Consider the following 57,671-nt stretch of genomic DNA (forward strand, 5'->3'; position numbering starts at 1 on the left):
GCTTGCTCTTGGCTGACGACTGGTAGTCTGCCCAGTCCGTCGATTCTCCGTGCGATGACCTCATTGAGATACGGCAACCAGAAGTCTATGTTATGCGCCAAAATTCGGATGGGATCCGACTCCGCATAGGCGGAAAGATGGGATTGGCTATTCAGTAGCGGCCACACGATGCGCGCGAACGCCCGTGAAACGCGCTCGTCAAGGTCTCGCGGTAACAGTTGTTCCTGGTCGAACAAGAAGGCGAATGGCCAAGTCCCTTCCCGGAATAGCGGCAGGCCAGCTCGCTTGAGCTCTTGAAGAGGAAGCAGGTGGTAGGCGGGTATGTGCGCGAGGTAGTTGTGCCATGTGCCCTGTGGCAGGAATTGCAAGTCTTTATCAGCCGCTTGCCTGAGCCATCGGAATCGCCGTGAACGGTGCATTCGATACACGCCTCTCGAATACAGATTGTGCCTGAATCTGCCAGCGTTCCAATCTAAATTCCAATTGATGATGAAAACCTCATCGCGGACGGTTTTCACAGGTACATAGACCATCTCGGGCAGTGTTCTCTCACGCTCGCGAAATGCAAATTCTCTGTAAGGCGGGCTCATATAGAATAGGGCCGGGAACCGCTCCGGGCGCGATTCATCCGCGGTCGCAACCCCACTCAGTAACAAATCGTCAGGCATCTCGCTCATGCAGCTCCCTCCCGTCCATTGTCATCAGATTCTCTTCCTAACACACGACATTTCTAGATGGATTTGTTCCGCTTCGATCATCAATCTGCAAGTTACTGGCTAGGAGTGTTTTGACTGGCCACACGTTTTGATATAACTTGGAGGCCGTGCGAATTGATCGTAGGTTATCTGTCAAGACGTGATTGCTCCTAACGCCATCGAACGGCACGGCCTCTCACCGGAAGAATTCGAGAAGATCAAGCTCATCCTCGGGCGCGAGCCGACCTACACCGAGCTCGGTGTCTTCTCGGTCATGTGGTCGGAGCACTGTTCCTATAAGAACTCCATTCTGCTCTTGAAGACTCTCCCGCGGGAGGGCGATTGCATGCTCGCCAAGGCGGGTGAAGAAAACGCCGGCGTGGTCGATTGGGGCGATGGGCTGGCCATCGTCTTTAAGATCGAATCGCACAATCATCCTTCGGCGGTGGAGCCGTACCAAGGCGCCGCAACCGGCGTCGGCGGCATTCTGCGCGACATCTTCACCATGGGCGCTCGTCCAATTGCCGCGCTCGATTCGCTGCGCTTTGGTGATCCGACCAATCCGCGTGTGCGTTATCTGGTCGATGGCGTCGTGCGCGGGGTCGGCGACTACGGCAACTGCTTCGGCGTGCCCACGGTCGGTGGCGAGACTGTATTTGAAGACTCGTACACCGGCAACCCGCTGGTCAATGCCATGGCCATCGGCATCGTGCACACCGACAAGATCGCGCGCGCAGCGGCAGCGGTCGTCGGCGCGCCCGTGTTCATCGTCGGGTCCAAGACCGGCCGCGACGGCATCCACGGCGCGACATTCGCATCTGAAGAATTGTCCGACAAATCCGAGTCGCGCCGCCCCTCGGTGCAGATCGGCGACGCGTTCACCGAGAAGCTGCTATTGGAAGCCACACTGGAAATGATCGATCAGGATTCACTGGTCGGCATCCAGGACATGGGCGCCGCCGGGATTACATGCTCCTGCGCCGAGACCGCCTTTCGCGGCGGACAGGGCATTCACATCGACACGGCGCGCGTGCCGGTGCGCGAAGACGGCATGACGCCATACGAAATCCTGCTGTCGGAATCGCAGGAACGCATGCTGGTGATCGTCAAACCGGGATGCGAAAACAAAGTCGGCGCGATTTTCGCCAAGTGGGGGCTCGATGCCGCGCCGATCGGAACTGTCATTTCAGGCGGACGATTCATCGTCGATCACGATGGCCGACGTGAAGTCGACATCCCGGCCGACGCGCTCTCATTGGGAGGAGGGACTCCGCAGTACAAGCGTGAGGAGAAACGTCCGGCGTACCTCGACGAAAAAGCACGCTTCGATGTCAAAGCTCTGCCGGTCCCGGAACACTTGGGCGATGTTTTCAAACAGATGCTGGCGTCGCCGAATCTCTGCGACAAAACCTGGGTGCACCAGCAGTACGACAGCAGCGTCCGCACCAACACCGTCTTCGGACCGGGAATGGATGCCGCGGTGCTGCGCATTCGTCGCACAAACACCGCGCTGGCGGCAGTGACCGATTGCAACGGGCGCTATTGCCACTTAAATCCGCGCGCGGGCGCCATGATCGCGGTCGCGGAGGCGGCGCGCAATCTCGTCTGCGTTGGCGCGAAGCCGTTGGCGGTGACCAACTGCCTGAACTTCGGCAATCCGTATAAGCCAGAGATGTACTATCAATTTGCCGAGTGTGTGCGTGGCATGGGCGAGGCGTGCCGCGCGTTCGGCACGCCGGTGACCGGTGGCAATGTCAGCTTCTACAACGAAGACCAGCACCGCGCGGTCTACCCGACACCGACCATCGGCATGATCGGCAGGATCGAAGACTTACGTTTTGTTACACCCGGCGTGTTTCAGCACAGCGGCGACAAGATCGCTTTGGTCGGTGAAACACGGGACGAATTGGGCGCCAGTGAGTATCTCAAAACGATTCACGGCACGATTGCCGGTATGGTGCCCGCACTCGACCTGGATTTGGAGAAGCGCGCGCAGTCGTTTGTCATGCGCGCCATCCGCGAGGGATTGGTGAAATCAGCGCATGATTGTTCCGACGGTGGGTTGGCGGTTGCACTGTTCGAATGCTGCATCGGGGCCGAAGAACAATTGTTCGGACTCGATGTTACGAGTCCCGGCACGAGTTTGCGTCCCGATGCGATCTTGTTCTCGGAAAGTCAGTCTCGCATCGTGCTCTCGTGTGCGCCGAAGCATGCCGATGCGCTCGCGCGTCTCGCTGCATCGGAGAGCGTGCCGTTCCAAGTTATCGGGAATGTCACCGACACCGATCGATTTGTGATGCGGCCGTTGCTGGATGAATCGATGACCGAGCTGCGCGCAATTCATCGCGACACATTGCCGCGATTGATGGACGATGTCCGCATCGCGGCGGCGTGAAAGACCAATTGCATGGGAACAACTGCTACGAAGGCTGCTCTGACGTCAACTGCCCCGTCCGGCTACACACCCATCCGCTCGCCGCGCGGAACGCAGCGCACCTGCAAGGGCTGGATTCAGGAAGCAGCATTGCGGATGCTCTGCAACAATCTCGATCCCGACGTCGCCGAGATTCCCGAGCAACTGATCGTCTATGGCGGATCGGGCAAGGCCGCGCGCAACTGGGATTGTTTTCATCGTATAGTCGCATCGCTCAAAGAACTCGACAACGATGAGACATTGCTCGTGCAGTCGGGCAAGCCGGTCGGCGTCTTCACGACCCACGAGGGCGCGCCACGCGTGCTGATCGCCAATTCCAATCTCGTCGGGCAGTGGGCCAATTGGGAAGAGTTCCGACGGCTCGACGCGCTTGGGCTGATGATGTATGGCCAGATGACCGCCGGGTCGTGGATTTACATCGGGACGCAGGGAATCCTGCAGGGCACTTACGAAACTCTGGCCGCGGTCGCGCAGCAGCACTTCGGCGGCACACTCGCCGGACGCTGGGTGTTGACCGGCGGCATGGGTGGCATGGGCGGAGCGCAGCCGTTAGCGGTGACATTCAACGGCGGAGTCGCGCTGGTGGTCGAGGTCGATCCATCGCGCATCGACCGCCGTCTGGCGACCGCCTATTGCGACCGCAAGACCGAATCGCTCGATGAAGCATTGCAGTGGATCAAAGAAGCGACCGACGCCCGACGACCGCAGTCCATCGGTTTAGTCGGCAATTGCGCTGATGTGCTGCCCGACCTGCTCAAACGCGGAGCGATTCCCGATATCGTCACCGATCAGACATCGGCGCACGACGAACTCGCCGGATATGTCCCCAACGGCATGACACTCGCTGCCACGCTCGCGTTGCGCCAATCCAATCCCGCCGACTACATCAAGCGCTCGCTGGCGGCAATGGCCGTGCATTGCGAAGCAATTGTCGCGATGCAGAAGGCAGGCGCGATCGCCTTCGACTACGGCAACAATCTGCGCGGTCAGGCGAAGAAAGCGGGCTTCGCCGATGCCTTCGCCTATCCCGGATTCATTCCCGCCTACATTCGTCCGCTGTTCTGCGAAGGACGCGGCCCGTTCCGTTGGGCGGCGCTCTCCGGCGATCCGGCTGACATCGCCGTGACCGACCAAGTCGTCCTGCGCGAGTTCGCCGACAACGAACCATTGTGCCGCTGGATACGCTTGGCCGCCGAGCGCGTGACGTTTCAGGGTCTGCCGGCGCGCATCTGCTGGCTCGGCTACGGCGAACGCGACCGTTTCGGGCTAATCATCAACGACCTGATCGCCAAGGGCAAAATATCCGCGCCGGTCGTGATCGGCCGCGACCATCTCGACTGCGGCTCGGTCGCCTCGCCCTATCGCGAGACCGAAGCGATGAAAGACACCTCCGATGCGGTCGCCGACTGGCCGTTGCTCAACGGCCTGCTCAATGCCGTCTCCGGCGCGGGCTGGGTCTCGATCCATCATGGCGGCGGAGTCGGCATGGGGCTGTCGATCCACGCGGGGATGGTCGTGGTCGCCGACGGCACCGCAGATGCCGCTGGACGTCTCAAGCGCGTCCTCACCAACGATCCCGGCACCGGCATCATGCGCCACGCCGACGCGGGCTACGACGCGGCAATTGAGTTTGCCAACAAGCATGGGATGAAGCTGCCGGGGGTGAGCAACTTCGAACCGCCGGGGGTGACGAGGTGACAAGAAAACTCGCCACAAAGATGGCGGAGCGACTGAAAGTGTGGCGGGCACATAAGTCTGGGTTATCTTACGAGCGCCCAGCGCGCGATGAGACTCTCCCACAGCCAGCTGTGGGACACCGTTGGGAGGATTGGCCCAGTGGATGAGGAATGAAAAGCGCTTCCACAAATCAGATAGGGACAGCGAATGATGGCAATTCCCCAACTGACAGTCGAACAGATAAATACTATTATTCCTTCAGCTTCCGCTATTCAAGAAGTCGACCGGGGCGGACAAAAGATCGTTTTTTCGGGTATCATTGATGGCCGGAAGTATGCGCTCAAGTTTATGGCTCCCAACCCATCGCAAGCGGGCGGGCAAACTAGTGAATTCTTGGACGACGTAGCTTCGCGAGCTCAGCGTGAGGTAGAAACCATGCAGCAATGTTCCACGCCTCACTTGGTCGGCATGGGACCAATTGGCCTGAGTATAACATCCATTGCGGGCGAGCCAATCATCTACTTCAGCGAAGAATTTGTGGAGGGACAGAATCTGCGGTCATGCCTTGAAGACACCGGTGTTTTCTCTGTTGCAGATTTGGTCCGCCTCGCCACCCATATGGCAGAAGCAATCAAGGCAATCTGGCAATTCTCCAAGATACATCGAGACATCAAGCCGGGGAACATCATGCGGCGAAATGATAATGGCTACTTTGTCCTACTCGATATGGGACTGGTTTTCGATTTACAGGACGAATCGCTATCACTCTCTCCGGTTGGCACTCCGCTATATTTCTCTCCCGAGCAAATGGACTTCAATAATCGAAGAACCATCATGAGTTTTCGTTCTGATCTCTTTTCGCTCGGAACTGTCATGTATGAGATGGCAACAGGAACCCACCCTTTCACTCAAGACGCGAAGACAACATGGGAAGTCTTGGGTAATATTGCCAATGTAGCACCTCAATCTCCTAGCGTATTGCGACCGGATTTTCCAGAAAGACTCAGCGACATTATCTTGCGGCTTCTCGCCAAACGGCCTGCCTTGCGGTACCGCAGCATCGAGTTGTTCCAAAGAGCGCTTCGGGAAGTCGAAACCGAAGGGGGCGTACAATGAGCATATTGGCACAATGCGGATATGGGCGGGGCGACAAAATTGAGCAAGGTTTGGATGACGGCGCTATTCACGGCGTCATTATGAGTCCTCGGGACGAGAGGCGCGAGCGGCTGGAACAAGATATCAAGAGTTGGCGTAGCAGGTATCCAAGCGCCTTGGTAATGTTCGATCCACAGTTCTATGCCGCCAATCTGAACAATCCTCGCAATGGGCATCTCAGCGAATACGACTATTACAACAAAAACAGTGGATTGAGACGGACACATTTTTCAGGAACGCGCATTCAAGGCTATGTAAGGGAATGCCTTGATTATCAACAGGAGACATTTGGAAGCAATTTGGCTTACTTGCTTTCCCCGACGATACTCTTCGATGCCTTTCGGGATTCCTGGAGCCAGATTGCCTTGAATATGGCTGTAGAGTCTGCGGACTGCCACGCAAATCTTGATACCCCTCAACCTTTACTCATTTCTCTTGTAATATCGGAGACAGCATTTCAGGCGATGGATCCCCTCGAAGAGTTTCTCGACGCTCTTACGGAAATAGACGCACAAGGCTTCTATATCATCATCCGCAGTAACTCAGCATCAGTTCAGAACGCCATGGAATCCGCGCCATTTGGCCGATTCATGTACTTCTGCCATGTCCTAACGACTATCAACGAATACAACGTCATCGTCGGATACAGCGATTGGCACAGCTTTCTGCTTGAAACGGCAGGCGTGACACACACCGCAACGGGTTGGTATCAGAATCTTCACCAGTTTTCGCTAACTCGATTTCAGCCTTCATCCGGCGGACGGCGTCCTCGGAAGCGCTATTCGTCCGCGCCATTGTTGTCGAGTCCGCTAATCAACCCCGAATTGCAGGACATCTACTTGGCAAGGCTTCTGCCGCGTGTTCTCAGTGGATCGGCCCGTGATACCTCTCTCAAGAATGGTCCCGCCGCCGGCGAAGCAAACTGGACAGATGAGATTTCATGCTTGGCCCATTGGCATAGCTTGAACGACTTGTCTCAACGTCTGTCCGCTCTTCCAACCCAACCCGAGCGTATTCAGGAAGCCGAACGTCTCATGCAGAATGCGTTGACGTTATATGCCCACCTTGGAAGCCAAGGTGTCTCTTTTGATCCGTCGACTGGACCGGACCATATCCGAGAGTGGCAGTATTCACTTCAAGAGTTTCGCGGGTTGGCAGGTCTATAATGGGAGAACCCAGACGCATTTCCAGTTCACCATTCGGCTACTCCGAAGAGGATATGGCGAAAGCCTTTCAGAGCGTCCTTTCGGAGAATGGACTTCCCGAGGTTGGCGTTTTCAGCGTAATCTGTCCCGAGATTCTCTGCCGCCAAGGGCGGCCCGATTTCATTGCCTTGCGCTACATCTCCGCTTCGGGAAAACGCGAACACAGGAAGGTTCCCGGACTTGTTGGTCCGGCAATTCTCCAAAGCCTCAAACCAAGAGCTCCACGAACACTCGAATTTCTTGTCTCAAGACTGAAATTCAGTCGTGATTCCGTTCGGAAATCATTGCGGCAATTGATCGAGAGAGAATACGTCGAGCAGTTAGAAGGAGGCGCGTATCGCCTTGCCGACATGAGTGATTACCAAACGCCTGAGATTTGGACGTTTGAACTCAAGCTCAACAACCCCAAAAGGGCCGTCTTCCAAGCTCAGCAGAGTCGGACTTACGCCGAGAGAGCGATTATCGTGGTTCCGCCGGGTCAGGAGAAGAATTACAGACGGTTTGAAGCGACCATGCGACGCTGGCACATCGGTTTGGCAACCTTCGACCCACTGACACGAGCCTTTCGTTTTGTGAGGAAAGGGCGGAGAGCCCGAGCACTTTCCCCATCGCATCAACTTTATACGTTATCGCAGCTGAGTGCAGGCCATCTTGCCACTTACGGGGTCTCATTCTAGTGACACCAGATTTACATCGCCGCCGGGCACCCGCTAGCTAAAGGAGTCTTGTGTGCACGCTACTTGTGGTGAGTGAAGCCGAACCAGATTTGTGGCGGACAGATTCGGCACCGCTCATAGCAATCCCCGCATCTCCTCCGCCACCCTCCGCGTAATCTCCGGCGCGTTGCCGCCGGCGCGGTTGTTGACCACGGTCACCACGGGGATTTCGAGTTGTCGGCCCGATTTGATGATGAAAGCCGCGTCGCGGTACATCTGTTCGAATTCGTCTTTGAGTTTGTCGAAGGGGTGATAGCGGGCGTAGGTCTCATCGTACCCCATGCGCAAGGGCGTCAGGAGTCGGGTGATTCCCAGCGATGGGTTGGTGAAGCCGCCGACCTGCTCCCATTGGGTCTTGAGGTCCGGCAGCCAGGTCCAGTGGCTGAAAACATTGCCGATCCCGTGCTGATGCAGGTAAATGAAATAGTCTTCAGTCTTGAGCCGGTCGGTCCGTTCCTCGATGTGGTAGCGGTCATCGGCAGGAACAGAGCCGAAGAAGCGTTGCAGACGGGTGATGTTTTCCTCCGGGCTGGGGCAGTCGTCCTTGCGCTGGTAACCTTTTTCGAAACTGAAGGCACGGATGCGGCTGCCCAGCACGGATATTGCCGGCTCGTAGAAGCGCTCGACAAACTTCTCGGCATTGAGATAGTCGGGGTTGTCTTCGACAGCGCGCCTGCCGCCGTCGGATCGCCAGCGCTTGGTGGCGCAGATTGCCTCGGGGACCTTGAGGATGACCATGGCGTCCGCAGGCAGCCACTGGGCGTATTCGGCCAGGGGCGCATAGTTGCGGGTCGGCTGGCCCTCGGCGTCTAAAAGGTATGCGTAAAATGTAAAATCGATCTCCAGCGCCGAGTAATGCTGGAAGTACTCGACAACCGAGCGGACCGGGAGCTTTTCCTCGGCGAAGTCCACGCCCTTGATCGACCGTTTGGACCGTTTGATCTTGTAGTCACGATCCTCGGTGTAGATTTGCCCGATCCATCCGGCGTAGCGGTCGCTGGCGGTCGCGAAGTGGACACCGGGAGCGAGGTCACGGAATTGGTAGCGGGTGGCGGGCATCTTGGGCACAGTCAGTTCGTCAGCAATATAACCTCAAACGTGCGCGCCATGCGTCCCTCATGCTGCACTGAAGTCGACCCCCGCAAACGGGATCTTCGATGAGGACGCCTGGCATGCACCGAGTCGCACATCGAGGCGCGATGCGGTCAGCCCAAGGGCTGACCGGCACAGTTTGTGCAGGGAATGTGTCTCGCATGGAATCCCAAAGCCAGGCGGGGACGCCTGGCATACACGTTGAGTCTCACATCGAGGCGCGATGCGGTCAGCCCAAGGGCTGACCGGCACAGTTCGTGCAGGGAATGCGTCTCGCATGGCATCCCAAACCAGCCCCCACAAACGGGATCTTCGACGAGGACGCCTGGCATGCACGTTGAGTTCTTACTGCGTGCCTCCCACCGTCTTCGGTGCGGGTCAGCCCTTGGGCTGACCCGGTCAGGCGATGGCGCCTCCCACATTCTTCTGTATCTTCCGCTCCGATTCTCCGTTTCAGTGTACCAAGATACGGTTCGGCATCCGCTGAATCGACGAGAAGTTCCATGCGTCCATCCGCCGCACAGCCACGCCGACTGCCGCGCGACCGGCAGCGCCCGCGCGTCGAGCATAAGAACCCGTTCGGGGACAACAACGCCCGCGCGGTGGCTTTCGATCTGGCCGAGAAGGCATACAACATGACGGTGCCGTTCGACCAGATCTGGGATTCGCATCCGGGACTGGTGGCGCTGCCCAAACGCGAACGCGCGTTGGCGATTCACCTATCGGCGGGCGTGTTGCGATTCAAGCGGCGGCTTGACCGCATCGGGATGCAGTTGACCGACGGCAAGTTCGACGGGCTGCACGAACGGGTCCGCTGGGTGCTGCGGCTGGGCTTGTTCCAGGTGATCGATTGCGACCGCATCCCGCCGCATGCAGCGGTTTCGACCGCGGTCGATGCCGCGCGCATCGCCTCGCACACCGGCATCGCCGGAATGGTCAATGCCGTGCTGCGGCGAGCGGCCCGCGAACGTGATGCGCTGAAAGCGACAGTCGCCGATCCGACACTCTCGGTCGGCGAACGGTTGTCGCTTCCCGATTGGATCGCTGACATCATGGTCAGGCGGTATCCGGAAGCGCGGGTCGAGCAAATCGACCGTTGGATCAACTCACCGCCGAATTACTACTTCCGCGTGGCCGCCTCGCGCGCAGACCAGGGACTGGCGCAACTGATGGATTTGATCGAGAGAGACGATCTGGGCGTGGCGCGGCAACATCCCGATTTCCCGGCGTACGTCTCCGTCAGCACCGCGGCGTTGGTCTCCGACTCTCCGTTGTTTGCCGAGCCGCTGGGATGGGTTCAGAATCCGGCCGCCGAACTGGTCATTCGGCTGCTTGATCCGCAACCAGGCGAAACGGTGATTGATCTGTTCGCCGCGCCCGGCGGCAAGTCGATGCTGATTGCCGAACAGGTCGGACCGGATGGCCAGGTTTTCGCCGTCGATAAGAGTGAACTGCGGCTGCAGCGGCTTGTTGAGAATAAGGTGCGATTGGGATTCGAGAACATCCTGCCGATTGTCGGCGATGCCTCGGCATTGGGTGATCGCGCCGCGCCACGCGTCTTGGCCGATGTGCCATGCTCGGCATTCGGCACGCTCGCCAAGAATCCCGAGGTGCGCTGGACCAAATCGGCCGACGACATCACACGGTTGGCACGGTCACAGCGATTGTGGCTGATCGCCGCGTCGCGGCATGTCGCGCACGGGGGTGTGCTGGTGTATGCCACCTGCACCCTGCCCCGGCAGGAAAACGAAGATGTTGTCAATGCCTTCCTGATCGATCATTCTGACTTCGTGCGCGACGATATCCCCGACTCGATCCCGCGCAAGTATGTCAGCGGCGATGGGATTGTCATGACGACGCCGCCGGTCGACGGGCTTGATGGGGTGTTTGCCGCGCGGCTTCGACGCAAAGAGTAGACACGTTGTCAGCAAACGTCTTCAAAAACACATGGTCGCACAGGTGGGTGCGTCTGCCTGTGAAATTCCTCGTCGCGCCGCTTCTGGTCATCGTCGGCTTGGTCGTACTCATGGACATCGTGGTGATGCCGGCGGTCACGCGTCACGGCCGGGAGTTTCCCGCGCCGAATTTGGTCGGCCGGTCGATCGAGACTGTGCGGCCCTCGCTCGATTCGGTCGGTGCGCTGCTGGAGATCGCCGAACAGCGGCATTCTCCCGACCACGCCGAAGGCACAATCATCGAGCAGCGGCCCGCCGCAGGACGGCCGATCAAGGGCGGACGCACACTCAAAGTCGTCGTGTCTCGCGGCTCGGAATTGTTGGATGTGCCTCGGCTGCGCGGTTTTTCGGTGCGCCAGGCCGAGTTGATCCTGGGCGAAGCAGGATTCGCCATCGGCGGACGCGCCCCTGCACAGGATCCCGATGTCCCGGTCGGCACGGTTGCGGGCACCATCCCCAGCGCCGGCGCCCGCCTGCCGCGTGAATCGGTCGTCAATCTCCTGGTCAACGAGTCGGAGCCGGAGTGGGCGTGGTGTCCCAATCTCGTCGGCAAAAACATCGAGGAAGCGCGCACGATTCTGCGCGAACGCGGTCTGATGCTGGGGCGAGTCGAACGTCAGCTCGACAGCCGCCTGTTGCCCGGAACCGTCGTTTCCCAATCGATCTCTCCCGGGGGTGAAGTCCGTGTCGGGACCGAGATCGGCCTGGTCATCTCCCGCGACAGGTAGTCCTGAATGCCAAGCCGTTGATATGTCGATGCTTAGACATAAACCCCAGACAACCAACCCTCGTCTCACCCGGTCGAGGCGTATCACGCGGGAATTGTAATTCTCGCAGCGATCCGGTAAATTGGCTGTTTGCGCCGCACGTATCGAACAAGCGGCTAAAGATTTCGTGACTTGGGCGGGTGCGACCGTTGGCCCGCCAGCCCGTGTGTAAAGCAATGTTTTCTGAACTGACAGAACGCCTTGAAGGCGTGATCAAGAATCTGCGCGGACAGGGGAAGATTTCCGAGTCCAACGTTCGCGACACGCTGAAAGACGTGCGTCGCGCGCTGCTGGAAGCGGATGTCAATTACAAAGTGGTAAAGGAATTCTTAGACGAGGTGCAATCCGAAAGTCTTGGCGAAAACGTACTGCGGTCGGTCACGCCGGGACAGCAGATCGTCAAGATCATCCACGACAAGCTCGTCGGCTTGCTCGGCGGACAGCATCGTCCAGTACGCTTTGAAAAATCGTCGGCGCTGACAATCTGGATGCTGATCGGATTGCAGGGTTCCGGCAAGACAACGACCTGCGCCAAACTCGCGTCGCAGTTTCGCAAAGCGGGACGCCGCCCGCATCTGGTCGCGTGCGACCTGGCGCGCCCGGCCGCGGTCGAGCAATTGCAAAGTTTGGGACGCGAATTGGGCATTCCGGTGCACACCGGATCCGGATCGCCGATTGCTGTCGCGCAGGACAGTCTCAGGGCCGCAACCGATGCCCATGGAGATCTGGTCATCGTCGATACGGCCGGACGGCTGCATGTCGATGACACATTGATGAATGAGGTCGCCGAGCTGAAATCGGCCATTATGCCGACCGAATGTTTCTATGTCGCCGATGCGATGACCGGGCAGGACGCAGTCACATCGGCGTCGGAGTTTGCCAGGCGAGTCGGAATCGATGGCGTGATTCTCACCAAGGCCGATGGCGATGCACGGGGCGGCGCGGCATTGTCAGTCGTCGGAGTGACCGGCGCTCCGATCCTGTTTGTCGGTGTGGGCGAGAAGACCGCCGACCTCGAGCCGTTTCACCCCGACCGCATGGCCTCGCGCATTCTCGGGATGGGCGATGTGGTCGGTCTGGTCGAGAAAGTCCAGAACGCGGTCGATCAGCATCAGGCGGCGAAGTGGGAAGACAAGCTGCGCCGTGCCGAGTTTGATTTCGAAGACTTTCTTGAGCAATTGCGCCAGTTGCGCAAGATGGGATCAATGGAATCGCTGTTGGGAATGATCCCCGGCGTGGGCAAACAACTCAAAGGGCTGTCGATCGACGAGGGTGCACAGAATCGCGCCGAGGCCATCGTGCTGTCGATGACCCCCGATGAACGTCGTCGCCCGGAGATCATCAATGGATCGCGCCGACAGCGCATCGCGCGCGGCAGCGGCAACTCGATTCAGGATGTCAACCGATTGCTCAAACAGTTTTCCATGATGCAGAAGATGATGAAGAACATGCAGAAGCCCGGACGGCGCGGGAAGTTTGCCTTTCCCGCGATGCCGTCGGGCATGAGACCGGGAGCTTAATGATGACAATGCGTTTCATACACACGGGAGGTTTTCCTTGTCGGTAAAGATTCGTTTGCGTCGCGGCGGCCGTCGCAACCGCCCGATGTACCGCGTGGTCGCGGCCGATTCGCGAGCACCGCGCGATGGCCGGTTTCTCGACACGCTGGGTTTCTACAATCCGCTGGACAAACCGGCGAAGTTCAATGTCGATGTCGAGCGCACGCTGCATTGGCTCAGGCAGGGCGCGCAGCCCAGCGACACGGTGCGCACGCTCTTTAAGCGCATCGGCATGGCCGAGATCTGGAAGCTGGCACAAGATAATCAGGACTACTCCGGCGTGACACTGCGCGATGCCATCGACGAGAAAGCGCAAAAGGCCAAATCCCGCGCCCGCGCGCGCATGAAGGAAGCCGACGAAAAGTCGGCTGCGCCGGCGGCTCCCGCGGCGTCCCCGGCCGCAGCAGAGAAGGCAGAATCATAGTGCGTAGCCGCTTCATGGAGCGAGTGGTCATGTCGGAACGGGTGGCATTGGGACGTATCGGTAAGGCGCATGGGCTGCAAGGCGCGTTTCGCGTGTGGCCGTATGCCGACGACACCGCACGCTTTGCGCGGCTGGAGAAAGTCGTGCTGACCAATGGGCCGCGCTCGGTTAACGCCAGAGTATGCTCTGTGCAGGCGGCGGGCGGTTTTGTCATCATGCGCACCGATGCGATCATCACGCCCGAGGATGTGCGCGCCTGGCTCGGCGGCGATCTGGAGATCGACGAAACCGACCGCATCGAGCCCGAAGCGGGGCGGTATTTCCACGATCAACTCATCGGCCTGACGGTCGTGACGGTCTCCGGCGAGACGGTCGGGACCATCGCAGCGATCCTGGATATGCCGGCCAACGATGTTTATGTCTGCTGCGACGGCGACCGGGAGTACCTGATTCCCGCGGTCGATGAGTTCGTCAGAATGATCGATCCGGCGGCGGGACGAATGGTGATTGCGCCGATCACGGGAATGATCGGAGAGACGGAATGATGCGCATCGACGTCGTTACCGTGTTTCCCGGGATGTTTTCCGGTTATGTCGCCGAGTCGATGATGGCCCGCGCCTCCCAACAGCAGGTTCTGTCGATTACGCTACACGATCTGCGCGACTTCACCGACGATTCGCACCGCGTGGTCGACGACACACCCTTCGGCGGCGGCGGCGGCATGGTGCTCAAGCCCGAACCGATCGCACGAGCGGTCGAATCGATCAGCGCCTCCCGCAATGGGAGCAACCCCATCGTCTGTATTATCCCGACTCCGCGCGCGCCGTTGTTCACTCAATCCGACGCGAACGAGTTGGCCCAGTCGGGGCAACTGATCTTTGTCTGCGGGCACTATACCGGCATCGACGAGCGCGTCTTCGAACATTTGAATGCCCGCCGCTACTCAATCGGCGACTATGTTCTCACCGGCGGCGAACTGCCGGTGATGGTGATGATCGACGCCATCGCCCGTCGGCTGCCCGGATTCCTCGGCAACGACGAATCGGCCGTCGGCGATTCTCATGTCCGCGCCGATGGGGGGCTGGGCTTTCCCCAGTACACACGCCCCGCCGTCTGGCGCGACCGCGCCGTACCTGAGGTGCTCATCTCGGGGCATCATGCCCATGTCTCTGATTGGCGCGCGCAGCAGGCACGCGAGGCGACACAGCGTTTTCGGCCGGATCTGGTCAACGACAACAAGACAGCTCCGGCTCTTCGCACATAGATTCGAGCACGAGCAAACCGGACGATTGTACACGAGGTGACACGACGATGGCAACCGTTGATCTGAAGACACTGGGAATCCCGAAGGGCGCACAAGCCCCGGCGGATTTTGCGCCCGGCGATACCGTCCGGGTCCACAAAAAAATCACCGAAGGCGACAAGGAACGAATCCAGATATTTCAGGGCACGGTGGTGCAGAAACGCGGCTCCGGGACCGGCGCAACTTTTACCGTCCGCAAGATGTCGTCGGGCATCGGCGTCGAACAGATCTTCCCGCTGTTTTCGCCGAATGTTACCAAGGTGGAAGTGCTGCGCAAGGGACGGGTCCGTCGCGCGAAGCTCTTCTATCTGCGCGATCTGAAGGGACGCTCCGCGCGCGTCAAAGAGCTGCGCGACGACCAGGTCACCGAGTAGCATTCCGCGCGGCTGAGGGGATCGGCCACCGCATGCACACAGCCGGCACAGCGCGCGATGATCGCTGGGCGTACGAGCGGTCATACTGGTTGCGCGGCCTGCGCCACGTGGCCGGCGTCGACGAAGTCGGGCGCGGCCCGCTGGCCGGGCCCGTCGTTGCGGTGGCAGTCATCCTGCCTGCCGACTTTGACGATCCCGGCATTTCCGATTCCAAGCTGCTGACGCCCGAACGGCGGCAGGATCTCTTTCCGATCATTTCCCGTGCCGCCTTGGCGTGGAGCGTTGGCGTGGCCGACGTTGATGAGATCGACCGCATCAACATCCTGCGCGCGTCGCTGCTGGCGATGCGCCGCGCGCTCGACGATTTGCTGGTCACCGCCGAGGCGGTGCTCGTCGACGGCAGACAATTGATCCCCGACCTGTCACTGCCGCAGCAGGCGATCATCACCGGCGACCGTCAGAGTCCGTCGATCGGCGCCGCGTCGATTCTGGCCAAGGAAATCCGCGATCGCATGATGGAAGAGTACGACGACAAATACCCCGGCTACGGATTCGCGCAGCACAAAGGGTACGCCACGGCGCAGCACACGGCGGCGCTCGAACGGCTCGGCCCGACTCCGCTGCACCGTCGCAGCTTCGCGCCGCTGCGCCTGTGGCAGCAGGGGCGGCTTGTTTTGGACGAATCATGATTCGGCCGCTCTTGCCGGGGTGAAGCGGGATTGGAAGATCTGTTGTCATGCTGAGCCCTGCGGGCGAAGCATCTGCTGTTGTCCGTAGCTCGATGGCAGATTCCTCGTCGCGCTCCACGTGAGGCAGTGCGCTCCTCAGAATGACTACTCAAGCGAATCGCCCGATGCGACGCAGCAGCACCGCCGCAGGCAAACGCGGCGAACAGATCGCGGAGCGCTACCTGACCGATCACGGATACACGATCATCGCTCGCAACTGGCGGGGAAAGAGGTCGCGTCACGAAATCGATCTGATTGCCCGCGACGGTGAGACGCTGGTCTTCGTCGAAGTCAAATCGGCCCGCACGCGCGCCTTCGGCGACCCGGCAACATGGATCGGCCCGCGCAAGCAGCGCGCGATCATCGCCGCCGCGCGCGACTATTTATCTCAGATTCCGGCTGATTCCGGCTCAGTCCGCTTCGACGCCATCCTGATCGAACCTGCCGGCGCTGATGGACAGCGCGCGGTGCGACATGTGAAAGCGGCGTTTGTGGAGGAGGAGGAGGACTCAGCAAAAGAAATGTAGTTTTCGGAGTCCGCGCAATGGAGCAATGTGCCGTTCGATGCGGACTTGGTATTGGCTACGTGCGGTTATCATGTGCCCGCTTGAGAATCTCGGCTACCAGTTCATGGTGTTTCTCGAGATCGAGTCTTGTGAGTCGGATGCGGTACTTCCCCCACTTCTTGTTATAGGGCATAAGATCGAGTCCCGTGTCCTCAAGTTGCCTGTCGGTGCCCTCTGACCGAGGGAGCCGGGCTTCTACCTGGAGAAACTCTCTCTTCGGTCTAAACACGACAAAATTATCAGGCGTGCCGTTCTTCGCTAGGCCGATGTAATACTTATTGTACTTGAGTTCCAGTTTAGGATCCCATTGCCGGAGTACAGCGAGCAATTGATCCGTCATTTCAAGGGTATTCCTGCTTGCGCGGGATTCCCAGTATCCGCGGTCCGCCGGTTCTTGGGCGCCATCATCCTCATCGATGAATCCGCGACTCAGTTCCTCTAGTACGGTTGTGAACACGAGCGCTACTTGGTCATCAAGTCGCAAAGCGTACAGCTGAATTGCAATGAGGGGAATCGAGCCATTGAACAGTCCGATCACATTGAGGAAACGTGATGTAATGTCTTCCGCCACAATTACGGCACAATGATCATACTGCGGGTATCGCTTTCGTTCGATGTCCCAGTATTCGATAGTCCGGACTATATGGCTCTCGTCAGTTTGACCCAATTGAACTTCAACCTCGTAGCGTCGATCTGCATCAACGTCGTGGAGCAATAGGTCCAGACGTCCGGCTCGGGGCTGAATCCGTTCCTTGTCCTTAAGAACCAGATCTCCTAAGCCCAGAATTGAGGGATCCTCTGCTATTCGCGCTTGGATCCACTTCTCATTGAGTTCGGGGTGTTCCCTGAGCCAAACTCTCTCGTGTCTTGCATAGTTGACGGCTTGATCCATCCTTGCAGTCCAGTCGCTACATCGCCCCGCTCGCCGCCGTGTCTTGCCCGGACGTGCGGATCTCTTCGAGCTGGTCGGTGAGGCGGCCCTGGATTTTTTCCCAGACCGGCTTCCATTCTTCGGGGCGTTCGTTGTAGTAGGCGAGAGTCTGCTCGACCCGTTCTGGCGTTGTGTTCATCTCAGCGAGCACACGTTTGCGCGCATCGTCGTACTCGGGAGTGCCGATCGGCATATGCTCGGCCAATTGCGCCAGGCGCACATACGCCTCGACCAGTTGATCTTCGCTGAGCGTGTCGGGAATGCTGGCGGCCGGACCGCCGACATACCCAAGCTGGAACGCCGCGATCGCGCCGCCGAAAACGACCAGAAGCAAAACGAGGATGATGATGCGCAAACGCATAGTCACGCAATCGGGGTCCGGAAACCGTCAGAGAATATACACCGGATCGGGCAATATCGCCAGCGGCCCGGTAGGATCCTCTCACCTTGAGGGAAGACGACTGTCTGAGAAGGCCCTCGCAGCCGCGCCCTATGCTTCTGCCTCTCCATGATACCCCGCCGGGGCCTGGGGCTGGACCATGATGACCCGTTCGCGCTCGACCGAGACCGTCCCGGGCGGCGACTTGCGCTGTTTGCGGACATAGCGGGCCTCGGTGCAGGCGACCGGGACCAGTCCCGAATGCTTGGCTCGCGAGAAGAAGGCCGCGATTCGGGCCGCGCGGTTGATCGTCGGTTCATCGGGGGGCTTGCCGTCGGTGGATTGCAGGATCACATGTGATCCAGGCACGCCCCGCGCATGCAGGAACAAGTCCTGCGGACGGGCAATCTTCATGGTCAGTTCGTCGTTGTCGCGGCTCGATTTTCCGACCAGCACGCGGACCGTGCCGAGCAGGAATTCGCGGTAGGGAACCCGTCGCGGTTGCCTTTTTCGGCCGGAGACCGATCGATCCGCGATTGTGAACAGTTCGCACAATTGATCGATCCGCGCCTCCGATAATTCCCCCTCGGCAATTTCATTGAGGATGCGGTCCAGTTCGGCACTTTGTCGTTCCAATTCGGGAAGCTGTGTGAGCGCCAGTTCGGCCGCACGGGCGGCATCGCGGGCGCGACGATAGGCGGCATCGATGTTTTCCTGCGGCGACCGGGCCTTGTTGAGTTTAATCGTGATCTGGTCGCCCGATTCCCAATCGGTGACCGTCACCTGTTCGCCGCCCCGTACCAGCAGGTGCCGTTGGGCATTCAGCACATCGGCCCCCCGTTTGAGTCTGCCGGCCTCACGGCCATGCTCGATTGCATTCTGCGCCGATTTGAGGCGTCGCTGCACTTGACGCATCCGCCTGACCGCTTCCGATTTGATTTGTGCGAGCGCTGCATCCGTCGACGAGGTCTGTTGAGACGTGGCATCGAGGCGCGCAATCGCCTCCGCCAGGGAGCCCGACCAGTCCCCGGCGTCCTCGCCCGTCAGACCGGACTTATCAACCGGCAGGAGTGTCGGCATCCGGATCGGCGTTTCCGGATCGACGGCGGTTCGCAGAGTGTCCATTATGATCGAAAACTCATCCCATTGACCCTGCTGTTCGGACGCTCGAGGGCTGGCGACCCTTGGTGTGTTGACTCGCGCCTCGATTTCTTTTGCCAGTGCACGATCGATTCCCCACGCGCGATGCGACAAAAACTCGGAAAGCGACTCGTTTGCGTGTTCGTGACGATGCGATTGATACTCAGGGAACGACCAATTTCGCCAATCGATCATATCTGGGGGATTGACTGGAGTGAAGACGGAACCCACGGCTGCGGCCGAGTCTGCAAACCACGACTCCATGACGCGATCGTCCTGATTTAATAGATGGACGTTCCCGCCGGTGCCGATCCACGACACAACGAGCGAGATGGGCGTCGGTTCCTGATCATCGCGGGTGCGCCGTATCAGCGAAATCCGCATCCATCGGTCCGCCGCGGGCAGTTCGATTTGATTCAGGCGCGCATTGCGAATGCGGTTCAGCTTCTCAGAGTGAGAATAGAGATCCTGGCCGGGAAGGTCCGATTTCTTGCGCGTCCAATAAAAGGTCGCCGCCGACCCGCGCGTGCCGATGACGATCAGGCGCTTGCCGCGCCGTGAGCCTCCGAGCAACAGCAGCCGTCCGGTCGATGGGTCCGACCGAATCGCCTCGATCGTCACTCCGACCAGATCGCGTTGGGCTTCATTGACTAAGCGGAGCAGTTGCCATCCCACGATTCTCATAACCGGCAATCCGTATCACCCATCACGCGATTGTAATTGACAAACCGTCTCTGGAGCTTCAAGTTATGTGATTTCGCACAGGTTGCCATCGGATGATTCGAAGCATGACGGGCTACGGGCGAGGCGAAGTCGCCCGCGATGGATACAAAGCCACCTTTGAGGTTACCTCGGTCAACAGCCGTCACTTGGAGGTCTCGCTACGGCTGCCGCGCGGTCTTTTGAGTTATGAATCTCCCCTGCGCAAGCTGGCCGACAGCCGTCTGGGGCGGGGAAAGATTTTCTGCCAATTGACCTTGGAACGGACCGACGCGCAGCCCGAAGTCGGCTTCAATGCGGCATTGGCGGGACGGTACGTTGCGATCCTGAGGGGATTTGCGGCTGAACAGAAGATCGCCGCCGAGATTTCGATCAGTGACGTCGCGCGGTTTCCCGATGTCTGGACCAACGAGGCCCCACCGTCGGAGGATGTCTTAGGCGGGATCCTCAACGAATCCTTGAATGCAGCGCTCGATGGCCTGATCAAAGCGCGTGAGACCGAGGGCGCGGTCCTCGCAGCAGATCTGCGCAAGCGATTGACACTGGTCGACGAAACTCTGTCCCACATTAAAGAGCGCGCCGCCGAAGTGCCGGCACATATTCGTCAGAAACTGACCGAACGAATCGAAGACTTATTCTCGGGGGCGCAATTCGATCCGCAACGCCTCGCGCAGGAAGTCGCGTTCATGGCCGACCGCGCCGATGTCACCGAGGAATGCGTGCGTCTGGATGTTCATCGCGAGCATTTTGCCGGGGCGCTGCAAGCGGGCGATGCGGTCGGACGTCGTCTCAACTTCCTGGTGCAGGAAATGAACCGCGAGGCCAATACGATCGGCTCCAAATCGGCAACGCCGGAGCTGTCGTCGCGTGTGGTGGAATTGAAGGAAGAACTCGAACGGATCCGCGAACAGGTTCAAAACGTCGAGTAATGCGGCCATTTCCGCGGACTGGATGCGATGCCGAAACGATGGACCGGGACTCCACTGCTCGTCATCATCTCGTCGCCGTCGGGCGGAGGCAAGTCGACGGTGATCCGTCGGCTCCGTACGCGTCATCCGGAGTTTCTCTACTCGGTGTCGGTCACGACCCGTCCCCGGCGCCGGAGAGAACGCGCCGGCGTTCATTATCGTTTCGTCAGCGAGGCGGCATTCGCCGCGATGCGCCAGGGGCGGAGGTTGGTCGAATGGGCTTCCGTGCACGACTGTTTCTACGGCACACCGACGGCCAATATCAGGCGGGCGAAGCGACTCAAGCGCGTGATGCTGTTCGACTTGGACGTACAGGGTGCGGCACGCCTGAAAGACAGCGTCGCCCATGTGGTCACACTGTTTCTGCGGCCGCCGTCGTGGGCGGTCTTGCGGCGACGTCTGGTCGGGCGAGGATCGGATAGCGCCGCTCGGGTACGCCGACGCCTGCAAACTGCGCGCGCGGAATTGCGGCGCACGAAAGAATATGACTATGTCGTGACCAACAACCGGCTCGACTCGTGCGTTTCCGATTGCGAGTCGATTATCCGCGCGGAACTGCTCAGGCAGAGTCCGCGTTAGAAGGGCAGAAGGAGCACATAATGGCCAAACCCAAAGACGACCTTGAAAAAGATAATCCGCTCGATGAAGAAGACGATGATCTCGAGGACGAAGAAGACGACATAGACAAGGCGCCGACCAATGGCGAGGGCCGTGGCATGACCTTCCAGCCGGCGTCGTTTGCCATCGAGAAGGCCAAGCGACCGCCCCGTCCGGTCCGGCCCAAGTTGCAGTCGTTGGAAAACCTCCACGAACACGCGAAGAATCGATACGAAGGAGTGCTGATCGCCGCGGCGCGCGCTCGGCAATTGAACGCCAAGAAAGTGGCGCTGGAAGAGCGCGGTTTAGACGAGGCCATGGAGTTGAAACGTTACAAAATGACATCGCATGCCCTCGGAGAACTGTTGAGCGGTCAAATCAAAGTTCGTCGCACCGGCGAAGCGCCGCCCGCGTAGCTACGACAGCACTGTCGCTGGTCGTGATCCTGCCGTGGGAGGGTTGGATATCGATTCTAAGTCATTTCGGTGCATAGGATTTTCTGCCTCGATCGGCCGGGGAGAGCTTGACCCCGACCGATTTGCCTTGTCCGGCGGTTGCAAACGAATTAGACTGGCGCCCCTTTGTGGGGAGTTGAAATAAAACCGTGCATTTATATATGGGGATCACTCAATACTGCTCAATACTTTCATAGAAGTCCCGATAGAACCGAGCGTGTGGGTCATGGTAACATCGGAAGTACCCAGCCCGACTGAGAACTTTTCCGGAGATCGGTTGTTTGATACGCGACGGGCAACGCGGCGTAATCTGTAGCAAGTGCAGAGGTTATGGCAAAGAATCTGGTAATCGTCGAGTCACCGACCAAGACCAAGACTTTGGCGAAGTTTCTTGGAAACGGCTATTCCATTGCCGCGACCATGGGCCATTTAATCGACCTGCCCGCGAAGAAGCTGGGGGTCGATCTCGACGATGATTTCCGCCCCGCTTACGTCCCGATTGAAGGTAAAGAGAAGATAGTCAATAGCTTAAAGAAAGAAGCCAAGAAGGCCGAGACGATCTATCTCTGTCCCGATCCCGACCGCGAGGGAGAAGCGATCGCGTGGCATGTCCTCAACCTTCTCGAAGGCGTTAAGGCCGACATCAAGCGCGCTTCCTTTAATGAGATCACCCAATCGGCGGTGCTCGATGCGCTCAAGCATGCCGGCAGCATCGATCAGCGGAAGGTCGATGCCCAGCAGGCGCGCAGGGTCTTAGACCGAATCGTCGGGTATCAGGTCAGTCCGTTTCTGTGGAAAACAGTCTGCCGGGGGCTTTCGGCGGGACGTGTCCAGTCGGTCGCGCTGCGGCTGGTGTGCGAACGGGAAGCCGAAATCCGGGCCTTCGTTCCGCAGGAATACTGGACCATCGACGTAGACTTGCACAAGAAGGGTGAACGCAAAAAGATCGTTTTCACTGCGACCGTCGCCGAAATCGACGGCGACAAGGTCGAGATTCAAAACGAGAAGGCGGCCCAATCGATCGAGGACGATCTGCGCCATTCGTCGTTTGTGGTCGGGTCCGTCAAGACCCAGGAACGCCGTCGCAAGCCACTCGCTCCCTACATCACATCGACGCTGCAGCAGGATGCCGCGGCGCGGCTGAGCATGTCGCCCAAGCGCACGATGCACCTGGCGCAGGAGCTGTACGAAGGTGTGGAGTTGGGCAACCGTGGATCGGTCGGCCTCATTACATACATGCGCACCGACTCGACGCGCATCGCCAAGGAAGCGCAGGATGAAGCGCTCAAGCTGATCAAGAAGTCGTTCGGCAAAGAGTACGCTCCCGAGACTCCGAATGTCTACACAACCAAGAGGCGGACACAGGATGCGCACGAGGCGATTCGGCCGACCTACTTCGATCTGCCGCCGGAGGGGATTCGCAAGAACCTTTCACCGAGCCAGTTTAAGCTCTACACGCTGATCTGGAACCGATTCCTGGCTTCGCAAATGACGCCGGCCGTTGTCGAGCGGACGTCAGTCGACATCAAGGCCGAGACTGAGCCCACCGGCAAAAAGAAGTCGGGCCGGACCTATACGCTCAAAGCCGGCGCTGAAAAGGTCTTATTCCCCGGATTTCTCAAAGTCTACGAGGATGTTGCGACCAACGGCGATGAGAATCCCCAGCAGAAGCCGTTGCCACCGCTCCAGGCGGATGATCCGCTGCAGATGGTGGATTTGTCGTCGGAGCAGCATTGGACCAAGCCCCCGCCCCGTTTCTCAGAAGCGACTTTGGTCAAGGAACTTGAAGCGAACGGTATCGGGCGGCCGTCGACGTACGCGCAGATCATCGCGACCATCGTCGCGCGTAACTATGTTCGCCTGGAAGAGCGGCGATTGCAGCCGACCGACTTGGGTGAGACGGTCAATTCGATTCTGATTGAAGCGTTCCCGGAGCTCTTCAACGTGGAGTTCACCGCCGAGATGGAAACCGAGCTGGACCGCATCGAGGAAGGCACGGAGACATGGACAGAGATCATGAAGGCATTTTATACGCCCTTTTCCGAATCGCTCGACCGTGCCGGCACCCGTACCGCCCAGATCAAAGAGTCGCATCGCGAAATTCTGGATGAGAAGTGTCCCGAATGCGGCTCGGCCCTGATGGTGCGTTGGTCGCGCTCGGGACGATTCATCGCCTGCTCCGGTTATCCGGAGTGCCGTTATACGAGCGACCATGGTCAGTCTCCGGGTAGTCCCGCTGAACAGACAGACGAGAAGTGCGAGAAATGCGGCGCGCCGATGGTCTTCAAGTCGGGCCGTTACGGGCGGTTCCTTGCCTGCTCGGGGTATCCGAAGTGCAAGAACACGCGGTCGATTCCGACCGGTGTCCGTTGTCCTGAAGAGGGGTGCAATGGCGATTTGGTGCCGCGGCGAACCCGCACCGGCCGCACATTCTATTCCTGTTCGAATTATCCCAACTGCAAATATGCCGTGTGGGATCGTCCGGTGCCCCATCAATGCCCCCAGTGCCAGTCGCCGTTTATGCTGTCAAAGAGCACGAAGGCACAGGGCGAACATTACAAGTGCCCGGTCTGCGCGCATGTGATACCCGCCGAGATGGTCTCCGAGACGGCGGCTGCCTGACTTGCTGAGCGACTTTTGTCTTTTGACATCGCAGTAAGTGCTGGCGCGTCTCGGACTTTCTGCACAAGATATCAACGGGGCAATGGCCAACACACTTGCCGCATTAGTAGAACGTTTTCTTCTCGAGCTGGCCAAGGTACGCCGATTCTCACCATTGACGGTGGCGGCTTATGGGCGTGAATTGGAGCGATTTCTTGAAGTTGAGAAGTTGAAGGCGACTGTCGCGTCGGATCGCGTTTTCAGTGCGCGGCGGATGGAGGGGTTCCTGGCGCACTTGGCGGTGCAGGGGCTGTCGAATCGTTCGATTGCGCGGGCCGCTGCGGTGCTGCGCGCCTTTCTGGACTTTCTGCACCGCAGCGGAACCACACAGGAAGCGCTCAGCGAACGCGTCCCCACGGTGAAATTTACGGCGGGCTTGCCGCGATTCAACACGGAGGCACAGATGCGCCAGTGGATCGAATCGCTTCCGCGAAAAACACGCTGGGACTGGCGCGACTGCTGCGTGATCGAGGTCCTCTACGCCAGCGGCGCGCGCGTTGCCGAACTGGTCGCCTTAAACTGGGATGACTTCGATCAACACGCACACACCCTTTCGCTATTCGGCAAGAGGGGCAAGGCACGCCTTGTCCCGATCGGGAGCCGGGCGTCCGCTTCGCTCATGGAGTTGAAGTTGCGCACCCCCGTAGAATCCCTCGCTCCGGATCAGCCGGTGTTTATGAACCGTCGGGAGGAACGCTTGACGACGCGTGCCATACGACGGATCGTGCACAACAGCTTTGCACAGACGGTCGGCGGGCACATGTCACCGCACCGCTTGCGTCATACCTTTGCGACCCACTTATTGGACCGCGGCGCCGGATTGATGGATGTCCGCGAACTGCTCGGGCACGAAAGCGTGGGCACGACCCAGGTCTACACACACACAACCCCCCGTCGCCTGCAGGAGGTTTACGAACGTGCCTTCCCGCTTGACCGCCCGTCCTGACCTGTATCCATCGTTCGGGCAATGGCGTGCGACCACCGTGTTGTGTGTGACCGTGCACGGCCAGACGGCAATGGGCGGCGATGGTCAGGTCACATTCGACGACACCATCCTCAAGCACACCGCGCAAAAAGTCCGGCGTCTGGCGGATGGCACGGTGCTGGCGGGGTTCGCCGGGGCATCGGCCGATGCATTCACATTGTTCGAACGATTCGAAGCCAAGCTGGAAGACTTTCGCGGCAACCTTCCGCGCGCAGCGGTCGAGTTGGCCAAAGACTGGCGATTGGATAAGTATCTGCGACGACTCGAAGCATTGCTCGGCGTCACCGACGGGCGCAACTCGCTGATCATCTCCGGCACCGGCGACGTGATCGAACCCGACGATGCGATCGTGGCGATCGGTTCGGGAGCCCCGTTCGCGCTGTCGGCGGCGCGGGCGCTGGCGCAAAACACCAAGATGTCCGCGGAGAAAATCGTGCGGACCGCATTGGAAATCACTGCCGACATTTGCATCTTTACCAACAAGGACATCGTCGTCGAAGTCCTGTAAAACCCTATGGCACAGAAGTTCACTCCTCCGGCGACAGTGACCGGCCGCGGCTCACCCTTGCGCGAAGAACTGTCGCCGCAGGAAATCGTCACAGCGCTGGACCGTTACATCGTCGGCCAGGATCGGGCGAAAAAGTCGGTCGCGATCGCCCTGCGCAACCGATGGCGCCGGCAGCGCGTCAGCGGACCCCTCCGTGAGGAAATCGCCCCCAACAACATCATCATGATCGGCCCGACCGGGGTCGGCAAAACGGAGATCGCACGGCGGTTGGCGGCCCTGGCTGGCTCGCCCTTTCTGAAGGTCGAGGCGTCCAAGTACACGGAAGTCGGGTATGTCGGACGGGATGTCGAGTCGATGGTGCGCGATTTGGTCGATTTGTCGGTGACTATGATCAAGCGCGAAAAGTCGAACCAGGTGGCGGACAGAGCCGCGCAGCTCGCCGACGAGCGCATCCTCGATATTTTGTTGCCGTCTCCGGTGAAACGGCAACGCGGCACGGAAGACCCCAACGAGGCCGACGCTATCGCCAAGTGGGAGCGGACGCGCGAGAAGCTGCGTGTTCAGTTGAAAGACAATCTGCTCGACGAAAAACAGATTGAGATGGAATCGAGCGAGACGCGTTTTCCGGTCGTGGAGGTGTTCACGCCGCAAGGCATGGAAGAATTCGGCGTGAACATGCGCGAGATGTTCGCGGGGATGATGCCCAGGAAGACCCGGCGGCGCAAAGTGTCGGTGGCCGACGCGCGGCGCGCCCTGACCGCCGAGGAGATCGACAAGCTGGTCGACATGGATGATGTCATCAGCCAGGCCATCGACCGCGCCGAAAACTCCGGCATCATCTTCATCGATGAACTCGACAAGATCGCCGGCGAGCCCGGACGCAGCGGCGGCCCCGATGTCTCACGCGAGGGTGTTCAGCGCGACATCCTGCCCATCGTCGAAGGCACCAATGTGATGACCAAGTATGGCATGGTGCGCACCGACCACGTGCTCTTCATCGCCGCCGGGGCGTTTCACACATCCAAGCCGTCGGATTTGATTCCCGAGTTGCAGGGACGCTTCCCCATCCGCGTCGAACTGGATAGTCTTGGCGCGCCTGAATTTGTGCGCATCCTCACCGAGCCGCAGAACGCGCTCATGAAACAGTACCGCGCGCTGCTGGAGACAGAAGGAATCGACGTAAGATTCACCGACGATGCCGTCGATGAAATCTCACACACCGCGCAACTTGTTAATGATCGCACTGAGAACATCGGCGCGCGGCGACTGCACACGATTATGACCACGCTTCTGGAAGACGTCATGTTCCGCGCGTCCTCGATGAAGGCAAAAGAAGTCGTCTTCGACCGAAAGGACGTCAAGAAGATCCTGCGCGACATCATCGCCGATGACGACTTAAGCCGATATATTCTATAGCACCATCCGATTGGAAGTTGGAGCCAGCGATGACACAAGCCACGGCCATGCCGGCACGCAACGACGCGCATCGAACGACACATGGGTTGGGAATGCCCGGCGGCGTTGCTGCGTCCCACTTCCTGCGGATCACCGATTTTTCATCGGATGAAGTCCGCGCGACCATCGGCTGGGCGATCCGTTGGAAGTCGGGGGAGGTCGCGCCGCGTCCATTGACCGGCCAGGTGGCGGCGCTCATCTTCCATAAGCCCTCCTTGCGCACACGCCAAAGCTTCGAGACCGCCGTCTTCCGTCTCGGCGGGCATCCGATGTTCATTACTGACAAGGAGATTCAGCTCGGTGTGCGCGAGTCGATCCACGATGTCGCCAACGTAATGTCGCGCTATGTCGGCATGATTGTCATCCGCACGTTTAAGCAGTCCGATGTCGACGAGTTGGCACGTCATTCCACCGTGCCGGTCATCAACGCGCTGACCGATTCATTTCATCCCTGCCAGATCATGGGCGACATCATGACCGCGCAGGAGCACCTGGGGCGCATCGACCATCTCACCGTCGCCTTCCTCGGCGACGGCAACAACGTTTTCCACTCCTGGGCCAATCTTGCGGCGCGGATTCCCATGGACCTGCGGCTGGCCACATCACCCCAAACATTGCCCGACCAACAAGTTGTCGATTCGGCCCGCCGCGCGGGCTTAAGCGACATCAAGATCGGTCATGATCCCGTCGATGCAGTCAAAGGAGCCGACGTCGTCTACACCGACGTGTGGGCGTCGATGGGGCAGAAAGAGTTGGCCGAAGCGCGGGCGCAACTCCTGAAACCCTTCCAACTCAATGCCGGTCTGCTGCGGCATGCCAAGCCGTCGGCGATCGTCATGCACTGCCTCCCCGCCGAACGCGGACGCGAAATCACCGATGAGGTCATCGATGGTCCGCAGTCGGTTGTCTTCGACGAGGCCGAAAACCGTCTGTGGGCGCAGGGCGCGATCATCGCGCAGTTGCTCGCAAAGCGGTCGTAGCCGACTCTCAACAGCGGAGGTACTCATGCAGTGGCGGCGGATGGCCATCTTTGTGGCTGCTGCGATCGCGGTGCTGATCGTCATCGCCGGTTGCTCCAGGGGCGTCGACAACCAGACCAGCGACCTGACAAAAGAAGAGCAATACGATGAGATCGCCCCGTTCATCGACATGATGATCTCCTCGGCATCACTGCAGTTCGGCGGCGCATTCTGGGATGGCGTCTCCGAAGAGGACATCCAGACGGTGCCTCTGGAGGTTCCCGGCTTGGGCAAACCGGTGGTGTCGAACACCGAATCGATCTCCGTGGTCTACAATCCCGCGAAGGGATGGTGGTTTATCAGCGCTGAACTCAGCGAAACCGACTCGCTCGGAACGATGACGATGCTGATCTCCGACTCGGTGCGATTTGAGACCGCTGCCGGAGACCCGCAGATCGAGCCCGACGAGACCACGGATCGTTTCCGTCACGGCGGATCATTGAGCTTCGACTGGCTGCTCGATGGTGACTCGGTCACGCTTGATTTTTCGGTGACGATCGCATCGCACGCCGATGTCTCCGGCATCAACACGCCGACCGCGACGGCCGTGGGCGCGACGACCGCCTCCATGGGAATCGAGGCCGACACTCCCGAGGGCAGCGGGTCATTTGTCTTCGATGTCAGCGCCGAGGCGAGCAATATCCAGATGAACACCTCTGACGGCGGCGACGCGTGTCCCTATGACGGGACGCTGGCGCTGGACATGAGCGTCGATATCGACGTGACCGAAGACGGCAACCATCTGGAAGCCAGCGGCGACTGGGATGTGGCGGTCGAATTTATCGGCGGCGGCCGCGCCGCGATCGTGATCGATTCCGACGATTTCCATCTTGAGACGGAGGAGACAGTCTGTCCGACCGTGCTGTAGGTCGTCCCGTCTTATCGCGCATCTGACGGCCGCCCCGTAGGCGGCCGTTTTTGTTGCCCGCTCTTGTGCGTTGCCCGTTGCGATGCTGTCATCCCCCGCATTATCTTCACGTGACTGCCTGACCCGACTTCGATATGAGTCACGAACGAATCGTAACTGGAACCACAAATGGAGGGATCGCGATGAAGCAGCGGTTGATTCGAACTGTGATTGCATCGGCAGTGGCTGGGTCACTGTTGGTGGGATACGGCTGTGGCAGCGACGACAACGGCAGCGGATCGACCAGCGACCTGACGCCGGAGCAACAGATCGCCCTCATCAATCTGGTACTTGGCGATGAAGGGTCGAACACTGCCTTGGCCTCGACGGTCTACCCCGTGATGTTAAACCAGGCGGCCTTCGGGTTTTGGGATGGTGTTGATGCAGGGGATATCGATCCATTCCTGGGGCTGTTCGGGCCGCTCACCTCGGCGGCGGCAATCGCCGATCGGGTACTCGCTGCCCATCTGGGGAAACAGAGCCCATTTGCGGATGGGACCCCAACCCTGCAAGAGCAGATTGTCTCGCTTGTGCAAGGGGCGGCGCTGCAAGACGAAGAAATCGTCTACAATGCCGAGACCGGCTGGTGGGTCATCGACTTTGACTACTCTGCGGAAATCCCGGAAGAAGGTCTAACTCTCAGCTTTGATGTTGCGCTCATGGATTCGGTGCGATTCGAGGACACAGAAGGGGCGGCACAGCAAATTCCGGGTGAGACAACCGCGCGGTTCCGCCGGGGCGGAAGCGGCGAGCTTCAGATTGGGCTGACACCGCAGGGCAAATCCTCCGCACACGAAGGCGGAACAATCACCGTCGGAATTGCCAACTCCGGTATCATTGATGATCTGAATACGTCGCTGGTTGATGTCGGTGGGAACTCCGATTTGCAACTGATTGTGGACTTGGGTATCCCTGCGGATCCTGAGCTTGAAGTTCCCGAGACAGATCTCCAGGCGGATATCACTCTGACCGGCGAAACGACAGACCTGCTCATTCCGGTTGGTCTCAAGCAGAACGGGTTTTGTCCCGTATCGGGGGAATTCGAGGCAGGGCTGGACGCTGACATTACCGCCGAGACAGAAAGCGGGCGAGCCAGCTTTCAGGGTGGCTGGGACCTGACATTATCCATCGACGGCGACACCCAGACCGCTGACCTGAGCTTGCAAGCTGACGGTTACACGTACGAGCAGACGACAGAAATCTGTCCCGACGAATAACCCCTCGCGCCAATCGTGATCGATCCCCCGCCTCGTGCGATCCGCACGGGGCGGGTTTTTGTGTATATTGGCTGCGTACGGCTTGGGAAGCGGTCGCGAAAGGATGGCTGATTCGCATCATAAGGGCGTCGTCGCGCTTGTCGTTGCAGCATTGCTGGGGCTGAATCTGTTCTCCTTATCATGCAGCAACAAGTCGCCGTCATCGCCGGAGGTGCCGGTCGTTCCGAACGGATACGCCGAGTTTCGCGAAGCGCTGAGTTCCGCACTCGCGGAGTGTTGCGCACTGCTCAACGAAGCGATGAATCAACGCAATCCTGTTGAATTCAGCTCGGTCCCCGGAATCGACTGGCCGATCTCGGTCGAAGACAACCCCCCCACCGGAATTGAGACCGGCGGCGAGTTTATCATCGCGAATGGGACACAGCAGAACGACTCGTTTACGACATTCTTCTCCGAATTCGTGTCCCGGACCGGCGCACTGGGAGTGCTCGAGCCGGATGACACGTCGGCTGTGTACTTCGTCGAGTACCGTCGCACTTTCACGCGCTTTGCGGCCGGCGAAGACGGCAGCGAAGTGTGGAGCATCACGCTGGAAGCATTCATCGAACACCTCGACACCGACACCGCCGCTGTGCTGTTGACTTTGAGTGCGCGACAGCTTGACAAGCTGCACTGCTTCGACGGCGATTGCCAACGCTTCGAGATGAGCATCGACGGCCTGATGCTGAGAATCAACGAACTGTTTCGGGAGCCGGTGCCCGGCTCGGTCAGCGGCGTATTCTCCGAACGATTCACGACCGATACCGATTCGATGATGACGAAGACCGAATGGAATCTGGTCGGTTCGTTAATCGCATCGGGCGTTGCCGATCTCTCGATTGCCACCTCGTCCGGCGCGGTCCGCGACACGCTCTCGTTCTGCCGTTGACTCTCCGTTCCATCCACGCCTATCCTCGATTCCGGAGCCGCTGACGATCGGCGCGCGGTCGATTCGACGATGGAAGAGATCATCAAATACGCCGGCTGTTTTGTCTGTGGCGATCAGAACCCTGAAGGGCTGCGCATCCGGTTTTATTATGATGACCACCGACAAGCGGTGGCCGACTGCGAAGCCGATCCGAAGTTTCAGGGATACAAAGGCGTCTTCCATGGCGGATTGGCGGCAACGCTGCTCGATGAAATCATGGTCAAGGCGGTCCTGGCGGAACGCCGCTATGCGATGACCGCCGAAATGAGTGTGCGATTCAAGTCGGCGATCAGGGTCGGAGAGCGGCTCCATTTGATCGGTCGCGTGACCAGGCGTCGGGGTCGGTTGTTTGAAACTGAAGGCGAGATCGTGACATCGGACGGCGCGATTCGCGCCACGGCCACCGGGAAGTATCTTGAGCTTCCTGAAGACACGCGACGGACTATGCTGTAGCGCCCGGAAATCAACCCCGCCCTGCACACCTGTCGCACTCGTTTGCAGTCTCAGGCGCCAATTCTGAGAAGTCATCACCCTGCCTGACCGCCGCCCTCTCTATCGTCTTGGCCGACAGCAGATTAGGATGGCGACGGCCGGGGCGTTCCGGCGGCACTCCGGTTGCACGGTGCGGGATGGTCTCAGACCCGGGCGAGGTCTCAAACCAAAGGGATTGCCGATATGCGTTGCTACTTCTGGGGAACCAACAACAGACCATTGCGTGAGGAGCGCGCTCTCGGTGTGGTCTCCTTCGCCATTCCCGACTGGGGCGTTCAATTCCGCGCCGCACGCACCGGTGACGCGACCGAATGCGAATACGCGGCACTCCTGGCGCTGTTGCGATTCGTCGAGAACAACAAGAGCGCCTTTGAGGGGACACGCCTCGAGTTTTATACCGATGCGTCCGCCGTTGTCTATCAGGTCAACCGCCACACGCCGGTACTCCCTGCCCAGGCGCGCCAATGGAGTCTGGCGCGGCGGTTGCGAACATTGTTCCCATTCGAGCTCGGTTGGATCCCCAAGGAACAGAATCGCGCTTTCAGCGGCGTGCTCGAACTGGCGCCGTTTCAGATGAAACGATCGCTGCAATACCCAAAGCTCGATCCGCCGTCGGCTGCCGATCCGCGCGGCGGCAATACGCCCGGCAACTCCTAAACGAGCCGTTCGGCTTGTCCATCCTTTTACAACTGCCGCATCTGTCCCCTTGTGTCATGTCCGCTGCCGCGTAATATTCTCATTACGATGCCGACTTCTGTCCATCGGATGCTGGATCGGCTCAGCACAATTGCGGCGTTGTTCATGGCAGTGAGCATTGCTTCTGCCGGGCAAACTCCGGCGGTCGAGCTTCGATCCGAATTCGAAACTGAATTCTCGGGCAGCGAATGGGTCGTATTCAGTTCCGGCGGCTGGTCAACAGTCGAAAAAGGGAAGGTCTGCTTCTACGACGAATCCGGTCGGCTCAAAGAGTCGGTCGACTTGCGGGGCAAGGAAGTCCTCACCGCGCCCCTCGCGGCGGAGCGAGTCGGTGTACTGCTGTATGCCGATCGCCAGCCGATGACGTTGTCGGTCGTGCGCTTTGAGATGTACGATCCCAATGGCATTCGCACTCTGGCGATCGACAATCCCGGCTTCAACAAGGCGATCCTCGCTCCCAATGGTGCCGCCGTATGCGGGATCGTCGGTGCGGAAGGGCTTGAGGGCACCGTCCTGGAATTCCGCGATGAGAACGGACGCGTCTCCGACACCATTGCCGTCGATGCCTTCAAAAGCGGACGGTACTCCCGCGACGGCAGCCGCTTCTTCTATCAGACTGGCGACGGCGCGCTCAATGTCGCCCGTGGAAACGGCCAGATGCTCTACGCTCTCGGCATCGCCGATTCCTGGGCGTCATCGGTTGACGGCCAGATCGTCGCTATCGCGAGACAGAGCACGATCCGCCTCTTCTCCGGCGGGGCGGGAGTCGGCGAGTTGGCGTGGCCCGCCGAATACGGATCCATCCGCAGTGTGGCGCTCTCACCGGATGCCGGCTACGGCGCGGCTATTTCCGCCGATCGATTGGCACTGTTCCGTGTCGAGCCCGGCGAGTTGCTCTGGGAGTTTGTCAACGATGTCCCCGGCTGGAACCTCCGTTCACTCGACATTTCGAAGAATGCCGACTGGGTCGCGGTCGGCGCCGATTATGATCCCGGCGCGACATCGACCCTGCGCCACGCACAGAGCCGCTGCCTCGTGTTCAATCGCCATGGTGAGTTGATCGGGCGCCGCGCGCGCGCGCCCAAATCCTGGGGCGCCCAGTATCCCATGGTGCGATTCATCGGCGACCATCAGACGCTGCTGTTCGCCGACCGCGACGGGATGTCACGTCTGCGCATTATCCCGCCAGGCGCCACCGAGTATTGAGCATGCGCGGCTCCGAGTTGACACTCGATCACGGGGCCTGCGCTGAATGCGGCCTGTGTGTCGCGGTGTGCGCGTATGACGCCTTGGTGCTGCGCCCAACAGAGCTGGAGATCATCCACGAGGAGTGTGTGCTCTGCGACGCGTGCGTGATCGCCTGCCCGACGGAAGCGCTGGCCATCGAGTAGTGCGCACGTCTTTGACCGATGAAAACCGACCGCCATTTTGATGTGGTTGTCGTGGGCGCCGGTCCCGCCGGAGGGTTGGCAGCGCTCACCGCTGCGCGCGCCGGGCTGCGCACGCTCTTAGTCGAGAAACATCACACGATCGGCGAACCGCTGTGCTGTGCCGAAGGAATATCTCGGTGTGGTTTGACCGACAACGTCGAGTTGAATCGCGACTGGGTGGAGGCCGATGTCGAGCGGTGTTTCCTGGAATCGCCGGGCGGCCACACGGTCGAGTTCTCGCATCCCGACGCCGGGTTTGTGCTCTCGCGGCGACGCTTCGAGCAGGGAATGGCCGACATGGCCGCCGAGGCGGGCTGCGACGTCGCAACCGGCACGGAAGTTGTCGGATTGCTCAACGGGAAGAACGACCGGTTCACCGGCGTGCGCCTGCTGGAGGGCGAGCGCGAAGACTCTGTCGGGTGTGAACTGATCATCGCCGCCGACGGAATCGAGTCGATGGTTGCTCGCTGGGCCGGTCTGGACACAACGCTGTCGGTCGATCACATGGATTCGGCCGCGCAATTCCTCTTCGGCGATGTCCCGGATCTTGATGCGTCGCGCATGGAGTTTTACTTCGGGACGAGAGTCGCACCCGGCGGCTACGCCTGGGTGTTTCCCAAGGGGAACAACACCGCCAATGTGGGAATTGCCATCGCGCCGGCGGTGGCCAACAGACAAAAGGCGATGTCGCTTTTGCGCGAATTCATCAAGTACCGTTTCGGCAAACCCGACCCCAAGCCATTGAAGCGTTCTGTCGGCGGTATTCCCGAGTTTTGCGGACGGCGCTTCCTGCTGAAGCGGAATGTCATGGTCGCCGGCGATGCCGCGCGTCTGCTGGATTCGATCACCGGCGCGGGGATCGCCAATGCCTTGTGGTCGGGACGGCTCGCTGCGAATGCCGCAATCGACTACATGCGCGACGGCAGCGGCAACCTGTCCATACTGCGACGCTATCCCGATAACTGGATGGCGGCACGCGGACGTGAGATGCGTTTCTTTCTGTGGACGCGACGCGTGTATCTGCGCATGACCGACGCCGACTTTGATGCTCTCTTCAAGGCACTGGGACCAACGTACGACAAGAAAACAATCTCCGGCATCGATCCCATCGACGTCATCAAGTCCGGATTGCGTGGGACGTCCTCGATACTGCGACTCGCACGGCATGTCATGGCGTGAGGACACTGAGTACTTTTCGTGTCCGTGACCAATCGTTGACCATGATTCATCGACAATGTCGTCGCCTTGACTCACCACCTTCATTGGATCACCTTATTGTGCGCTTATAATCGGATTGAGGAGGCGAGCGATGGAACGGCGTGATGCACTGGGACTGATGGGAACGGCGGCGGCGGGTTTGCTGGCAGGCGGCTTGACAAATTCGACATGGGCGCAATCCGGTGAGGCATTGGCGATGCCGGGGTGGGATGGCGCGAAGGGCGAGTATGTGCTGCCGCCTTTGCCGTACGCGTACAACGCCCTGGAACCGTCGATCGACGAGCAGACCATGCGGCTGCACCATGACATCCATCACGCGGGGTATGTCCGGGGGATGAATAAGGCGCTCGTCGATTTGAAATCGGCGCGTGCTGCCAACGACTTTGCCGCGATCAAAGCGATCAGCCGCGATCTGGCTTTCAACGGGTCGGGACACGTCCTGCACTGTATCTTCTGGGACAACATGACGCCGACCGGTGCCGGTGGGACACCTTCCGGCGATCTCGGCAAAGCGTTAGGAGACAGCTTTGGCTCGGTCGACTCATTTCGAGCGCAGTTCTCCGCGGCGGCGGGCGCCGTCGAGGGCAGCGGCTGGGGAATCCTCGCGTGGGAACCGGTTGGACGCAACCTTGTCGTCCTCCAGGCCGAGAAACACCAGAATCTCTCCGTTTGGGGAGTGACACCGCTGTTGGTGCTCGATGTCTGGGAACACGCTTACTATCTCAAGTATCAAAACAAGCGCGGCGACTACATCAAGGCATTCTGGGACGTAGCGAATTGGTCGGATGTCGCGCGACGGCTCACGGCGTGTGCCGGAACATAGGGGGAGTGGCAGCGCCGTTTCTGAGGACAGTACTTGTTCCGCTCTCGCGCCGGGGCTAACTTGGGCGGCCATGTTCGCAGTCGACACAAGCTCTATCCACCGCTTGGGGAGGATTTCGTGAGAAAGATGACGGTCACGGCAATGCTCTGCGTCTCCGCACTATTACTGAGTGCGGGGCCGGTATCGGCACAACTGGGCGGTCTGAAGAAGAAAGCCGAAGACAAGGTCAAAAAGGAAGCCGAGAAGAAGGTCGACACCCCGTCCGAGACTCCGGCGACTCCTCAGGGCGAAACCGGGAAGGATCAGGCGTCGCAATCGCAGGAAGCCGCGGGGGCAGAACCGGGCAGCGGCCCTTGGCTCAACTACGACTTTGTTCCGGGGAATCGTGTGATCTTTTATGATGATCTGACCGCCGAGCAAGTAGGAAACTTCCCGCGACGATTTGAGTTCGGCGAGGGGAACATGGAAGTCGCCGACTGGGACAAGACCCGTTGGCTGCGCGCATCGACCTGGAGCCGATTCAGCATCGGATTGCCCGAGACTCTGCCCGAAAAGTTCACCATCGAGTTTGACTTCTTTGCGCCGCCGGGATACAACAGCATCGGGATCAGCGGTGAAGACCCGGAGTTTAGCGGCAGCCAGAGTGTCGAACAGGCGCAAATCTATCTCGACATCACCAATCGCCAGGCGGGTCTGCGCAACTTGAAAGCGGCCACGCCGATTGCAATGGGGGCGATCGATGACGCCGTCTTCAGTCGCCCGATGCACTGCCGCGTGCTGGCTGACGGCGGGTACATGAAAGTTTACATCAATGAAAAACGCCTCGCCAATGTCCCCAAATGCACATTCCCGCGCGCCGACAAGCTCTATTTTGACATCGCGGCGAACGACGATCGTCCGTTGTTGCTCGCCAACTTCCGCGTCGCGTCCAGTGACAAAACGATCTACGATGCCCTGCTCGATTCAGGACGCGTTGCCACGCAGGGCATTCTCTTCGATTCCGGCTCCGACCGTCTCCGTCCCGAATCGACCCCGACATTGAAGGAGATCGGTAAGATGCTTACGGACCACGCCGATCTGAAGCTGATCATCGAAGGACACACGGACAACACTGGTGACGACGCCTCCAATCAGTCGCTCAGCGAACTCCGCGCCAATGCCGTGCGCGACTATCTGATCGCTGAGTTCGAGATTGACGAATCGCGCTTGCAGGCAAAGGGATACGGCGAATCCCATCCTGTGGCGAGCAATGACACGCCGGAAGGTCGTCAGTCCAATCGCCGCAGCGAGCTGGTGAAGCTGTAGACGCCGCCTCGGTACGCTTCGCCGACCGGGCGGTCGGAGCATGATTCGACAACTTGATGGCCGCCGGCATTGATTGCCGGGCGAAAGTGTTTCTCGGTGTCCGGCATCATCGTATGCCGGATGCCGAACATCACACGATTACTTCGGTTTGACGATGTCCGCTTTCGTGGATTCGACGATCGCCATCAACTCGGAGGTCTCCTTTTCAGGCACACTGTGTTTGGCAAGGACGCCCTTGAGGATTTCCACCATTCGATCCCAGTCTACTTCCGAGATGTTGAGATGCGCGTGCGACTCTTTCATGCCGCGTCCGGTGTATTGACATGGTCCGCCGGTGGCCTGACACACCATGGCCGTGACGTGGTACTTGAGATATGGTGCGGGTACCAGTTTCCTTGCCTTGTCGATGGCGGGATTCCGATTGAGGATCGAATCCGGCACCATCGCGTCGATGAAATCGCTGACGACCACCGAGATGGGCGCCAGACCGCCGAGGCGCTCGTACAGTGAACGGGTCTCGGTCTCCGGCGCGTTCTGAGATCTCGCGACCAACGGGACTGTGGCGCACACGGCGACCGCGAGAATCGTGATCACCGAGGCAGTTTTCGTTCGGACCATTGTGCTCTCCTCCATCTTAACGAGTGTCTCCGCGACCGGCTCGCGGCCGCTCTCTTGTTGTCTCGCACGGGTTCCTCAATCTCTTTGAAGACGACAATACAGGCCGGAGGGTCGCCGCTACGCCCCACGCCAGTGTCGTATCATCACAAAACTATGACGCTCAGGACACCTTCTGCAACATACAAATCATCGCCACGCCATGTCGAATGACCTTGTCTCTGCGGCCGGTCGCCCGGATTGCCGCCTTCGCCGGACGAGGGGGCAACTCCTGGACAGATCGCGTGCGAGCGAGCCGCCCTTCTCAGATTCATTGCCATTCCGAGGGAGACGAATGATCAAGATGGCGGTTGACGCGTCGTCCGTTCCCCGCTCGGAGCCCACACAGAAGCCCCGCATCGGCGGGGCTTTCTACATTTCTCAAGGGCCCGATCAGGAAGCTGCTGGGTTTTGAGTCCGCTTTGACAAGCGCGATTTGAGGCGGGCGGCTTTGTTGCGGTGGATGATGCCGCGCGACGCGGCTTTGTCGAGCGATGAGGTCAGTGCGCGCAATTTTTCCTCACGCCCCTCGGTTTTCTCGGCAGCCGCGAAATCCTTGAGTGCGCCGCGCAGATTGGATTTGTGACGGCGGTTGGCGCTGGTGCGCTTGATGGTCTGGCGCAGATGCTTGCGGTCGGCGGGACGACGTTTCGACACGATCTACCTTTCTTTTCCTCGTTGGTCCCCTCGCCGGGGACGGGTATCCTGTTGCGATCCGGACCTGGCGCGGCCCGCGCCAGGTCGAAGCACGAATATAACACATGGAACCCGAAAGACAAGCATCCCAAAACGGTCCGCCCGCGCCGAATGGCCGCTCTGACCCGACACGATTCGCACGCCGCACCGGGACTGTCGCCGGGGCGACCATGCTCTCACGCGTGTTGGGAATCGTCCGTGAGCAGGTCATCGCCTATTATTTTGGTGCGGGGGCGATGGCCGATGTCTTTGTCGCCGCCTTTCGAATCCCCAATCTGTTACGTGACTTTCTGGCGGAGGGGGCATTCTCCGCTGCCTTTGTACCGACGTTTACTTCCACCCTCAGAACCGAAGGCAAGCAGGCCGCATTCGAACTCCTCAATCGCGTGCTGACAGTTCTGTCCCTGGGGTTGGCGTTCGTTTGCATCGTCGGGATCATCATCACACCGCAGATCGCCTGGGTTTTCTCCGGCGGCGAAGGCGATACGCCGGACAAGGTGGAACTGCTGGTGACGATGGCGCGCTGGATGTTTCCGTTTCTGTTGCTGGTCTCTTTGGCAGCGGCGTTGATGGGTGCGCTCAATGCCTTTGGGCACTTCGGGATGCCGGCACTGGCCCCGGCGGGGTTCAATGTCGGAGTGATCGGCGCTGCCGTCTTCGTGTCACCGCGGTTGGAGACGCCGGTGCTGGCGTTGGCGTGGGGAGTCCTCGCGGGTGGCTTGCTGCAATGGGCGACGCAGGCGGTGCTGCTTCATCGCATCGGATTTCGTATGCGGTGGCAGCGGGGCTGGCGCGATGCGCGTGTACGCACAGTGCTGCGATTGATGCTCCCGGCCGCCATCGGCGCGGCCGCGGTGCAAGTGAACGTACTGGCGATGACACGTTTCGCCTGGACGCTTGGCGACGGACCGGTTGCCTATCTCAACTACGCGTTTCGTATCCTGTTCGTGCCGCTCGGAGTGTTCGCTGTTGCGGCCGCGACTGTCGGGCTTCCGCGACTGTCCGAACAGGTGGCGGCCGGCGACGAGCACGACGCGCGCGAGACCTACGCGCGCACGCTGCAGACGGTATTCTTTCTTGTGCTTCCGACCGCGATCGCATTTTGGCTCTTCGGTGAGATGATCTGCGCCGCACTCTATCAACGCGGCCAGTTCAGCGCCGACGATGCGTATCACACGGCGCGGGCGCTGAAGTATTACGCGATTGGCCTGCCGGCCATGGCGGCAGTCCGTGTGACCGCGCCGGTCTTCTATGCGCACAAGGACACACGCACGCCGATGTACTGCGGCGTCGCATCGATCCTGGTCAATCTGGTCGCCATGGCCCTCCTTCGTGAACCGTTGGGATATGCGGGACTGGCCCTGGCAGTTGCCGGGTCGGCGGTGGTACAGGCGGGGTTGCTGATCCTGCTGGGGCAGGCACGTCACGGACCGCTGCGGGTCCGAGCGGTTCTCGGGCACTGTGTGGTCTTTGCCGCGCTCGGCTGGCTCGCGGTCCGTATCGGAGAATGGATGGCACTGCGCCCGTCGATCCAGGGACTTCCCCTCGGGATCATCACGGTGACACTTGTCGCGATTGCGACCGCGGGGCTCGTCTACATTGCGACAACCTGGATGTTCGGTTACCGTCATCTCGGCGCAGAGTTTGCTCTGCGACGGCGCTGACACACGATTTGCATGTCTGACACAACGACATTTGCCTCCCGCGTTCCCGTCGGCGGACGGCGTTGTCCGGCGCTGTGGTGCGCGGTTCTGGTGGCACTCGGCATCGTCGTCGGCGATCGCTGGGGGACACCGCTGGTCTGGTGTGCGGTACTGACCGGCCTGCTGCTCCTCTCGTTGGCGTTGTATGGGATTCCGAATCCAAAGTTGTCGACAGTCGTCACGGCAATGTTCGTCTTGGTCAGCGTCGGGGCGTTCCGAATTGCGGTCGAGAATGCCGGACGTCCCCACGCGGGATTGTTGGAACTGGCAGAATCACGGCGGCCGGTAGAGTTGTTCGGACGCATCGCCGGGATTCCCTATCAGAGGTCCCACGGCTGGCGCGCGCCGTTCGAATTGAAGGCGGTGAGCGCGGCTGGAAGCACGGCGCCGCTTTCGTCCCGGCTCCTGCTGTCAACGGGCCACTCGCTGGACGACGTTCGCTATGGCGACTATGTACGCTTCCGCGGATATGTACGATTTCCCTTTATCCGTCGCAATCCCGGGGGGCTCGATTACGCCCGCCATTTGCGGCGCCAGGGGATGGATGCCATCGCCACGCCCGTTGCCGGGCTTCGCATTCTGGCTTCCGAGGGATCGCTTTGGTCGCCGACAAATCTTGTCGAACCGGCCCGGCGGTGGATTCGGAGCATTTTCGTCGAGAATCTTCCGCCCGAGTCGAGCGCGCTGCTCTTGGGGTTTCTGCTGGGAGACACCGAACGGATTCCGCAATCGGTCGTGGATCAGTTCCGTGATTCCGGCGCCCTGCATCTGCTGGCCGTCTCGGGCGCCAATGTCTGGCTGATCGTCGGAGTGTTTTTCTGGCCGCTGTATGTGCTTCGCGTCAATCGGCGCATCCGCACATCGGCACTGATCATCATCGTCGTCCTGTTCGCGTTTCTCACGCGCAACGAGCCGTCGGTTGTCCGCGCCGCGATCGTCGTCACCATGGTGATGCTGGCCGGGGTCGTCCATCGGCCCGTTGACATCATCAATGCCGTCGGCTCTGCCGGGTTTCTGATTCTGCTGATCGCGCCGTCGCAATTGTTCCGCCCGGGATTCCAGCTTTCGTTCGCGGCAGTGCTGGCGATTGCCGTAATGCTGAGACGGGTTCACTCGTTGTGGAGTGATCCTCGCGCCGGACGTCTCAAGCGCATCTCGCGCGGAATCTTGTTCATCACCGTCTCATCGGCCGCCGCCAGCATCGCCACGGCTCCGGTCTTAGCCGCACATTTCGGCACCGTCCCGCTCGTCGGGGTGTTCTCCAACATCGTCATGGTCCCGCTCGCCGGTCTGACGGCGCAACTGGGCGTCGTGGCCTTGGGGGTCGGGGTTGTGACCCGCTCGCTGCCGGACTTCATGACATGGCCCTTGCAGCTACTCATTCGAACGGCGACCGGTGTGGCTGGGTTTTTCGCCGGGTGGCCGCATGCTGTCGTCGACTGGCCTGACCCTTCGATCGCGTCGATCACGCTCTTTTATGTCTTGCTGAGTTTGCTGTTGGCATGGCGCTTTCGCTACGCGTGGATGCGGCCGGCTGTATACACCGCGTTGGCATTGGTCGCCTGGCAGAGCGTGTCTGTCGCCTTTGGCACCATAGAGAAACCTGTCGCGGTCGCGCTCCTGGATGCCGGCAGTCAACACATCGTGGCCGTAGCGTTGCCCGGACAGGAGCCCGTCTGGTTTGCCGACAGCGCACGTGTTGTCGAAGGAACAATGCAGTGGACTGTCGAGCCGTTCGCCCGGCACGTATTCGGATCGCCGGAGTCGATCGAATGGAATGATTGGAAGACCGCGCCCGATGGCCATGCCCGAAGGTCCGACGTGGCTTCAATCCCTGGCGCGGGCCGATGGGTCCGTGTCGTTGATACGTCAGCATCCGGCGGCACGACGTCCATCATAATAGCTGATGTGATCCAATCAGGGCGAAACTGCGTCCTGCTGATTCGTGATGCCGAACAGTTCGCGGCGAAAGCGCTCAATCTCGCCGCGACCGAAGGAACTCTGATCGTTCCGGCCGACACACGTCCATTGATCCTCCGAGCGCTGGTAACGGACCTGAAACCGGAATCGGTCGTGCTGTTCGGACGCCTCCGGTACCGTCGCTATCCTGATGAAGCGGTGGCGTTCTGGCGTATCCGCTTTCCGCACACGCGCTTCTGGGCGACTGACCTGCACGGAGGAACCCTCGTTGAGCTTGACGAAACGGCCATCCGCATCAAGCCCACTATCGAGTTCTTTGACAGCGACCGGCCGGCTGTACCGTAAAGTGGCGGCACGTGCTCCCCGATAAGAGTAGAGGCGTCCTCACACAAGGGGGCAACAGCAGGAATGAGTTTTGCCGGAAATTTCAAGACCGTCTCGTTTGGCGATGCGTTGCAGTTGATTTCCACCGGCAAGAAAACCGGTGCGCTTCATCTGGAACGCGCCAAACGCAGCAAGAAGATTTTCTTTCGCGGGGGCAACATCATCGCGGCGTTGTCCGATCCGCCGACCGATGAGGAACGGCTGGGTCAGTTGCTGCTGCGTCGCGGCGAGATCACGCCCGATGTGCTGGACCGCGCACTCAAACGCCAACGTTCAACCAAACGCCGCCTCGGTCAGGTGTTGATCGATATGGATCTTCTCGCGCGCGACAAACTGATGAACGTGTTGCGCGCGCAAGTTGAAGAAGTCGTCTACGCGGTCTTCGGCTGGACTGACGGCGAGTTCCACTTCGTCGAGGCCGAAGAACCCGGCCCCTCGCAGATACTGGTGGATCTCAACACGCTAAACGTCATGATGGAGGGCGCCCGGCGCTTCGATGAATACGCCCAAATCGCACATGCGCTCCCAAGTGAGGATGCCGTCCTTCGCCACATACTCACGCCCCGAATCACGAACGGTGAAATTACGCTCACGTCGGAGGACCTGGAGGTTTTAGTCGCGATCGACGGCGAGCGTACGGTCGGAGAGATCGTCGGGCACTCGATGCACGGCGAGTACGCGGCGTCCAAGGCGCTGCACAAGGTCCTGTCGGCGTCGCTGGCCGAACCGTGTCCGCAAAAATCCGAGACGGCGCGGCAACGGGCCGATGAGGGAGACGTGTTCAATCTGATCTATCAGGTCTATTCGCGGGCGTTGGAAGCGGCCCGTCAGATATTGGCCGATCAACTCGGGGCGGCGGGCGACCGTCTGTTCATGCGCATTCCCGAGTCCTGCGAGGACGATGCCCGGGGAATGTCCCACATGCTGGTCGATCGTGGGGGCAACGGCGGCGTAGCCGCCTTTCGCGATCTGGCGGCACAGATTCCCGATGCCGTCCGCCTGCATCGAGTCCTGGATGTCTCGGGGCGCACACTCCGCCACGCGATTGACAGCGTACGCGACCGCCTGGGCTCGCATCGCGCCAATCAGCTCGTTCGCCACATCGAACAGGATCTCATGCTGGTGTTGGGGCAGAAGCGAGATATTGCCGATAATTATGACATACGACGGGAGCTGAACTTCGCCCTGCGGGGAGACGCATCGTGACGAAACAGGCAACCAGAATGACGACAGCGTTTCTGGGACTCGCGATCCATGCCACGCCGGCCATCGCCGACGCGGGCCCTGGTGGCTCGCGCGCCAGTTCCTTTCTGATTGAGACTATCGTAATGCTGATCGTTGCCGCGCTGGTCTTCCTGAGCATCAAAGTCTACTTGTCCATCCGTGGCGGGAAAGTGGGGGCTGGCTGGCTTTGGCTAATGGGCGGCTTCGGAGTTTGGTGCCTTGGGCAGGCCGCTTTCTTCTGCGGCGAGATTGGAATCATTCCGGCGATCGGTCTGTGGCTCGATGTCATCCGCATTGTCGCTTTAGCGCTGGTTTTAGTGGCGATGCTGCGGTTTCGCAAACTGTTCGCCTGAACACGCTTGATTGTCGTCGGATCAGCACCTGTAGGGCCAATCCAACACATTCGCTCTTGCGCAGTTATCCGCCTCACGCCTTCGGCCGGACGTAAGCCGATGCGCGTGCGCTGATTCCGCATTAAGTCCCCGGCACGGCACGTCGATATCAACAAAGAGACCCTGCCGCCGGATGCAGGGCGGTGCACAACGGCGGCGGAAGCGCATGGTCCATCGCCACAGGCATGCACATGATCAGTGTCGCGGAATTAGACGAGCGTATCGACAAGTGTCTGGCCATCCTGGCGCAGAACCCACATTCGCGCGTGTTCGCCGCGCTGGCCGACGCCTACCGTAAGCGCGGCGATTTCGGTAAAGCATTTTCGATCTGCAAGGGCGGGCTCAAGCATCATCCCGATTATGCGCCCGCACACGTGGTCATGGCGAAGTTGTATCTGCATCAGCACATGTTCGGTGACGCGCTCGAATCGATTCAGCATGCGGTCCGCGCCGATAATCCGACGCGGGCCACCGATTTGCTGGAGGCCGAGATTCGGATCGCCATGGGTGACATCGACGGCGCCTCACCGATCGTTGCCAGATTGAAAGTCGGTGATCCCCACAACGATCAGGTTCGAGAGGTCGCGGCCAAGCTGCGAACGACGCAGACGCATGGGACACTTCCCAGCGCCGACACGGCGCGACAATTCGTCACGAGCACCGTTCCCGAGGCCTCTGGTTCCGTCAGCGGCCAAGACCGTCCGTCGTTTGCCAGGACCGAGTCTCCGATTTCCTGGGATGAGTGGGAAGCGATGGTCGAGACGGTCCCGCAGGTGGCGACCGCATTTGCCTGGGATGCCGACGGTGATCCGTTGGCCGGGGTCTCCGACCAACCGACGGCCCGGTCTACGGGGACGATCATTGCAAATCTGTTCTCTGCAATTGATGAGTTGTTGCGCTTGAAGATCGATGCGTCGCTCGAGGAGATCCGTGTTGAACGATCCAACGGCGAGCTGTGGTGCGGACGGGGCAATCGCGGGTTGATCGGATTCGCAGGACATCCGGGCGTCTCGTTCGGCGCGGCGCGGCAAGCTGCCGTTGCGAACGCGCGCCGCGTTTCGGGCGGATCGGCACACTAAGAGGTGGAGATGATGGCAGAGACTACAGCACAACCGCTGCCGCGCGGAGTTCTCATCCGCCAGACCTTCGTCGCCGTCGGCGCGATGATCGCGATCCCCTTGCTACTCTATCCGCGTCGTCTGGGTTTTCCAGACCTCGGCTTGAATCCCCTGTTCTCACTGCTGGAATGGGGATTCTACTTCGGTGTCTTCACTTTGGCCGGGGCGCGATTGTCGACTTCGACGCGTTTCATGTCGGCGGGATTTACGGTTCTCGCGCGACTGGTGGTCGGCGCCGCGCTGGCTGTGCTGGTCGCTGTCGGGCATGACATGCCGTGGAAGACCGTCGCCGTTGAAATCCTCTGGTCGTATCCCGTTGCCGTCATCGTGCTCGTGTTGCTCATGCCGATCGTGTTGCGTCCCGTTTGGGAGCACTTGATGGGCGAAGGAGTCAATCGTGGAACTTCGCGTCGCGCCGTGGGCTTCGGCGGCAAGCGCGCACTTGTCCAGCGTCCGCTACGTCGCGCATACGGCAGCCGTGCAGCGGGCGGCGGCGAGAATCGGATCCTCGGTCCGGTGCATCTGGAAGCATCGCAGCCGGGGCAGGCGACGCTGGATGACGCCGTTTCCTATGTCGGCGGCTATCACGGTGTGCGACTGTGCTGGATTGTCGACGGCGAGGGCTTGCCCCTGGCCGTCTGGCAACGTCAGCATTATTCCGAAGACGCCGAGTACTGGGCTCCGATCAGCATCGAAGCGGCCGATTTTCACCGACGTCGATTGTCGGTAACGGGACCATGCCAGCCCGAACGCATCGAAGTGCGCACCGATCTCGGTCGCGTCATCGTCGAATCGGTGGGCTCGTTCTGGCTGGGTGTTATGACCGATAACGAAACGGATGATTTGATCGGCGTGCGGCTCGGGCGCGCACGCGATATGATCGCACACTATCTCCAGGAGGCCGGACGCCGTTATGTCGGCGCCGGGGAGGCGCACTATGTATGAAACACTGGCACAACTGAACAAGACCACCGGCGTCACCGGCAGCATGCTGGTGGGCACCGACGGTATCGTGATCGCATCCGATCTCGATCAAAAGACCAACGATGAAGTGCTCGGGGCACTGGCCTCCTCCATCGCGGCACAAGTGCGCAAGTCGACCGGGGAGATGGGGGGCGACGACTTCACGCAGGTGACCGTCGAGGCCGACGATCGGAAGATTTTCCTGACCGATGCCGGGATCGGCACACTGGTCGTCACGACCGAGCCGCGCGTGAACATTGGATTGGTGCGTCTGGAGATCCGCAACGCCATTGGCGCCCTGCAGAACACCTAAGTACAAGGCCGACGAGCGAATACGATGGTTGCCATCAACTACGCGTTCCGCGAGATCAGCTGCAAGATCGTCTACTATGGCCCGGGGCTTTCGGGCAAAACGACGAACCTGCAGTATGTTCACGACCGACTGCCCAAGAAGTCGCGTGGCGATTTGATCAGCCTGGCAACCGAGGCCGACCGCACGCTGTACTTCGACTTCCTCCCGCTGGAGCTGGGAGAGATCGGCGGCTTCGCCACAAAATTTCAGATGTACACTGTCCCGGGACAGGTCTTCTACAACGCCACACGCAAGCTCGTGCTGCGCGGCGTCGACGGCATCGTTTTCGTGGCGGACTCCCAGAAAACGAAGATGGACGACAATCTGGAGTCGTTGGCGGATATGGAGGACAATCTGAAGTCCTACAATCTCGACATCCACACGATGCCGATTGTCATCCAATACAACAAGCGCGACCTGCCCGACATCGCCACGATCGAAGAAATGGAAGCGGTGCTCAACAAGCACCAATGGCCATACATCGAGGCGGCGGCGGTCAAGGGACAGGGCGTCTTCGACACGATGAAGCGTGTCTCCAAGCTGGTCTTGGCCGACCTGAAGAAACGCACATCGGAAGGTGCCGTTACGCCGGCCGGCGGTTCCACGCCGACCCCCACGGCCCAAACTCCGGTCAAGACGTCGGCGTCCAGGGCCGAACTGGCTTCCATTGCCGCACGTCCGACTGCGGTGGTTTCCGCAGCGGGCGTTGCGACGAAACGTGTCGCCGCTGCATCGGAATCCGTTGCCGTGGCGGAGCGCGATACTCATGAAGACGAGATACCGGTCGCTCCCGTTGCGGGATCGACCGTTTCGAAATTGCGCGACCGTCCGGAACAGCCCAGTGGCGCCCCGGTCATGGCCGCGCAGAAGAGCACGCGCGTCCGGCGCCGCCGGCGTTCGCAGTTTGATCGGTTGTTCGGCTGGCTGTTCGGCCGTTGAGGAGGTCACCGATGGCATCGGGAGCCGTGATTCTGTACGAGGAACAGATTGATCAGATCAACGCTGCCCTCTTGCGGTTGATCAAGAAGGCGGAAGCCAAGTGCGCCCTCTTGGTCGACAAGGACGGCCACCTGATCACCCGGCAGGGGTTCACCCAATCGCTGGACACGACAGCCCTGGGCGCTCTGCTGGCAGGCAGCTTCGCCTCCACGCGGGAGATCGCGCGGTTGGTCGGCGAGCCGGAGTTTTCGGTTCTGTTCCATCAGGGACAAAAGGACCACATCCACATCGGATTGGTGGGCGAACGCAGCATCCTGGCGATCGTTTTCGATGATCGCACAACCATCGGGATGGTGCGCCTCTATGCGAAGGAAACCGCGGATCGTCTCAGGGAATTGTTGACGCAACCGCCGAAGGGCTCCGCCCGCGCGCTGGACACCGACTTTTCGCGTTCGGCGGGTGAGACGATCGACAACGTTTTCAAGGAGTAAACCGAACCGGGCCGCTCGGCGGGGGGGACCGGTCGTAAGTCCCGATGTCGCAGGAACTCGGCCAGATGCTGGTTCAGGCGGGGAAACTCTCGCCCGATCAGCTCGAAGATGCGCTCAAGGCCGTTCGCGATAAGAATGAGAAATTCGCGGATGTCGTTGTCCGCATGGGTGCCGTTGTCGATGAAGATGAGCTCACGCATTTCATCGGACGGCAGCTTAACATCGGGGCGTTGCGCCTGTCCGATGTCGAGCTCGATACCGAAGTCGTCAAGCTGATCCCCTACGACATCGCGCAGCGCTTTAACGTCATCGCGGTCTCGCGCGTCAACCGTACGCTCGTGGTCGCGATCTCCGATCCGCACAATATCTACGTCCTTGATGCCCTGAAATTCATCACCGGCTGCACGATCCAGCCGGTCATCTCGCCGGAACGCGCCATCGCGCGTTCGATCGAGCACTATTACGCCGACACCGCGGGTTTGGGCGACATCCTCAAGGGATTGGAAGAGGATGAAAGCGGACTGCAAGTCATCGAGGCCGATGAACAGGTCTCGGAGATGGACCTGCAGTCGCAGGTGCAGGACAAGCCCCTCGTCAAGCTCGTCGACAAGATCATCCTCGAGGCGATCCAACGACACGCGTCGGACATTCACATCGAGTCGTACGAGAAACGCATTCGCGTCCGCTACCGCATCGACGGGATGCTGCGCGAGACCCAGCCGTTGCCATTCAAATACCGCGCGGCCATCGTCTCACGCGTGAAAATCATGGCCGATTTGGACATCTCCGAACGGCGTTTGCCCCAGGACGGCCGCATCAAGGTCAAGCTGGGCAAGCGTGCGGTCGACCTGCGCGTCTCGGTGCTCCCCACGATCTTCGGCGAAAAGGTCGTCATGCGAATTCTCGATCCCGAGGCCCTGATGGTCGATTTGACCAAGCTGGGCTTCCCGGAGACGTCGCTGAAGAATTTCACCAAGGCAATCAACATGCCCTATGGGATGATCCTGGTGACCGGCCCCACCGGTTCGGGTAAGACGACAACCCTCTATTCGGCGCTGAAGACGCTCAACCAGCCCGACGTCAACATCATGACCGCCGAAGACCCGGTCGAGTTCAACTTCGAGGGGATCAATCAGGTTCTGGTCAAATCCGATATCGGAATGACGTTTGCCGCGGCATTGCGGTCGTTTCTCCGTCAAGACCCTGACATCGTGATGGTCGGAGAGATTCGCGACGGCGAGACCGCGGAAATCGCAATCCGCGCCGCGCTGACCGGACACTTGGTGTTCTCAACGCTCCACACCAATGACGCACCGTCGACGATCCATCGCCTGATCGACATGGGTGTGCCGAACTACCTGGTCGCGTCGGCCACCAAGCTGATCATGGCGCAGCGAATGACGCGGCGCATCTGCGGCAACTGCAAAGAAGAGGTCCCGATCAATGCCGATCATCTGGACTTGCTGAACATCGCGAAGGAGGACGCGGGCGGACTGAAGATGTTCGTCGGACACGGCTGCACCGATTGCAACAACACCGGGCTGTCCGGGCGAACGGGCATCTTCGAGGTCATGCCGGTTTCGCCCTTCATTGAGCGGATGATCCTGGACTCGGCGTCCGTTGACGAGATCCGGCAGCAGGCGATCACCGAGGGGATGCTGACGCTGCGCACGGCCGCCCTGGAGAAGATGGGCAAAGGCATGATCCCCTTAGAACAGGTGCTGGCCGAAACGAACGTTTAGGGGGCGTCAAGTGGCCGCCTTCGACGGCCGATACCGTAAAAGAGGGGCCGACCGCGGGCGGGCGGGCCGGTCCTGATCAGCCATTCCGGGGACACACATGGTCACACTGCGCGAACTTCTGGAATTAATGAGCGAAAAGCGCGCGTCCGATCTGCACCTGACGGTGGGGTCGCCGCCGCAGTTGCGTGTCGACGGGCGTCTGCAACGTCTCGACATGGAAGTTCTTGCGGCGGAGCATACCAAAAAGCTCGCGTACAGCGTCATGAACGAGAAACAACGCAAGCGGTTCGAGGAGTCATGGGAACTGGACTTGTCCTTCGGTATTGAGAATCTCAGCCGGTTCCGCTGCAACATTTTTATCCAGCGCGGAAACGTCGCCATTGCCATTCGTCAAATCCCGTTCTCGATCCCGTCGTTTGAGGAGTTGGGATTGCCGCGCGTCGTCAGCGAATTGGCGAACTTGCCGCGAGGGCTCGTGCTGCTCACCGGACCGACCGGGTCGGGCAAGTCGACCTCGCTGGCGGCGTTGATCGACAAAATCAACCGCGAGCGCTACAACCACATCATCACGGTCGAAGACCCGATCGAGTACCTGCACCGTCACCAGTGTTCGCTGGTAAACCAGCGCGAAATCGGGTCTGACACAATCACGTTTGCCACCGCGTTGAAGTACGCGCTGCGGCAAGACCCCGATGTCGTGCTCATCGGCGAAATGCGCGACCTGGAGACGGTGGAATCGGCGCTGAACATCTCGGAGACCGGTCATCTGGCGTTTGCGACCCTGCACACCAATTCATGCGCTGAGACGATCAACCGCATCGTCGACGTTTTCCCGGTCAATCAGCAGGAACAGGTGCGCGTGACGTTGTCGTTCGTGCTGCAGGCCATCGTGTGCCAGCAGTTGATCCCGCGCGTGGGCGGCGGCCGGGCGCTGGCCACGGAGATTCTGATCTGCACACCGGCGATACGTGCGACGGTCCGCGACGACAAGATCCATCAGATATACAGTCTCATCCAGGCGGGTCAGAAGTATGGGATGCGCACGATGAACCAGTCGCTGGTGGAGTTGTATTTGACACATAAGATCACGTACGGTGATGCCTTGTCACGTTCCTCGAATCCGCAGGAGATGGACGAGATGATCGCGCGCGCCAAGGGAGCCGGCAGCACACGGGTCCGGGCCGGCATGGGAGGCGAACATGCCGCTGTTTGAATACAAGGGCAAGACACTTGCCGGCACACAGGTCGTCGGTGAGATGAGGGCCAAAAGCCGCAACGATCTGGATCGTGCCCTGCGGCGCAAGAAGATCATCATCTCTTCGGTGCAGAAGAAGCCGTCGCAGATCAAGCTGCGTATCGGCACCGGGATTAAGAAGATCCATATCTCACGATTTACGCGCCAGTTCGCGACGATGATCGGCGCCGGTCTGCCGATGGTCCAGTGTCTGGATATTCTTTCCAAGCAGATGGAAGCAGCGGAGATGCGCCGCGTGGTCGGCGAGGTCAAGGAGTCGGTCTCTTCGGGCTCGACGCTGGCCGAGGCGCTCGGGCGTCACAAGAAGGTGTTTGATGATCTCTACGTGAACATGGTCGAGGCGGGCGAGATCGGCGGCGCGCTCGATACGATCCTCGTGCGCCTGGCGAACTACCGCGAAAAGGCCGATGCCCTGATCCGCAAGGTTCGCGGTGCCATGGTGTACCCGTCTGTCATCGTGGTCGTCGCCATCGGCGTGACCTTCGCGATGCTCACATGGATCGTGCCGGTCTTCGCGAAGATGTTCTCCGGTTTGGGGGCGGAACTGCCGGGACCCACACAAGCCGTCCTGCGAATTTCGCATTTCCTGCGCGACAATCTCCTGATGATGTTCGCGGGGGCCATCGGATTCGCGATCGGTTTCCGGTATTTCGTGCGAACCGAAAAGGGTCGATTGTACTTCGACCGCTTTATGCTGCGCGCGCCATTGATCGGGACTCTGATTCGCAAGAGCGCCGTGTCCCGCTTTACACGCACGCTGGGGACATTGCTGTCCTCGGGTGTCTCGATTCTCGAAGCGCTGGAAATCACGGCCAAGACGGCCGGCAACCGCGTCATTCACGACGCCATCCGCCGCTCGGTGCTGGCGATCGCCGAGGGCGACACCATCACTGGTCCCCTGAAGGACACCGGCGTCTTTCCGCCCATGGTCACGCAGATGATCTCCGTCGGTGAGAAGACCGGCGGTCTGGACGACATGTTGTCCAAGATCGCCGATTTTTACGACGAGGAAGTCGATGCGGCTGTCAGCGCGCTCACGTCGATCATCGAGCCGGTGATCATCGTGTTCATGGGCGTCATCATCGGCGGCATTCTAATTGCCATGTATCTGCCGATGTTCGACATCATCGGCAAGATCCAGTAACGTGCCGGGGATCACACCCCCCCGCCAGGGGCCGACTCCCGTGTTTGTCTACACACGGCGTTCCGCGATCGGTGATGTCCGCCCCGCCTGGGTCGTCGGCACACGGCTGGTCACCATCGCCGTCACGGTCGCGATGGCGATGCCGTGGCTGTCATCCGATCCGATCGTCCGCACCGTCATCGCAGTCTATCTCTGTGTTTCAGTTCCGGCCATCCTCCTGACATTGACGTCCCAACGCTGGGGACTTCACATACTGTCGCCGGTGTCGATGATCGCGCATCTGCTCTCGGAGCTGACCGCCATCTCCGTCATTGTGCACCAGTCGGGGGGTGTCGCCTCGCCGTCCGTGTCGCTGTACCTGATGACAATCATCTCCGCGGCGCTCAGCTACCGTCTGGCGGGCACGCTCGTTGTTGCAACCGTCGCTGCCGCCGCGTTCGTTACAACCATTTGGACCGGTGCGGGATATCACGCGTCGTCGCTGTGGTCGGTCGGGGGTCTGGGTGCACTCAAGCAGCTTCCCGACGAGGCATTTTTCAGCGTCTTCCTGCGGCTCTGCATCTTCTTCCTCTGCGCATTCGCCGGGGGATATCTGGCGGAACGCCTGTATTACAAGGACGCCGCGCTGGTGCATACCTCCGAAGCGCTGCGCATCGCCAAATGGGAAACCGGAGACATCCTCAAGCACTTGCGCTCAGGCGTGCTGACCGTCGACATTGGCGGACGTGTCGTTTACTTCAATCGCGCGGCTGAGGAGATTCTCGGCGTCTCCGAGAAGAAGGTCCGCGGCCGTCCGATCCAGGAAGTCCTCGGCGAGCAATTTCCCGAGTTCGCCGAACGCCTCGAAAGCGTCGTCCATTCACAGCGAATGGACATTCGCACGGAACTGAAGATTCGCCGTCCCGACGGCCACGAAATGCCGGTTGGGTTATCGACCTCAGTTCTTGGCGGCTTCGCCGGCCAGGCGCGCGGCGTCGTTGCGGTATTTCAGGACCTGACCGAAGCCAAAGAGATCGAGGAGCGCCTGCGCCGTCAAGATCGTCTCGCCGCGATCGGCGAATTGTCCGCCGGGATCGCACACGAAATTCGCAATCCATTGGCGGCGATCTCCGGGTCGGTGGAAGTGCTGCGCGACGCACTCGAGCTGGAAGGGGAAAACAAGCAACTGCTGGATTTGATCGTGCGCGAATCGGGCCGTCTCAACAAGATCGTCCAGGACTTTCTGTTGTATGCGCGGTTGCGTCCGGTCGTTGCCGGACGAGTCGAGGTATCGACCCTGTTAGACGAAGTCGTGCGGATCGCGCGCGGCCACTTCGATCGTCAGGCGACCGGCGCGCCGAGGATCGCCATCGATCTGCCGCGTCAGTCGATCCATCTCGCCGCCGATTCCGACCATCTCAAACAGATTCTGATCAATCTGGTCTTCAACGGAATCGAGTCTTGTGCCGCCAAGCCGAGCGCCGACAACTCCGTGACGATTCGCGTGCGCGTGCTCGGCAAGGACGAGCTGACCTTCATCCCGGATTTGGATTCACCTGACCAGCCCGGCGCAACGGCCCACGAATGGGTCTCGATTGCGGTGATTGATACCGGCACCGGGATTCCAACTGACATTATCGACCGCCTGTATGAGCCGTTTGTCTCGTCGAAGACGACAGGGACCGGCCTCGGGCTGGCGATCGTCAAACGACTGGTCGATCACAATGGCGGGTACATCACGTCCGACAGCGTCCCCGGTCAGGGCGCGCGTTTTGTTCTCTGTCTGAGACGGTGTCCGGTTGATGAGCGTCCCGGCCGTGAGGTTCTCCATCACGGCGCCACAGCCGACCGGACGCCTCAGTCTGATCCGGTCACATCCCGCGACTGACTCTCCGGAGGCGCCGGTGTCGTGTACACCGCCAGCAGGGCCGCGTCGGGCTGGCGTTTTCGGTTGACTCAAGCCGATTTTGGCCTAACATGGCGATTCGGATGACCTTAATGGACACCATGTTGGCGGACAACGCCGCGCCCGTCGCCGATGGGTTGCGCCGATTCGAGGAATTGTTCGCCTCTGAGTTGGGTGGACACTCCGGCCTGATTGCGGACATGTCCCGTCACATTCTCTCCTCTCCCGGAAAGCGAATCCGCCCCACGTTGTATCTGCTCTCTTCGGGAGTCGGTGCCGATCTGTACACCATGCCCGTGCATGCGGCCGTGGCTGTTGAACTCATCCACACCGCGACGTTGCTGCACGATGATGTCAACGACGGTGCCGATGAGCGGCGTGGCCGGCCCTCGGCGGGGCGATTGTGGGGCAATCTGGCGGCTGTGCTCATGGGCGACCATCTGTTCGCCAAGGCATTTCGGCTGATGGTCAAACACTGCGATAAGCCCACGCTCGAGACGATTGCGCTGGCCAGTGAGCGTGTGGCGGTCGGCGAACTGTTGCAGGTGCAGGAGACGCTCAATTTCGACGAGACCGAGGAGATGTACCTGCGCATCATCGGGGACAAGACCGCGTCGCTTTTTTCGGCCGCGTGCGAGGCGGGGGCGCTGTCCAATGGGCATCACCACTTGCGGGAACGGTTCCGTGAGTTCGGCGAACTGATCGGTCTGGGTTTCCAGATTGCCGATGATCTGTTAGACTTCATCGGTGATGAGGCGGTGACCGGGAAGCCCGCTGGAATCGACTTGCAGGCGGGGCAGGTCACCCTGCCGCTGATCGTTGCCTTGCGCAATGCGGACGATGCCGAACGCAGCAGCATGGTTGCGCATCTTTCGCAGCCCGGCGCCAATGGGCACAACGATGTCGTGCAATTCATCGACACCTACGGCGGATTCGAATACGCGCGCCGTCGCGCCGATGGATTCCGCCTCCGCGCCCTGGCGTTGATCGCCGACCTCCACGACAATCCGCATCAGCAGGCGTTGGAGGAATTGGTGAATCATTCGGTGGATCGCCAGGCGTGAGCCCCGGCACCGGACCTAACCGCTCCAATCATCCGGCAAACCCTGCGACTTTGAACGGGCGCGGCTGTCCGGCCAGTGTACAATGACATGATCCGATCCGTCGGGGGCGTCATACCGATGCGACTCCGTCCATGACAGCTCATCCGGCCCTCATCAATCTGACATCCAGCCACTGGATTTGGGCACTGTTGGTGCTCATCGCGGCACTGGTTGCGATCGGTCTGTATTATCGACGCACTCTGCCGCCGCTGCGGATGACGCCCAAGGCCACATTGGCGGCCCTGCGCGTGATCGCGGCGCTGGCCCTGTTTCTCGCGTTGGCCGACGCCTTGTGGTCGGCGGTCTCGACCGATGAACGGTTCGGCGAGATTGTCATACTCCGCGACCGTTCGGCCAGCATGCGACTGACCGACGAGGGTACGACTCCGCGTTTCCTTCGCGCGGATTCTTATATCAATGAGAGAGTCATTCCTCGGGTCGATGAACGGGTCCGCGTCATCGAGTTTGGGTTCGACAGGGTCGCCTTCCCCGCGGATGATCGTCCGGGCGATTCTCTCGGCGCGGCGACCGCCATCGGCGACGTGCTCGCCTCACTGGATGGTCTGATCGGAAGCGTGGGTCGACCGCGTGCCGTACTCGTCCTGTCCGACGGGGCTAACAACCGGGGACAAGACCCAGTGGCGGCCGCATCGAAACTCGGCGTCCCCGTCACGACCATCGGGTTCGGATTACCGGGCCGAGTTCGAGCGCGAATTGAAAAGGTCAGCGCGCCCGAGGTCGCCTTTACCGATCGGCCCTTTTCGGCGGATGCGGAACTCCAAAGCGGCAGTGACTCGGGGCGGGTGTTGGTACGTCTGTCCAGCCACGGACGGACCCTCGAGCAGCGCAATGCCACATTGGCTTCCAGCGGCGCGCGCACGCCGGTCTCGTTTGAATTGACCTTGACGGAGCCGGGCACCCACGATCTGCGGTTCGATGTGATTGGCGAAGATGGTATGCTCCTGCCGACCGCGGGACGCACGGCCATGGTCCAGGTCTTGAAGGGACGGCTGCGTGTCCTGCTGTTGGCGTTCTCACTCGACTGGGAATTCGCCGCGCTCAAACGCATTCTCAGCTCCCATCCACGGGTCGAGTTGACCTCCCATGTCGCCGGCCATCCTGACTGGGACGGGCATCTCCCGGTAGGGGCGCAGTGGGATTCGCTCGATGCCGTTATTTTCGTTCACCCATCGCCGGCGGAGCTGGAGAGTTATTGGACTCCGCATGTTTCGGCCATGTCGGCGTCGGGGCATGGAGCCGTGTTCCTGCTCGATGAACGGTTCGATGCGCTGTCCCGACAGACGTGTCCGATCCCGCTGGAAACGGCACGACTCGGCACTCATCACGTTTGGGGCGAGTTTCGTTCCGAGCCGCTGCCGACGCACTTGAATCACCCGTTGGTGCGGCTCGATCCGAACGGCGATTGGGAGACGACCCACCGCCTGTGGTCGGCCCGGCCTCCCTGGGCCGGGATCGTCGTGTTCGATTCGCTCCCGACCGGCGCCAATGTGCTGGTGCGGACACCGGAGACCGGGGGACTGCCGGTTGTCTGGACGCGGCCGTTGGGGCAGGGTCGTAGTGTCGTGCTGAATGGCGCCCCGACTTGGCGCTGGGCAGCCGAACGCACCGCATCCGGATTGGTTCCAGAAGAGTTCCAGGCATTCTGGCTCAACACGCTCAATTGGATCACCGCCCGTGACGCGGCGGATCGGCTGTCCGTGCGCACGTCCCGTGAAATCGTACATTCCGGCGAGGAAATCGAACTGGAAGCGTCGGTTTTCGATGAGGCCTACCGATTCCTCGATCGCGCGCAGGTCACCGCACGGATCTGGGCGGACAGCGCCGCGCACGACACGATTGATGCCGTGCTGAATCCCGGTATAGGCGACCGTTACGTGGGCACCGTATCTGCGTTGGCGGCGGGATTGTATCACTACGATGGGTCCGCTGTCGTCGATGGGGACACGCTCAAGCTGTCCGGGGGCGTCGTGAGTGTCGAATCGTACGGATTAGAGGAGCAGTATTCGGCGCTTGACCAGCCGATCCTCACTGCAATTGCCCAAGCGTCCGACGGACGCGCTTACAGCGAAGCCGAGCATCCGGTGTTTTTGGATTCTCTTGATTGGACACCGGAAATGAGCACGCGCCGTGTCGAATTCACACTCGGTCAACATTGGTCGCTT

Annotated in this window: 53 protein-coding genes and 1 pseudogene (2 of these 54 only partly in view); 47 read left to right on the top strand and 7 right to left on the bottom strand. The window is 60.2% G+C overall.

Annotation, left to right across the window (positions count from 1 at the left end; all coding sequences use genetic code 11):
* On the bottom strand, positions 1 to 677 hold the 5' portion of the coding sequence (locus VGB22_02720) for a sigma-70 family RNA polymerase sigma factor (GenBank protein HEX9750192.1). It extends 514 nt beyond the left edge of the window; 677 of the gene's 1,191 nt are visible here — the first part of the coding sequence; it begins with the start codon at positions 675 to 677; the stop codon falls past the left edge of the window.
* 178 nt (positions 678 to 855) lie between these two features.
* On the opposite strand from VGB22_02720, the gene purL reads away from it, so the two are divergent.
* From purL to VGB22_02745, 5 genes are all read left to right on the top strand, one after another.
* The gene (purL, locus tag VGB22_02725; protein ID HEX9750193.1) at positions 856 to 3,090 is read left to right on the top strand and encodes a phosphoribosylformylglycinamidine synthase subunit PurL; all 2,235 of its coding nucleotides are present in this window, start codon (positions 856 to 858) and stop codon (positions 3,088 to 3,090) included.
* A 12-nt stretch (positions 3,091 to 3,102) separates the two neighbouring features.
* Entirely contained in the window at positions 3,103 to 4,827 is a 1,725-nt protein-coding gene (gene hutU / locus VGB22_02730) for a urocanate hydratase (protein ID HEX9750194.1), read from the top strand.
* A 186-nt stretch (positions 4,828 to 5,013) separates the two neighbouring features.
* Positions 5,014 to 5,922, top strand: a complete 909-nt coding sequence (locus VGB22_02735; protein HEX9750195.1) for a serine/threonine-protein kinase — start codon at positions 5,014 to 5,016, stop codon at positions 5,920 to 5,922.
* Positions 5,919 to 7,127 (top strand): hypothetical protein, encoded by a 1,209-nt coding sequence (locus VGB22_02740; GenBank protein HEX9750196.1) that lies wholly within the window; start codon positions 5,919 to 5,921, stop codon positions 7,125 to 7,127. The genes VGB22_02735 and VGB22_02740 overlap by 4 nt, the downstream gene beginning before the upstream one ends.
* Before the next feature lie 53 nt (positions 7,128 to 7,180).
* Positions 7,181 to 7,843 (top strand): hypothetical protein, encoded by a 663-nt coding sequence (locus VGB22_02745; GenBank protein ID HEX9750197.1) that lies wholly within the window; start codon positions 7,181 to 7,183, stop codon positions 7,841 to 7,843.
* A gap of 114 nt (positions 7,844 to 7,957) precedes the next feature.
* Here VGB22_02745 and VGB22_02750 read toward each other — a convergent pair whose 3' ends face one another.
* Positions 7,958 to 8,941, bottom strand: coding sequence for a DUF72 domain-containing protein (locus tag VGB22_02750; GenBank protein HEX9750198.1), 984 nt, complete (start codon positions 8,939 to 8,941; stop codon positions 7,958 to 7,960).
* Between the two features lie 536 nt (positions 8,942 to 9,477).
* Between VGB22_02750 and rsmB the strand changes: the two genes are divergently transcribed.
* The 9 genes from rsmB to VGB22_02795 all read left to right on the top strand — a co-directional run bounded on the left by rsmB (position 9,478) and on the right by VGB22_02795 (position 16,611).
* Positions 9,478 to 10,890, top strand: a complete 1,413-nt coding sequence (gene rsmB / locus VGB22_02755; protein HEX9750199.1) for a 16S rRNA (cytosine(967)-C(5))-methyltransferase RsmB — start codon at positions 9,478 to 9,480, stop codon at positions 10,888 to 10,890.
* 59 nt (positions 10,891 to 10,949) lie between these two features.
* Entirely contained in the window at positions 10,950 to 11,657 is a 708-nt protein-coding gene (locus VGB22_02760) for a PASTA domain-containing protein (GenBank protein HEX9750200.1), read from the top strand.
* A gap of 215 nt (positions 11,658 to 11,872) precedes the next feature.
* On the top strand, positions 11,873 to 13,216 hold the full coding sequence (ffh, locus tag VGB22_02765; GenBank protein HEX9750201.1) for a signal recognition particle protein: 1,344 nt from the start codon (positions 11,873 to 11,875) through the stop codon (positions 13,214 to 13,216).
* Positions 13,217 to 13,253: 37 nt separating this feature from the next.
* Positions 13,254 to 13,679: a 30S ribosomal protein S16 gene (gene rpsP, locus VGB22_02770; protein HEX9750202.1), complete on the top strand. Its 426-nt coding sequence runs from the start codon at positions 13,254 to 13,256 to the stop codon at positions 13,677 to 13,679.
* A gap of 29 nt (positions 13,680 to 13,708) precedes the next feature.
* Entirely contained in the window at positions 13,709 to 14,224 is a 516-nt protein-coding gene (gene rimM / locus VGB22_02775) for a ribosome maturation factor RimM (GenBank protein HEX9750203.1), read from the top strand.
* A complete protein-coding gene (gene trmD, locus VGB22_02780) occupies positions 14,221 to 14,943 on the top strand; it encodes a tRNA (guanosine(37)-N1)-methyltransferase TrmD (protein HEX9750204.1) in 723 nt (240 codons plus the stop codon). The genes rimM and trmD overlap by 4 nt, the downstream gene beginning before the upstream one ends.
* Before the next feature lie 47 nt (positions 14,944 to 14,990).
* Positions 14,991 to 15,356, top strand: coding sequence for a 50S ribosomal protein L19 (rplS, locus tag VGB22_02785; GenBank protein ID HEX9750205.1), 366 nt, complete (start codon positions 14,991 to 14,993; stop codon positions 15,354 to 15,356).
* A 32-nt stretch (positions 15,357 to 15,388) separates the two neighbouring features.
* On the top strand, positions 15,389 to 16,045 hold the full coding sequence (locus tag VGB22_02790) for a ribonuclease HII (protein ID HEX9750206.1): 657 nt from the start codon (positions 15,389 to 15,391) through the stop codon (positions 16,043 to 16,045).
* Between the two features lie 164 nt (positions 16,046 to 16,209).
* The gene (locus tag VGB22_02795) at positions 16,210 to 16,611 is read left to right on the top strand and encodes a YraN family protein (protein HEX9750207.1); all 402 of its coding nucleotides are present in this window, start codon (positions 16,210 to 16,212) and stop codon (positions 16,609 to 16,611) included.
* 55 nt (positions 16,612 to 16,666) lie between these two features.
* Here VGB22_02795 and VGB22_02800 read toward each other — a convergent pair whose 3' ends face one another.
* The 3 genes from VGB22_02800 to VGB22_02810 form a co-directional block, all read right to left on the bottom strand.
* Positions 16,667 to 17,542 (bottom strand): hypothetical protein, encoded by an 876-nt coding sequence (locus VGB22_02800; GenBank protein ID HEX9750208.1) that lies wholly within the window; start codon positions 17,540 to 17,542, stop codon positions 16,667 to 16,669.
* 16 nt (positions 17,543 to 17,558) lie between these two features.
* Entirely contained in the window at positions 17,559 to 17,942 is a 384-nt protein-coding gene (locus VGB22_02805) for a hypothetical protein (protein ID HEX9750209.1), read from the bottom strand.
* Between the two features lie 129 nt (positions 17,943 to 18,071).
* Positions 18,072 to 19,784, bottom strand: a complete 1,713-nt coding sequence (locus tag VGB22_02810) for an NFACT RNA binding domain-containing protein (GenBank protein HEX9750210.1) — start codon at positions 19,782 to 19,784, stop codon at positions 18,072 to 18,074.
* Positions 19,785 to 19,888: 104 nt separating this feature from the next.
* Here VGB22_02810 and VGB22_02815 point away from each other — a divergent pair, with 104 nt between their 5' ends.
* The 18 genes from VGB22_02815 (at position 19,889) to VGB22_02900 (ending at position 37,523) form a co-directional block, all read left to right on the top strand.
* Positions 19,889 to 20,749, top strand: coding sequence for a YicC/YloC family endoribonuclease (locus VGB22_02815; protein ID HEX9750211.1), 861 nt, complete (start codon positions 19,889 to 19,891; stop codon positions 20,747 to 20,749).
* A gap of 27 nt (positions 20,750 to 20,776) precedes the next feature.
* Positions 20,777 to 21,367 (top strand): guanylate kinase, encoded by a 591-nt coding sequence (gmk, locus tag VGB22_02820; protein ID HEX9750212.1) that lies wholly within the window; start codon positions 20,777 to 20,779, stop codon positions 21,365 to 21,367.
* A 20-nt stretch (positions 21,368 to 21,387) separates the two neighbouring features.
* Positions 21,388 to 21,801, top strand: coding sequence for a DNA-directed RNA polymerase subunit omega (locus VGB22_02825; GenBank protein HEX9750213.1), 414 nt, complete (start codon positions 21,388 to 21,390; stop codon positions 21,799 to 21,801).
* Between the two features lie 369 nt (positions 21,802 to 22,170).
* A complete protein-coding gene (topA, locus tag VGB22_02830) occupies positions 22,171 to 24,462 on the top strand; it encodes a type I DNA topoisomerase (protein ID HEX9750214.1) in 2,292 nt (763 codons plus the stop codon).
* Between the two features lie 82 nt (positions 24,463 to 24,544).
* The gene (locus VGB22_02835; GenBank protein HEX9750215.1) at positions 24,545 to 25,447 is read left to right on the top strand and encodes a tyrosine-type recombinase/integrase; all 903 of its coding nucleotides are present in this window, start codon (positions 24,545 to 24,547) and stop codon (positions 25,445 to 25,447) included.
* Positions 25,419 to 25,994 carry an ATP-dependent protease subunit HslV gene (hslV, locus tag VGB22_02840; protein ID HEX9750216.1) on the top strand — a complete coding sequence of 192 codons (576 nt, stop codon included), beginning with the start codon at positions 25,419 to 25,421 and terminating at the stop codon, positions 25,992 to 25,994. Before VGB22_02835 ends, hslV begins: the two co-directional genes overlap by 29 nt.
* 6 nt (positions 25,995 to 26,000) lie before the next feature.
* Entirely contained in the window at positions 26,001 to 27,410 is a 1,410-nt protein-coding gene (hslU, locus tag VGB22_02845; GenBank protein HEX9750217.1) for an ATP-dependent protease ATPase subunit HslU, read from the top strand.
* 29 nt (positions 27,411 to 27,439) lie between these two features.
* The gene (argF, locus tag VGB22_02850; protein HEX9750218.1) at positions 27,440 to 28,429 is read left to right on the top strand and encodes an ornithine carbamoyltransferase; all 990 of its coding nucleotides are present in this window, start codon (positions 27,440 to 27,442) and stop codon (positions 28,427 to 28,429) included.
* Between the two features lie 25 nt (positions 28,430 to 28,454).
* Positions 28,455 to 29,336 carry a hypothetical protein gene (locus tag VGB22_02855; GenBank protein HEX9750219.1) on the top strand — a complete coding sequence of 294 codons (882 nt, stop codon included), beginning with the start codon at positions 28,455 to 28,457 and terminating at the stop codon, positions 29,334 to 29,336.
* Positions 29,337 to 29,518: 182 nt separating this feature from the next.
* Positions 29,519 to 30,592: a hypothetical protein gene (locus VGB22_02860; protein ID HEX9750220.1), complete on the top strand. Its 1,074-nt coding sequence runs from the start codon at positions 29,519 to 29,521 to the stop codon at positions 30,590 to 30,592.
* 103 nt (positions 30,593 to 30,695) lie between these two features.
* Positions 30,696 to 31,520: a hypothetical protein gene (locus VGB22_02865; protein ID HEX9750221.1), complete on the top strand. Its 825-nt coding sequence runs from the start codon at positions 30,696 to 30,698 to the stop codon at positions 31,518 to 31,520.
* Between the two features lie 69 nt (positions 31,521 to 31,589).
* A complete protein-coding gene (locus VGB22_02870) occupies positions 31,590 to 32,012 on the top strand; it encodes a PaaI family thioesterase (GenBank protein HEX9750222.1) in 423 nt (140 codons plus the stop codon).
* Between the two features lie 222 nt (positions 32,013 to 32,234).
* The gene (locus VGB22_02875; protein HEX9750223.1) at positions 32,235 to 32,708 is read left to right on the top strand and encodes a hypothetical protein; all 474 of its coding nucleotides are present in this window, start codon (positions 32,235 to 32,237) and stop codon (positions 32,706 to 32,708) included.
* 144 nt (positions 32,709 to 32,852) lie between these two features.
* Positions 32,853 to 33,953, top strand: a complete 1,101-nt coding sequence (locus VGB22_02880; GenBank protein ID HEX9750224.1) for a hypothetical protein — start codon at positions 32,853 to 32,855, stop codon at positions 33,951 to 33,953.
* Positions 33,954 to 33,955: 2 nt separating this feature from the next.
* Positions 33,956 to 34,138 (top strand): 4Fe-4S binding protein, encoded by a 183-nt coding sequence (locus tag VGB22_02885; protein ID HEX9750225.1) that lies wholly within the window; start codon positions 33,956 to 33,958, stop codon positions 34,136 to 34,138.
* An 18-nt stretch (positions 34,139 to 34,156) separates the two neighbouring features.
* Positions 34,157 to 35,356 carry an NAD(P)/FAD-dependent oxidoreductase gene (locus VGB22_02890; protein ID HEX9750226.1) on the top strand — a complete coding sequence of 400 codons (1,200 nt, stop codon included), beginning with the start codon at positions 34,157 to 34,159 and terminating at the stop codon, positions 35,354 to 35,356.
* Positions 35,357 to 35,591: 235 nt separating this feature from the next.
* On the top strand, positions 35,592 to 36,218 hold the full coding sequence (locus VGB22_02895; protein ID HEX9750227.1) for a superoxide dismutase: 627 nt from the start codon (positions 35,592 to 35,594) through the stop codon (positions 36,216 to 36,218).
* A 126-nt stretch (positions 36,219 to 36,344) separates the two neighbouring features.
* Positions 36,345 to 37,523 carry an OmpA family protein gene (locus tag VGB22_02900; GenBank protein HEX9750228.1) on the top strand — a complete coding sequence of 393 codons (1,179 nt, stop codon included), beginning with the start codon at positions 36,345 to 36,347 and terminating at the stop codon, positions 37,521 to 37,523.
* A gap of 138 nt (positions 37,524 to 37,661) precedes the next feature.
* On the opposite strand, the gene VGB22_02905 is transcribed toward VGB22_02900, so the two are convergent.
* Together VGB22_02905 and rpsT are read right to left on the bottom strand one after the other, a co-directional pair.
* Positions 37,662 to 38,141 (bottom strand): group 1 truncated hemoglobin, encoded by a 480-nt coding sequence (locus tag VGB22_02905; GenBank protein ID HEX9750229.1) that lies wholly within the window; start codon positions 38,139 to 38,141, stop codon positions 37,662 to 37,664.
* Positions 38,142 to 38,570: 429 nt separating this feature from the next.
* Positions 38,571 to 38,834, bottom strand: a complete 264-nt coding sequence (rpsT, locus tag VGB22_02910; GenBank protein ID HEX9750230.1) for a 30S ribosomal protein S20 — start codon at positions 38,832 to 38,834, stop codon at positions 38,571 to 38,573.
* Between the two features lie 104 nt (positions 38,835 to 38,938).
* On the opposite strand from rpsT, the gene murJ reads away from it, so the two are divergent.
* The 15 genes and pseudogenes from murJ to VGB22_02985 all read left to right on the top strand — a co-directional run.
* Entirely contained in the window at positions 38,939 to 40,537 is a 1,599-nt protein-coding gene (gene murJ, locus VGB22_02915) for a murein biosynthesis integral membrane protein MurJ (GenBank protein HEX9750231.1), read from the top strand.
* 12 nt (positions 40,538 to 40,549) lie between these two features.
* The gene (locus VGB22_02920) at positions 40,550 to 42,841 is read left to right on the top strand and encodes a ComEC/Rec2 family competence protein (protein ID HEX9750232.1); all 2,292 of its coding nucleotides are present in this window, start codon (positions 40,550 to 40,552) and stop codon (positions 42,839 to 42,841) included.
* 63 nt (positions 42,842 to 42,904) lie between these two features.
* Positions 42,905 to 44,086 (top strand): DUF4388 domain-containing protein, encoded by a 1,182-nt coding sequence (locus VGB22_02925; protein HEX9750233.1) that lies wholly within the window; start codon positions 42,905 to 42,907, stop codon positions 44,084 to 44,086.
* Positions 44,083 to 44,457, top strand: a complete 375-nt coding sequence (locus tag VGB22_02930; GenBank protein HEX9750234.1) for a hypothetical protein — start codon at positions 44,083 to 44,085, stop codon at positions 44,455 to 44,457. Before VGB22_02925 ends, VGB22_02930 begins: the two co-directional genes overlap by 4 nt.
* Before the next feature lie 230 nt (positions 44,458 to 44,687).
* Positions 44,688 to 45,575, top strand: a complete 888-nt coding sequence (locus VGB22_02935; protein ID HEX9750235.1) for a tetratricopeptide repeat protein — start codon at positions 44,688 to 44,690, stop codon at positions 45,573 to 45,575.
* 12 nt (positions 45,576 to 45,587) lie between these two features.
* Positions 45,588 to 46,559: a hypothetical protein gene (locus VGB22_02940; protein ID HEX9750236.1), complete on the top strand. Its 972-nt coding sequence runs from the start codon at positions 45,588 to 45,590 to the stop codon at positions 46,557 to 46,559.
* A complete protein-coding gene (locus VGB22_02945) occupies positions 46,552 to 46,890 on the top strand; it encodes a roadblock/LC7 domain-containing protein (GenBank protein ID HEX9750237.1) in 339 nt (112 codons plus the stop codon). Before VGB22_02940 ends, VGB22_02945 begins: the two co-directional genes overlap by 8 nt.
* Before the next feature lie 24 nt (positions 46,891 to 46,914).
* Positions 46,915 to 47,493: pseudogene (locus VGB22_02950) on the top strand (ADP-ribosylation factor-like protein).
* A gap of 386 nt (positions 47,494 to 47,879) precedes the next feature.
* The gene (locus VGB22_02955) at positions 47,880 to 48,359 is read left to right on the top strand and encodes a roadblock/LC7 domain-containing protein (protein ID HEX9750238.1); all 480 of its coding nucleotides are present in this window, start codon (positions 47,880 to 47,882) and stop codon (positions 48,357 to 48,359) included.
* A gap of 44 nt (positions 48,360 to 48,403) precedes the next feature.
* The gene (gene pilB, locus VGB22_02960) at positions 48,404 to 50,101 is read left to right on the top strand and encodes a type IV-A pilus assembly ATPase PilB (protein HEX9750239.1); all 1,698 of its coding nucleotides are present in this window, start codon (positions 48,404 to 48,406) and stop codon (positions 50,099 to 50,101) included.
* Between the two features lie 97 nt (positions 50,102 to 50,198).
* Positions 50,199 to 51,314, top strand: coding sequence for a type IV pilus twitching motility protein PilT (locus VGB22_02965; protein ID HEX9750240.1), 1,116 nt, complete (start codon positions 50,199 to 50,201; stop codon positions 51,312 to 51,314).
* Entirely contained in the window at positions 51,301 to 52,500 is a 1,200-nt protein-coding gene (locus tag VGB22_02970) for a type II secretion system F family protein (GenBank protein ID HEX9750241.1), read from the top strand. Before VGB22_02965 ends, VGB22_02970 begins: the two co-directional genes overlap by 14 nt.
* Positions 52,501 to 52,540: 40 nt before the next feature.
* The gene (locus VGB22_02975) at positions 52,541 to 54,367 is read left to right on the top strand and encodes an ATP-binding protein (GenBank protein HEX9750242.1); all 1,827 of its coding nucleotides are present in this window, start codon (positions 52,541 to 52,543) and stop codon (positions 54,365 to 54,367) included.
* A 110-nt stretch (positions 54,368 to 54,477) separates the two neighbouring features.
* Positions 54,478 to 55,449, top strand: coding sequence for a polyprenyl synthetase family protein (locus tag VGB22_02980; GenBank protein ID HEX9750243.1), 972 nt, complete (start codon positions 54,478 to 54,480; stop codon positions 55,447 to 55,449).
* 131 nt (positions 55,450 to 55,580) lie between these two features.
* Positions 55,581 to 57,671 carry the 5' portion of a hypothetical protein gene (locus VGB22_02985; protein ID HEX9750244.1) on the top strand. The gene runs 66 nt beyond the window's last position, so 2,091 of the gene's 2,157 nt are visible here — the first part of the coding sequence; the start codon lies at positions 55,581 to 55,583; its stop codon lies off the right edge, out of view.

The organism is Candidatus Zixiibacteriota bacterium (assembly GCA_036397555.1).
GTDB lineage: Bacteria > Zixibacteria > MSB-5A5 > WJJR01 > WJJR01 > DATKYL01.

Coding starts and splice junctions, on each gene's coding strand:
- hutU (HEX9750194.1), top strand. CDS start 3,103: ATGGGAACAACTGCTACGAAGGCTGCTCTGACGTCAACTGCCCCGTCC.
- VGB22_02735 (HEX9750195.1), top strand. CDS start 5,014: ATGATGGCAATTCCCCAACTGACAGTCGAACAGATAAATACTATTATT.
- VGB22_02740 (HEX9750196.1), top strand. CDS start 5,919: ATGAGCATATTGGCACAATGCGGATATGGGCGGGGCGACAAAATTGAG.
- VGB22_02745 (HEX9750197.1), top strand. CDS start 7,181: ATGGCGAAAGCCTTTCAGAGCGTCCTTTCGGAGAATGGACTTCCCGAG.
- VGB22_02750 (HEX9750198.1), bottom strand. CDS start 8,941: ATGCCCGCCACCCGCTACCAATTCCGTGACCTCGCTCCCGGTGTCCAC.
- rsmB (HEX9750199.1), top strand. CDS start 9,478: ATGCGTCCATCCGCCGCACAGCCACGCCGACTGCCGCGCGACCGGCAG.
- ffh (HEX9750201.1), top strand. CDS start 11,873: ATGTTTTCTGAACTGACAGAACGCCTTGAAGGCGTGATCAAGAATCTG.
- rimM (HEX9750203.1), top strand. CDS start 13,709: ATGTCGGAACGGGTGGCATTGGGACGTATCGGTAAGGCGCATGGGCTG.
- trmD (HEX9750204.1), top strand. CDS start 14,221: ATGATGCGCATCGACGTCGTTACCGTGTTTCCCGGGATGTTTTCCGGT.
- rplS (HEX9750205.1), top strand. CDS start 14,991: ATGGCAACCGTTGATCTGAAGACACTGGGAATCCCGAAGGGCGCACAA.
- VGB22_02790 (HEX9750206.1), top strand. CDS start 15,389: ATGCACACAGCCGGCACAGCGCGCGATGATCGCTGGGCGTACGAGCGG.
- VGB22_02795 (HEX9750207.1), top strand. CDS start 16,210: ATGCGACGCAGCAGCACCGCCGCAGGCAAACGCGGCGAACAGATCGCG.
- VGB22_02800 (HEX9750208.1), bottom strand. CDS start 17,542: ATGGATCAAGCCGTCAACTATGCAAGACACGAGAGAGTTTGGCTCAGG.
- VGB22_02805 (HEX9750209.1), bottom strand. CDS start 17,942: ATGCGTTTGCGCATCATCATCCTCGTTTTGCTTCTGGTCGTTTTCGGC.
- VGB22_02810 (HEX9750210.1), bottom strand. CDS start 19,784: ATGAGAATCGTGGGATGGCAACTGCTCCGCTTAGTCAATGAAGCCCAA.
- VGB22_02815 (HEX9750211.1), top strand. CDS start 19,889: ATGACGGGCTACGGGCGAGGCGAAGTCGCCCGCGATGGATACAAAGCC.
- gmk (HEX9750212.1), top strand. CDS start 20,777: ATGCCGAAACGATGGACCGGGACTCCACTGCTCGTCATCATCTCGTCG.
- VGB22_02825 (HEX9750213.1), top strand. CDS start 21,388: ATGGCCAAACCCAAAGACGACCTTGAAAAAGATAATCCGCTCGATGAA.
- topA (HEX9750214.1), top strand. CDS start 22,171: ATGGCAAAGAATCTGGTAATCGTCGAGTCACCGACCAAGACCAAGACT.
- VGB22_02835 (HEX9750215.1), top strand. CDS start 24,545: ATGGCCAACACACTTGCCGCATTAGTAGAACGTTTTCTTCTCGAGCTG.
- hslU (HEX9750217.1), top strand. CDS start 26,001: ATGGCACAGAAGTTCACTCCTCCGGCGACAGTGACCGGCCGCGGCTCA.
- argF (HEX9750218.1), top strand. CDS start 27,440: ATGACACAAGCCACGGCCATGCCGGCACGCAACGACGCGCATCGAACG.
- VGB22_02855 (HEX9750219.1), top strand. CDS start 28,455: ATGCAGTGGCGGCGGATGGCCATCTTTGTGGCTGCTGCGATCGCGGTG.
- VGB22_02860 (HEX9750220.1), top strand. CDS start 29,519: ATGAAGCAGCGGTTGATTCGAACTGTGATTGCATCGGCAGTGGCTGGG.
- VGB22_02865 (HEX9750221.1), top strand. CDS start 30,696: ATGGCTGATTCGCATCATAAGGGCGTCGTCGCGCTTGTCGTTGCAGCA.
- VGB22_02870 (HEX9750222.1), top strand. CDS start 31,590: ATGGAAGAGATCATCAAATACGCCGGCTGTTTTGTCTGTGGCGATCAG.
- VGB22_02875 (HEX9750223.1), top strand. CDS start 32,235: ATGCGTTGCTACTTCTGGGGAACCAACAACAGACCATTGCGTGAGGAG.
- VGB22_02880 (HEX9750224.1), top strand. CDS start 32,853: ATGGCAGTGAGCATTGCTTCTGCCGGGCAAACTCCGGCGGTCGAGCTT.
- VGB22_02885 (HEX9750225.1), top strand. CDS start 33,956: ATGCGCGGCTCCGAGTTGACACTCGATCACGGGGCCTGCGCTGAATGC.
- VGB22_02890 (HEX9750226.1), top strand. CDS start 34,157: ATGAAAACCGACCGCCATTTTGATGTGGTTGTCGTGGGCGCCGGTCCC.
- VGB22_02895 (HEX9750227.1), top strand. CDS start 35,592: ATGCCGGGGTGGGATGGCGCGAAGGGCGAGTATGTGCTGCCGCCTTTG.
- VGB22_02900 (HEX9750228.1), top strand. CDS start 36,345: ATGACGGTCACGGCAATGCTCTGCGTCTCCGCACTATTACTGAGTGCG.
- VGB22_02905 (HEX9750229.1), bottom strand. CDS start 38,141: ATGGTCCGAACGAAAACTGCCTCGGTGATCACGATTCTCGCGGTCGCC.
- murJ (HEX9750231.1), top strand. CDS start 38,939: ATGGAACCCGAAAGACAAGCATCCCAAAACGGTCCGCCCGCGCCGAAT.
- VGB22_02920 (HEX9750232.1), top strand. CDS start 40,550: ATGTCTGACACAACGACATTTGCCTCCCGCGTTCCCGTCGGCGGACGG.
- VGB22_02925 (HEX9750233.1), top strand. CDS start 42,905: ATGAGTTTTGCCGGAAATTTCAAGACCGTCTCGTTTGGCGATGCGTTG.
- VGB22_02935 (HEX9750235.1), top strand. CDS start 44,688: ATGATCAGTGTCGCGGAATTAGACGAGCGTATCGACAAGTGTCTGGCC.
- VGB22_02940 (HEX9750236.1), top strand. CDS start 45,588: ATGGCAGAGACTACAGCACAACCGCTGCCGCGCGGAGTTCTCATCCGC.
- VGB22_02945 (HEX9750237.1), top strand. CDS start 46,552: ATGTATGAAACACTGGCACAACTGAACAAGACCACCGGCGTCACCGGC.
- VGB22_02955 (HEX9750238.1), top strand. CDS start 47,880: ATGGCATCGGGAGCCGTGATTCTGTACGAGGAACAGATTGATCAGATC.
- pilB (HEX9750239.1), top strand. CDS start 48,404: ATGTCGCAGGAACTCGGCCAGATGCTGGTTCAGGCGGGGAAACTCTCG.
- VGB22_02965 (HEX9750240.1), top strand. CDS start 50,199: ATGGTCACACTGCGCGAACTTCTGGAATTAATGAGCGAAAAGCGCGCG.
- VGB22_02970 (HEX9750241.1), top strand. CDS start 51,301: ATGCCGCTGTTTGAATACAAGGGCAAGACACTTGCCGGCACACAGGTC.
- VGB22_02980 (HEX9750243.1), top strand. CDS start 54,478: ATGGACACCATGTTGGCGGACAACGCCGCGCCCGTCGCCGATGGGTTG.